The sequence below is a fragment of the Anaerolineae bacterium genome, assembly GCA_013178015.1.
Lineage (GTDB): Bacteria > Chloroflexota > Anaerolineae > DRVO01 > DRVO01 > Ch71.
Genome location: JABLXR010000002.1, coordinates 57,672 through 115,342, shown reverse-complemented (window position 1 = coordinate 115,342; position 57,671 = coordinate 57,672). Strand labels below are relative to the sequence as shown.

Here is a 57,671-nt window from a genome sequence, read left to right as displayed (position 1 = left end):
CGCCGGGGACTTCTACAGGCGGGCCGGCTGCGTCTGTGCAACTCAGCCGGCCCTGGGGGGTTACATGAAGTGAAAGACGGCGGAACCACGACCGCTGTTCCTCTTCTCATCCCTCCTGGACGCGAGGGGATGGACGATCGGGGCCATCCCCTCGTCGTCTCCTATCCTCAAGCGCCGGTGCGCCAGCGGTGACGGTCTCGGTCTGGGCGCCAGTGAGCCAGGGGTCGAGGCACTTAGGCGCGCCCGCGCGCGCCACGTCCTCCTCAAGAGGACCCTGGGGAGGGACAGACAAGACACGGACGGGTCGGCAAAAACGAGCCTCGCCTGTCCCCCAGTCGCATCCCCCGAGGAGTGCGCGCGCCCACGCGCGCCAGGCCCCAGGTGCACACCGCGCCGGCGACGCTGAACCTGCAACGCCAGACGGGACCAGACCACAAAGCAAAGCCCCGACCGTACCCCAGCTACACCCCCGAGGAGTGCGCGCGCCCACGCGCGCCAGGCCCCAGGTGCACACCGCGCCAGCGACGCTGAACATCGAGAGGGTGACGGCCAGGGGGCCCGCTTCGCGGGCTCTGGCTCCGATGTTCAGCCCGGAGCGACAGGAGGCCCTATGGTCTCCCCCCTGATCGCGAGCCCTTGCCGCGCAGCTTGCTAACCCTCCTGCACTGAGGTAGATTAGCCTGGTGTTTGGTCGCTAGTCGAGAGCAACGGCAGCGGCGGACGCATTGGGGCGGCGACGGGGCCGGCACGTTCCGCGGTCGGTCGGCGCCTCTTCACCTCTGCTAACACAGCAAGAGAGCAGCACTGCTGGGCGCTGTGCCTGCCTGCGTCTGGCGCGGCAAGTGGGCACCGGCGCCCGTCGGCCACGTGTCGCCTCCCCGGTGGCGCGCCGGTCACCCCCCGGAGAGCCACTCCCCATGCTGCTCGTTGCCGCCAACCCGAGGTTTCCGGTGATGACGCTGACTCAAGTGAAGCGTTTCCTTATAGGCAGACCCTTCCCCCTGTCCGCCGAGCGGCACGAGCGACTGGACAAGATCCGGGCACTGGCCATCTTCGCCTCCGACCCCATCAGCAGCAATGCCTACGCCACCGAGGCGATCATGGGCATCCTGATCGTGCTGGGCAGCAACGCGCTGGCCCTGGCCTGGCCGATCGCCCTCGCCATCGCTGCCCTAGTGACCATAGTCATCTTCAGCTACGTGCAGACTATCCTGCACTACCGCCGCGGCGGCGGGGCCTACTTCGTCAGCAAGGACAACCTAGGGGTCATGCCCTCGCTGGTGGCGGCCGGCGCCCTACTGATGGACTACATACTGACCGTCTCGGTGTCCATCTCCGCCGGCGTGCGCGCCGTCACCTCGGCTTTCCCTCAGCTCTACGAGTACCGGGTGCTCATGGCCCTGGCGGTGATTGTGCTCATCACCTGGGTGAACCTGCGCGGGCTTAGGGAGAGCGGCACCATCTTCGCCCTGCCCACCTACGCCTTCGTCATAGGCGTCCTGGCGGTGATCGCTCAGGGGCTGGCTCGCTACTTCGGCTGGTTCGGCCTGCCACCGCTCGAAGTTCACCCCGACGTGGTCCAGCCCCTCGGTACCTTCAGCCAGGCGGCCTACCTGTGGCTCATACTACGAGCCTTCGCCGCCGGCTGTACCGCGCTCACCGGCATCGAAGCTATTAGCGACGGAGTGCAGGCCTTCAGACCCCCCGAGCACAGAAACGCGGCCCAGACGATGGTGGCCATGGGGATCATGGCCATGTCCCTCTTCTTGGGCATCTCCTATCTGGCCACTCACCTGCGCATAGTGCCCACCGAGGAGAACAGCGTCCTCTCCCAGATGACTCAGCTCATCGCCGGCAGTGGATTCCTGTACTACTGGGTGCAGCTGTTCACCATGCTCATCCTCTTCCTGGCCGCCAACACCGGCTACCAGGACTTCCCTCGCCTGAGCGCCTTCCTGGCCCGGGACGGCTTCATGCCCCGCTGGCTGCAGAACCGCGGCGACCGGCTGGTGTTCAGCTCCGGCATCATCACTCTCTCGGTCCTGGCTGGCACTCTCATCATCGTCTTCCAGGCCAACGAGATCGAGATGCTGCCGCTCTATGCCCTGGGCGTTATGACCAGCTTCACTCTCTCCCAGGCGGGCATGGTGCGGCTAATGGAGAAGGTGGGGCGGATTCCGCCAGGCGAAGAGGTGGACACCGGGGTAACTACTATACGATTCGAGGCGGGCTGGAAGTGGAAGCGCGCAGTCAGCGCCGTGGGCAGCGCAGTCACCTTCATCGTGCTCATCGTGCTGGTGACCACCAAGTTCCTCGACGGGGCCTGGATTGTGGTGCTCGCGGTACCCTTGCTGGTCCTCCTCTTCCGCGGTATCAACCATCACTATCAGGACGTGGCCGCCAAGCTGAGCACCAGCACGCTGGCGCCCCACGACGTGGCCGACGTGGCTGATGTGGTCATCGTGCCCATCGCCGACATCCACCGCGGCACCTTGCGCGCCCTCAAGTACGCCCGCCGCCTGAGCAACGACATCCGGGTGGTCAACATCAGTCAGAGCGAGGCAGCTAAGCAGCGCATTCGGGAACGATGGAAGCGCTTCCCCGAGCTGACCGACGGGGCCAAGCTCATTATCATTGACTACCAGTACCGGGACATCCTGGAGCCCCTCATTCGCTACATCCAGCACGTGAATCGGGTGGAGTTCCCGGACAAGCTCACTACGGTGGTGGTGCCCGAGTTCATCCCCCGGTCGTTCGCCGACCAGCTCCTACACAACCAGACGGCCAACCTTCTGCGCCACCGTCTCCGGGCCTATCCCGACGTCGTCATCATCCAGGTGCCCCACCACCTGTAGGGCATGGAACGCAGATGATGCTGATCGAGCGCTGATCCTCCTACACCGCCTTCTTCTCATCAGCGTTGACCTACGTAGCATCAGCGCCATCTGCGCTCTATCCCCCCACCCAGATGGGGCTGGACCAGGCCATGTGCCCGTTGCGCTGCTGCACTCGCACGTAGTAGTAGTCGCGCTCCCGTTCGGCCTCTCGGTCGCACAGGTGCCACGTCCGCTCCAGGTCGGTCACTGGCAGGGCCCGGTGCACCAGCAACGTTTCGGCCGAGAACGACGAGCCCATGCGCTCCACGTGGTTGGCCGCGAAGGCCTCCGCCACCGTCGTCCGCACCCGCCGCGCCGAGGGCTTCTCCGTCTCCAGCAGCAGTTCCGCCTGCGCGCGGGCTCGGATGGTGAAGAGCAGCGAGTTGGTGGCCACACCCCGGAACGCCTGCCGCCGGGAGGTGTAGGACTGCCAGGCGCAGAAGGTGGGAGTCCGCTCCAGGACTCGATTGCGCCGGACCTCGTCGTAGGGGCCGGACTGAAAGTGCGGAGTGACCGCCACTATCTCCCCCTGCGTCACCGTCAGCCGCATGAGCCAGTCCACCACCGCCTCGCTTCCCATGCCACCCCAGCCCCACTCGACTCGGAGCACGAACTCCACCCATTCTGCGTCGGCGGCCGGGCCACGGATGGGGCTCTCGCACAGCAGCCGGCGCCACACCCGCCCATTCTTGACCATCTCCACGGCGACGGGCTCGTCCTCGAGGCGCACCGTCACCCGCAGGAGGCGGTCATTGCGGGCCGGAAGCAGACTGCCCATAGGGGCCTCGTCCAGCTGGAAATCCAGGCCGATTCGATCGCCGGTGACCGCGTAGGTGTGTCGGCTCCGGAGGGCCTCGAATACCGACTCGCGGGTGAGCTCCTCCGCCAGCACGCCGGTCATGCCTTCCCCGTAGGCTCCCGGGTAGCCGAGGTGATCGTCGGTGGAGGCGGTGAACCCGAACACCAACCCCTGCTCGAGGGCGTGGGCGATGGTCTGAGTGGTGGAAGCCGGCCCCATGGAGTGGCCCATCATGGGCCAGGGGCCCCATTCCGTCTCGGACGACCCGTGCTCGGAGAAGATCTCCACCACCGGTGAGACCGCCGGATCGAAATACTCCCAGGCGATGCCCCGCGATCCTCGGGCGTAGGCCACGTGATGGGGCACCATGATAGCCCCCTGCTGATGCACGTACTGCTGCAGAAGGCGAATGTCATCGAAGTAGCTGATCCTGTGATCTGGGCCGGGGTAGACGACGTGGTAGTCGCCCAAGTTGGAGGAATGCCACTCGTGCCCGAGGAAGGTGACGAACGACCCCGGCACATAGGCGGCCTCAAGCTGAGCCCGCACCTGGTCCCAGGACTGCCTGACCCGCTCGAAGCCCTCCTGATGCTTGCGGTGTACCTCCGGAGGCGTGTTGGCCTCGTCGAACCACTGCCCGTGCGGGGTGAAGCAGAACACGTCCAGTTGCTCCCGAGCCACCTCGATGGCCCGGGCCAGGGAGCCGCGGCCGTAGCCGATCTCGTTGTGATTGTGCAGGTCGGCCCAGAACACACGGCGGTCGCTGAGCACCGCATCCTCCTTGCTGTGGCTATAGATCTCGGCGACCGCAGGCTCTTCGGCCCAAGCCAACCCGTCGCCATCGGCGCCCTGGCGCTTCGCCCGGTCAACGTGCCCCTGCCGCGCCAGCAAGGGTTTCCGGTGTAGCAGCTCAGTATCGGGGGGGCACATGCCGACAAGCGCCGCCACTCAGGGCCTTCGCCGCGCTCCGACTAGGCGAGCCAGCCCCGGCCGCACCGCGCGTACACCTTCCTTCGAGGACGCCCGCCCCCCAAGTGCCTGCCGCGCCTGGGGCACCTTCTTTCGAGGAGTGCGCGCGCCCACGCGCGCCGCTCCCCCAAGTGCCTACCGTGCCTAGGGCACCTTCTTTCGAGGAGTGCGCGCGCCCACGCGCGCCGCTCCCCCAAGTGCCTACCGTGCCTAGGGCACCTTCTTTCGAGGAGTGCGCGCGCCCACGCGCGCCGCTCCCCCAAGTGCCTACCGCGCCTAGGAGCGCGCATTCCTCAGGAGGAGGCTGGAACCCACCAGGAAGCTGGCGCCCTGCCCTCCTGGCCGGCCGAAGAGCCTGCCGCCAAGGCCCGTTAGGGAACCACCTGCGCGCGACCGCCGGCTGAACACACCCGTCGCCCCCGAGCCTGAGCTCTTGCTCTGGCGTGCGCTTCAGGTCACCACCCACTTTACGATATCTCCTGGGCGAATCGCTGGGTGTCGTACTCCCACTCCCGCGTCTCCAACACCACTTCCGAGCCCCGCCCGAATGCCCCCGCCTGCGCCGTGACGGTGACGTAGCCTCCGCCTCCGGAGAAGACCAGGCAGTCGGGGGATTGCTGGCGGGCCGCCAAACCCAGGCCCTGGGCGAAGTACCCGGTCGCCCGGACGAGAACCTGTTGCGGGTCCAGTCTGGTCTTTACCGACAACCGTAGCATGGCGCTCTCCTAGCCCTAGAGGCATCCCCGCCTTCGGCGCGGGCATGTACGGTGCTGTATAGGCAGTCGGAGCACATTTGGTCAAGGCCAGCGGTAGTAGTCAGTTCCACACTTAACCCCCGGGCTCCCTTCAGGCATAATGAGCCGCACACGCCCAGCCGCCGCGCCAAGGCGCGGCCGAAGGAGTAATTGATGCTAATCACGACCACGCACGCCCTGGAAGGTAAGGCCATTGTCCAGTACTTCGGTCTGGTGAGCGGCGAAGCCATCCTGGGAGCCAACATCTTCCGCGACCTTTTCGCCAGCGTGCGCGACATCGTGGGCGGGCGCTCGGCCGCCTACGAACAGGAGTTGCGCCGGGCCAAGGACATCGCCGTCGAGGAGATGAGCCAGCAGGCCCTCGCCCTGGGTGCAAACGCCGTCATCGGGGTTGACCTCGACTACGAGACCATCAACCCGGGCGGGAGCGGCGGCATGCTCATGGTGAGCGCCAGCGGCACCGCCGTCCGCTACGAAGAGCCCGTCTAGCCCATCAGCTTGGCGCCCCCTCTTGCGGCAGGGCAGCGCCACCGGTGACTCCGCCGATCTCGTCGGAGGGGAGCGCGCTCGCCCGGCGGCGGACCAGCCTCCGGGCCAGGATCATCGCCTGGTCTTTCGTGCCCACCGTCATCATCCTGGTGGCGGTAGCGGCCACCAACCTCTACTCGTACCAGCGGGTCACCGAGGACCTGGTCATCGAGCGAGACGAGAAGCTGGCCCAGCTGGCCGCGGGCCAGCTCTTCGGCGACCTCACCGCCTACACCGAGCTCCTCGCCTCCCGGGCCCGCTCGGCCCAGGTGTCGGAGAGCGCCCCGGAGATGCTGCAGCAGGCACTGCGCGAGGCCTCCCGCTGGCTGGGGACGTTCGACGCCGGTGTAGTCGCCCTGGACACCGCCGGCAGAGTGGTCGCCGCTCTGCCGGAGCGACCCGATCGGACCGGGCAGGATTGGTCCGATCGCTCCTACTTCCGGCGGATGCTGGGCACCCCCGGCCCCCTCTTCTCCAACGTAGTGGCCGACGGGCCCTCCGGCGAAGAGGTGGTAGTGGTGGGCGTGCCCATCGTGGGCTTCCACGGGCAGTTCGTGGGCATGCTGGCCGGGATGTTCCGGGTCGGCCCCGACGCCACCAGCGACCTCTACCGTACCTTCCACCAGGTGAGCCTGAGTGGGCGGGGCCAGGTGTACGTGGTGGACGGCGCCGGCCGGGTCGTGTATCACTCCCAGAGAGATAGGGTCGGTCAGGCCGCCGATGCCGACCCGGATGTCCTCAGTCTGGCTCTCTCCGGCGTGAGCGGCCATCTGCTGACCGACGCCGACAACGGCCGGGTGATCGTCAGCTATGCTCCGGTCCCGGGTACGCCCTGGGCCCTGTTCATGGAGGAGAGCTGGGACGAGCTGATGAGCTCCAGCAGCTCCTACCGCGCCTTCCTCCTCCTGCTGCTGGCCCTGGGGGTGGCGGTGCCCACCCTCATCGTCAGTCTCTCGGTCCGCCGCATCACCGACCCCATCGCCCGCCTGGCCCAGGGGGCCCGGCGGGTGGCCGACGGGCATTTTGGCCGGGTGGAAGTGGACACCGGAGACGAGCTGGAGGTGCTGGCGGAGCAGTTCAACCGCATGTCCTCCCAACTGGCCCAGTCGTACGCCGACCTGGAGCGCCGGGTGGCCGATCGCACGCGCGACCTGGCAGCCCTCAACACCATCGCCGCCGTGGCCAGCCGCTCTCTCAGGCTGGAGGAGGTGCTATCTGGGGCTCTGGAGCAGACCATGGCTTACGTGGGGATGGACGCGGGGGCAGCCTACCGGGTGGATGAGTCCACGAGCGGATTGCACCTGACCCACGCCCAAGGGCTCTCGCCCTCCTTCATCGCCCAGGTGGCGCGGCTCACTTCGGGCGAGGGAGCGGCGGGGGCTGCCGAGGCCACCGGGGAAGTGGTAGTGCGCCGGCCTCAGGACTACCCCGAGGGCCCCCTCAAGGAGGCGGTGCTGGCCGAGGGCCTGGAACTGGTGGTGAGCGTGCCCCTGCTGGCCCGGGGGCGGATGCTGGGAACGCTCAACCTGGCCGGGCGCACTTTCCGCGAACTCACTGCCGATGACATCTCCCTCCTGGCCGGGATAGGCAACCAGGTGGCCATAGCCGCCGACAACGCCCGGCTCTATGAGAACGCCGAGGTATCGGCCGCCGCCGCCGAACGCTCCCGGCTGGCCAGGGACCTGCACGACTCGGTCACCCAGACCCTCTTCTCCGCCAGCCTGATCGCCGAAGTGCTACCCCGCATATGGAAACGGGATGCGGCAGCGGGCGAGCGCCGGCTGGCCCAACTGCGCCAGCTCACCCGCGGCGCTCTGGCGGAGATGCGCACCCTGCTGCTGGAGTTGCGCCCGGCGGCGCTGGAGGAGGCACCGCTCGAGGATCTCCTGCGTCAGTTGGGCGAGGCAGTGGCCGGTCGGGCCCAGGTGCCAGTGTCGGTCTCGGTCGAGGGCTCCGGCGAGCTACCCGCCCAAGTCAGGGTGGCGCTGTACCGCATCGCCCAAGAGGCGCTCAACAACGTGGCCCGGCACTCGCGGGCGGGGGCTGCTCAGGTGCGCCTCACCTTCCGCGATGAGATAGTGGACCTTGCCATCGCCGATGATGGGGTCGGATTCGACCCCCGGGCGCCGGGAGGTGACCACCTGGGCCTGCGCATCATGCGCGAGCGGGCCGATGGTATCGGTGCCCACCTGGACGTGACCAGCTCGCCGGGACGGGGCACAGAAGTGCTGGTTCGGTGGCCGAGAGAGCCGGAGGTGGATGGTGGCTGAGCGCGATCCCATTCGGGTGCTGGTGGTGGACGACCATGCGGTGGTGAGATCGGGTCTGACCGCCTTCCTGTCGGTGTACGACGACCTGGAGCTGGTGGGAGAGGCGGATAGCGGCGCCGAAGCCCTGCGCTTCTGCGACGACCCGGCCGCTCCGCCGGTGGACGTGGTGCTGATGGACCTGATCATGCCAGGGCTGGACGGGGCCGAGACCACCCGTATCCTGCGCCAGCGCCACCCGGAGACTCAGGTGGTGGCCCTCACCAGCTTCAGGGAGGACGACCTGGTACAGCGCGCCCTGAAGGCGGGGGCTATCGGGTACCTGCTCAAGAACGTGGGTGCCGAGGAGCTGGCCCACGCCATCCGCCAGGCTCACGCCGGCAAGCCCACGCTGGCCCCCGAAGCCACCCAGGCGCTCATCAACGCCACCCGTCAGCCTCAGCTTCTGGTGGAGGAGCTGACCTCCAGGGAGAAGGAAGTCCTGGCCCTGATGGTGCAGGGCCTCAGTAACCCGGAGATCGCCGAGCGTCTGGTGGTCAGCCCTTCGACGGTGAAGTTCCACGTCAGCAACGTGATCTCCAAACTGGGGGCGTCGCGCCGCACGGAGGCGGTGGCCATCGCCCTGCAGCACAAGCTGGTGTAGGTAGGGGCAGACCACCGCGACTCCCAGGGCAGGCACGGTGACCTGCCCCTACGCCCGCATCTCGCCGAGAAGCGGTCGGTGTGGCTCATGACCTGAGCGGGCTGCGCTGTCCGGCGCCGGTCCTGGTTGGGTCCCGTCTCCCGGCGACCGGTGGTGATCCGCGGGGTATCGGCGTCAGGCGTTCCATAGTACTTTCGGGCCATGCTCGCGCCTGGGTCCATTACCGAAGCACTCGCAGGTGGGCAGGAGATGGCCCGGGACGACGCTCCCTCTTCGATGCATACACTGGCGCACCGTCACGGCAATCATCCGCCTCGACATCGCGCCGGGCCCTCCTCCCACCTACCGCCGCCCAGCCGAGCCTCAGTACCCTCGCTTCATCCCGCCGGTCTGCCTCCCGCGCTTGTGGGCTTGGGCCGGAGCACCATCCTCGCCCGCCCCCGAACCGCTCCAGCCGGTCCAGGGCCGCGTTGATGGGCCCCGCCTCCAGAGGCACAGCCTGGGTGACCACGACGGAAAGCTCCAGGCGACCGCGCCGGGCATGCTCGAGCAGCAGGTGCCACCCGCCGCGCCAGTGGTCGGTCATGCCGACGATCGGGGCCACCTTGTCCCTCAGCTCGGCGTATGTGTCCACCCCCAGCGGTTCGGTGTGAATGCCCAGGACCGCCACCCGGCCGACGCTCGGACTTCGCCCCCACCAAGCTCCGAGGAGTGCGCGTGCCCATGTCTGCCTCATGCGACTGCCGGCTGAACACACTCCTCCCCGCGATCCTGGAGCTCTTAGCACCGCTTGATCTCATGCCCCTTATACAGCATACTGTAAGCTCCACGGAGGAGCTTCATGCCCACTACTGGCCGCGCCCTCGACCTGCCTACCCTGGAGACCTGGCTGTGGGACGCAGCCTGCGCCATCCGGGGGCCGGTCGACGCCCCCAAGTTCAAGGACTACATCCTGCCCCTCATCTTCCTTAAGCGCCTCTCCGATGTGTTCGACGACGAGGTGGAGCGCCTGACGCGCGAGCTTGAGGGTAGAGCGGCCAGGCAGGCAAGGAGTGACCCCAGCCTCTTCCGCTTCTACATTCCCGAGGAGGCGCGCTGGCCCGCCATCGCGCGGCAGACCACTGGGCTGGGACAGTACCTCACCACCGCCGTGCGGGCGGTGGCGCGGGCGAACCCCCGCCTTCAGGGCGTCATTGACGTGGTTGACTTCAACGCCACCACCGCCGGCCAGCGCATCGTGGACGAGCCCTACCTGTTGGCCCTGGTCCAGGTCCTCAACCGACACCGGCTCGGGCTCCGGGACGTGGAGCCCGACATCTTTGGCCGGGCCTATGAGTACCTGCTGCGCAAGTTCGCCGAGGGCCAGGGGCAGAGCGCCGGCGAGTTCTACACTCCTCAAGGCGTGGGCGTCCTCATGGCTCGCCTGCTGCGGCCGGAGCCGGGGATGGAGGGCTACGACCCCACGGCCGGGTCGGGCGGGCTGCTCATCAAGCTGCAACTGCGGCTTCTGGAGACGCATGGCGTGGCCAAGAACGGGGGCCGAGAGCTTCCTCCCACACTCGCCGCTCTGAAGCTCTTCGGGCAGGAGATCAACAACTCCACCTTCGCCATGGCCCGGATGAATGCCTTCATCCATGACATGGAGGCTCAGATCGCCCTGGGCGACACCATGCGCCGGCCCGCCTTCACCGAGGACGACGGGAGCCTGCGCCGGTTCGACTTGGTGACCGCCAACCCGATGTGGAACCAGAGCTTCCCCGTCAGCCTCTACGAGAACGACCCCTGGGGCCGCTTTATCTACGGCGCCCCTCCCGCCTCCAGTGCCGATTGGGGGTGGGTGCAGCACATGCTGGCCTCGCTCAAGCCGCGGGGACGGATGGCGGTGGTCCTGGATACGGGAGCCGTCTCCCGGGGCAGCGGCAACCAGGGCTCCAACCGGGAGCGGGACGTGCGCAGGGCGGTGGTGGAGGCCGACCTGGTGGAGGCGGTGATCCTCCTTCCGGAGAACCTCTTCTACAACACCTCTGCCCCCGCCATCATCATGGTGCTGGACAAGGCCAAGCGGCACCCCGGCCAGATGCTGCTCATCAACGCCTCCCAGCAGTTCGAGAAGGGCCGGCCCAAGAACTTCCTCACCGAGGAGAACATCCAGACCATCGCCGCGCTGCACGAGGAGTGGCGGGAGGAGGAGGGGCTCTCCGCCATCGTCACCCTGGAGCAGGCCCGCAGCAACGACTACAACCTGAGCCCCGCGAGGTACGTGTCGGTCAACGGAGCGGAGGAGGTGCTGCCCCTAGAGGAGGCGGTGCTGCTGCTCCGGCAGGCGGAAGAGGAGAGAGCTGAGGCGGATAGGCGATTGGGCGAGGTGCTCAGAGAGCTGGGACTGGAGGTCTAGAGGAATGAGTGAACCTGACCCGGCAGTGGCCCACAAGCCCGGCCTCGGTGAGCTTGTCGGCCGGTTGCGGGAACAGATGCCAACGGTGAGGGAGCGTTACCGGGTGAGCCACCTGGGTGTATTCGGCTCGTATGTCCGGGGCGAAGAGAAGGCCACCAGCGACCTTGATCTATTGGTGGAATTCGACGAGCCGCCGAGCCTGCTCAAGTACATCGAGCTGGAGAACTACCTGAGCGACGTTCTGGGTGTTAGGGTTGACCTGGTGATGAAGAGCAGCCTCAAGCCACGCATCGGCCGGCACATCTTGCGGGAGGTGGTGGCGGTATGAGCAAGAAGCGGGAATACCTGGACTACCTGCAAGACATGCTCGAAGCCGCTCGGAAAGCGCAGCAGTTTGTCGCCGGCATGGACTACGAGAGTTTCAGGGCCGACGACAAGACGGTGTTCGCCGTCATCAGGGCGCTGGAGATAATCGGCGAGGCAGCCAAGAAGGTGCCGCACTCCTTGTGCCTGCGCTACCCGGACGTGCCCTAGCGGGATGTAACCGGCATCCGGGACAAGCTCATCCACGAGTACTTCGGTATAGACCTGGATGTAATCTGGAAGACCTTGCACGAGGACCTGCCCCTTCTGGAAGAGCATGTCAGTTGTATGATCAAGGACGTGAAGGAGGAAGGGAAGTCGTGACCGACCTGCCGCCGGGCTACAAGATGACCGAGCTCGGCCCTCTGCCGCAGGAGTGGCAGGTGGCGGAACTCGGCCAAGTGGTAGAGTTCACTGGGCGTCGAGGCCTCTCGCCCTACAGGGCGACCGTGCCTTTCATACCCATGACACTAGTGCCCACTGGCCCATTGGCGGTAACTGAATGGGAGCTTCGCACGCCAGAAGAAGTGCGAAGCGGTGTGCCTGTTAGGGATGGTGACGTGCTGTTAGCTAAGATAACCCCCTGCCTGGAGAACGGTAAGCAAGGTATTGTTCGTGGCTTGCCAGGGGGATGGGGCTATGCGAGCACCGAAATCTATGCTATGCACCCCAATCCCTCTATGCTGGCTGAGTTTCTTGCCCTCTATCTGAAGCTTCCAGCAGTACGTGAGGACCTTGCTGGCAAGATGCAAGGAACGACAGGGCGCCAGAGGCTGCCCAAGGATGCTCTCATTGCCCTGCCGATTCCCCTCCCACCCCTCCCCGAACAGCGCGCCATCGCCCACGTGCTGCGCACCGTCCAGGACGCCATCGAGGCCACCGAGCGGGTCATCGCCGCCACGAAAGAGCTCAAGCGCAGCCTCATGCGCCACCTCTTCACCTACGGCCCGGTGCCGGTGCAGGAGGCGGATCGGGTGCCGCTGAAGGACACGGAGATCGGTCCGGTGCCGCAGCATTGGGCGGTCGTTCCCCTGGGAGACGTCGTTGTTGGCACTCAGTACGGTCTTTCCAGGCGAGGGCAGAGTGCCGGTGAGTACCCCATTCTCCGCATGAACAACCTGGAGGAAGGAAGCGTCAGAACGGACGACCTGCAGTACGTCGATCTGCCTGAAGATGAGTACCGGAAGTACTCCCTAACATCGGGAGACATCCTGTTCAACAGGACCAACAGCTACGAGCTGGTGGGGAAGACAGCCCTGTTTGAGTCAAGTGAGCCTTTTGTGTTCGCCTCATACCTTGTCAGAGTAGTGCCGGACCACAGCAAGCTTCTGCCACGTTACCTCAACTTCTACCTGAACAGTGAGGCGGTGCAGAACCGGCTCAGGACGCTAGCTACCCGAGGCGCTAGTCAATCCAACATAAGCGCCACCAAGCTGCGGAGCCTCATCGTGGGACTGCCGCCGCTTCCGGAACAGCGGCAGAGCGTAGAGTGGTTAGCCGCAGTTGATGGCAAGGTCAGGTCTGAGCGAATGAGGCTGCAGGGCCTGCGCACGCTGTTCAGCTCCCTTCTCCAGAATCTGATGACCGGTAAGGTCCGTGTCTCCGAGTTCGCTCCTCCTGAACCACAGGAGGCGATGTGACCGCCGTGCGCGTGGTGCGTGGCGGCGGGCACGGCGAATTCGGTACCCGGAAGAGCGGGCACAACGCGAACTCACTGGCTAGAATATGCCTGATGTGAAGATCACGACCGATTGCCAGGGGCGGGCTATTCGCCTCACAGAGGAGCGATGGCGGCATATCCTCGGCCATGCCGAGATGCTGGGGCAGCAAGAGCGCATCGAGCAGACTCTTGCCTGCCCCGACATTGTGATAGCCACTATCAAGGACGAGTCTGTCCATGCTTACCATCGCCTGTACGAGAATACCCCCGTCACCCGCAAGTACCTGGTAGTGGTGGCCAAGATGCTGGAAGGCGATGCCTTTGTCTTGACCGCCTTTTTCAGCGGCAGGATGAAGAAAGGACGAACTGTATGGCAGCCGTGAGGGTCTGGTACGACCAAGAAGGGGACTACCTGGAAGTCACATTCGAGGATGTGCCGGCAGTGCTGGAGGAGATAGCCGACGACATATTCGAGCGACGCACAGTCGACGGCCGGGTGGTTGGCTTTGCCGTTTTCAACGTGAGCAAGCACGACCGGGATGGATTGATGCTGCCCATCTCGGTCACGGCCGTGCCCGCTGCCTGAACAAGCCACCGCCATCGGTCGAGCAGGGGCAAGGTGTGCTTTGTCCCTGCGCTGCAAGACCGGGGCGGGCGGTCATGGAGGAGACAGATGCCCCTGGGAGGAGAGGCCGTCGCCGTCCAGAGCCCCATCCTGACCTACGCTCAGGAGGCCGGCTGGGCCTACCTTCGCCCCGATGAGGCCCAAGGCCTGCGCCGAGGCGAGGGCAGCGGCCTCCTCCACGGTGTCCTCCTCGATCAGCTTCAGCGGCTCAACCCCGGAGTGGTGGACCACGCCCGGGCCGAAGAGCTGATCCGGCGGCTGGAGATCGTGGCCCCCAACATCGAGGGCAACCTGCAGGCCTGGGAGTACCTCAAGGGCCTCCGCACCGTCTTCGTGCCCGAGCACCGGCGAGAGCGCAACGTCGCCTTCCTGGACCCCATCAACGTGGAGGCCAACGCCTTCCACGTCACCGACGAGTTCACCTTCGACAACGGCACCCACCGCATTCGGGCCGACGTGGTCTTTCTGGTCAACGGCGTGCCCGTGATCGTCGTGGAGACCAAGGCCGCCACCCACATCGAGGGCATCGCCGAGGCCTTCGACCAGATTCGCCGCTACCACCGGGAAGGGCCGGAGCTCATGGCCCTGATGCAGCTCTACGCCCTCACTCACCTGGTCCAGTTCTACTACGGCGCCACCTGGAGCCTGTCCCGCAAGTCCCTGTTCAACTGGCGAGACGAGCAGGCGGGAGACTTCGAGACCCTGGTCAAGACCTTCGTCACGCCCCGGCGGGTCCTGCGCATCCTCACCGAGTTCATCCTCTTCACCCGCAAGGACGGAGAGCTGTCCAAGGTGGTGCTGCGGCCGCACCAGATGCGGGCCACGGAACGAGTGGTGCGGCGAGCCAAGGACCGGCACAAGCAGCGGGGCCTGGTCTGGCACACCCAGGGCTCGGGCAAGACCTACACCATGATCACGGTGGCCCAGCGGCTGATGGAAGACCCCAGCTTGAACAACCCCACCGTGCTCATGCTGGTGGACCGCAACGAGCTGGAGGCGCAACTTTTCGGCAACCTGGAGTCGGTGGGCCTGAGCCAGGCGGTGGTGGCCCAGAGCAAGCGCCACCTGCAAGAGCTCCTGCGCCACGACCAGCGGGGCCTCATTGTCTCCATGATCCACAAGTTCGACGACATCCCCGCCGATATCAATACGCGGCACAACATATTCGTCCTGGTGGACGAGGCCCACCGCACCACGGGCGGCGACCTGGGCAACTACCTCATGGGCGCCCTGCCCAACGCCACTTACATCGGCTTCACCGGCACGCCCATCGACCGCACCGCCCACGGCCAGGGCACCTTCAAAACCTTCGGCAGTGACGACCCCAAGGGTTACCTGGACAAGTACTCCATCCGGGAGTCCATCGAGGACGGCACCACCGTCCCCCTCAACTACGCCTTGGCCCCTAACGACCTGCAGGTGGACCGGGAGGTGCTGAACCGCGAGTTCCTGGACTTGGCCGAACTGGAGGGGGTCAGCGAGATCGAGGAACTGAACCGGGTGCTGGACCGGGCCGTCACCCTGCGCAACCTGCTCAAGAACCACGAGCGGGTGGAGCGGGTGGCCCGGCACGTGGCTCAGCACTTCCGCACCAACGTCGAGCCCATGGGCTACAAGGCCTTCCTGGTGGGCGTAGACCGGGAGGCCTGTGCCCTGCTCAAGGAAGCCCTGGACCGCCACCTGCCGTCGGAATACTCCAAGGTGGTGATCAGCGCCGGGCACAACGACGAGCCGCTCCTGGTGCGGCATCACCTTTCCGACCATGAGGAGCGAGAGGTGCGCCAGGCCTTCCGGGACCCGCAGCGGCTGCCCAAGATCCTCATCGTCACCGAGAAGCTCCTCACCGGCTACGATGCCCCCATCCTCTATTGCATGTACCTGGATAAGCCCATGCGGGACCACGTGCTCCTGCAGGCCATCGCTCGGGTGAACCGGCCCTATGAGGATGACCAGGGCCATCGCAAGCCGGCCGGGTTCGTCCTTGACTACGTGGGCGTCTTCGACCATTTGGAGAAGGCCCTGGCCTTTGACTCCGAGGACGTGGAGGGGGTGGTCCAGGGGTTGGAGGTGCTTAAGGCCCAGTTCCAGACCATGATGGAACTGGGCAAGAGGGAGTACCTGGACCTGGGTCGGGGCCTGAGGGCGGATAAAGAGGCCGAGGCATATCTAGAGCACTTCCGGGACAAGGAGGAGCGCGACGAGTTCTATCGCTACTTCCGGGAGCTCCAGGAGCTCTATGAGATCATCTCCCCCGACGCCTTCCTTCGCCCCTTCGTGGAAGACTACGACCACCTGGGCCGAGTCTACCGGCTGGTGCGGAGCGCCTTCGAGCCTCACGTGCCGGTAGACCGCGGCTTCATGCGCAAGACGGCGGCGTTGGTGCAGCAGCACACCCAGACCTCGGTCATCATGGAGCCCAGAGAGGTCTACCGCATCGGGCCCGAGGTACTGGACCAGTTGGCCGAGTCGGAGCAGTCCGACACGGTGAGGGTCTTCAACCTGATCAAGGCCCTGCACCTGCTGGTCGAAGAGCAGGAGAAAGAGGCCCCGCATCTCATACCCATTGGGGAGCGGGCAGCGGCCATCGCCCAGGCCTTCGAGCAGCGCCAGCTGACGGCCAAGGAGGCGCTCGAGCGGCTGGAGGACCTGATCGAGGAGTACAAGGAGGCCCAGCGGACCAGGGAGAGCAGCGACCTATCCCGAGAGGGCTTCGGCGTCTACTGGCTCCTGCATGAGGAGGGCCTGGAGGGGGCAGAGGAGGTGGCCAAGCAGGTAGAGCCGTGCTTCAGCCAGTACCCCCACTGGCAGCGAAGCCAAGCCCAGGAGAGGGAGGTGCGCCTGTCGCTGTACAAGGCACTGGCCAAGACCCCACTGAGCGGGAAGCTGACCGAGGTGGTGGACCGGCTGTTGACCGTGCTCAAGAGAGCGGCGCCGTGAGGAAGAAAGACACGCCGGGCTGGACCCCCCTCGAGGACTTGGTGCCGGCGGAGCTGTTCCGGGCCGAGGTGCGGGCCTGGGCCAAGAGGTTGGATGTGCAGCCCAATGAGGTGCGCCTCCGGCCCATGAAGCGCAAGTGGGCCAGCTGCTCCTCCAGGGGCAACCTCACGTTTGACACGGACCTTCTCCGCCAGCCGGCCGACTTCCGGGCGCAGGTGATAGTTCACGAGCTGCTCCACCTCAAGGTGCCGAACCACAGCCGGCTCTTCAGGGCCCTGATGCGGAGCTACCTGGACCAGCGCGACCCGAAGTAGCCCCTCGCGCCCGACGCCCCCGACCCCAGGCCCCTTCGACAGGCTCAAGGTATGCTGCAGCCACCCGCGCCGCCGCCCAGAACGCATTTCGCCTGCGCTTGACACATCCGGCTCCCAACGCTATAATGTTGCTTGCCGACCTGGGGAAGTGTCGGAATTGGCAGACGAGCGTGATTTAGGATCACGTGGAGACGCTCCGTGAGAGTTCGAGTCTCTCCTTCCCCACCTGGCGGTAGAGATGCGGAAGTGGCTCAGTGGTAGAGCATCTCCTTGCCAAGGAGAAAGTCGCGGGTTCGAATCCCGTCTTCCGCTCCTGAATCGGCCGGCGCTGAAACGCCGGCCGATTCCATTCCGCCACCTCCAGGCACCCCCGATGGCACGCAAGATGCAGTATCAGGAGTCGGCCGGTCGGCGTCCAGTCTCAGCGCGCCGCTCCTTATCTTCACCGCCGGACTCGCCCCGGTCAGCTGTCGCCGCCGGATGCCGATGGCAGAGAACCCTTCAGCCGGCAACTTGGGACTCAAGTACCCTTGTAGTCCTAGCCCCATACTGTTACCATCTTGGTGGGAGACATGGGCGAAATCAGTGCTTTCGACATCATCGTCTGTCTCATGCTGCTGGGGGGCATGGCAGCCGGATTCGCCCGCGGTTTTGTCCGCCAGACGGCCGACCTGGCCGCTCTGTACGTGGGCCTGGCGGTGGCAGCCCAGTATACTCCCATGGTCACGCCCGCCCTCGACCGTCGGCTTCTCGCCCTGCCCACCTACGCCGTCACCGCCCTCACCTTCTTCCTCCTCGTGGGGATAGTGACCGCCATCCTCAGCCTGGTGGCGCAGAGTCTCCTCCATAGCAGCCAGAAACAGGAGCTCAACGAGATCAGCCACATCGCCGGCTTCGCCGTCGGCGCCCTGGCTACCTATGCCTTCATCAGCGTGTCCGTTCCCGTCATACGCTACGGAGTGGCCGCCTCCTGGGGAGCCTGGGAGGGAGTGCGTCAGGTCATCATAGCCTCACTCAACCACTCCTACCTACGCCCCCTGTTCGAAAGCTTCACCCCCACCATGCTCTCCCTCCTCCAGCCTCTCCTTCCCTCAGGCCTGCCCGACGTCCTACGTGGTCGGCTTTCCACTGCCTCGCCCGACCTCGACCTGCTCCTGCACTTGTAGACCGCCGCGCCCCGCGGCCACACTGCGCCACAGCTCAGGGCCAAGAGGATGCATTCCCGCCAGCGCCGTCGCCCGGGCCCTCCGCTGCTATCACCCTGGCAGAGCAGACCGAGAAGGCATCCCAGGTGCAACTGCCGTCGAGCAAGCGGTGCGCGCGCACGCGGGCCAAGTCCCCATGTGCCCGCCGCGCCCGGGCGCTCACTTTTGCGGAGGGACTGGACCACTGCCCCGTGCCTCGCAGCTGGAAGCGGAGCTGCCCCCGCACAACTGCCCGCTGCACGCACTCGCCCCCTCGAGCCTGACCTCCTATCACGCCCTTGCCGCTCTGCTCTACAGGTGCTAGACTCTCCCTTGCCCTTCTGGCGAGCGTGAAGACGGGGGTTTGGTGCGGATCCTCTTCGTCCTGGACCAGGTTGACTACGAGCCGCAGGGCATCATGCAGCTCTCCAGCGTGCTCAAGGCAGAGGGGCACCAGGTGGAGCTTGCCGTTGCCTCGCTGGAGGATCCAGTCCGGGTAGCCCGCCAGTTCCAGACCCAGATCCTCGCCTACAGCGTCATCACCGGCTCCCAGCGCTACTACCTCGACCTCAACCGACGGCTCCGAGCCCAAGTTAGGGCACTCAGTGTCTTCGGTGGGCCCCACCCCACCTTCTTTCCTGAGATGATCCAAGAAGAAGGAGTGGACGCGGTGTGCATCGGCGAAGGGGAACGCCCCCTGCTCGAGCTCGCCCGCGCGCTCCAGCCGGATGGCACTCTCTCCGACACCCGCCTGCCCAACTGGCACCTCAAGCTCGACGGTGAGATCATCCGCAACCAAGTCGGGCCTTACGCCGACCTGGAGTCCCTGCCCCCGCCCGACTATGGCCTCGTCTATGACAAGGACCCGGTCACGCGCCGAAGCAAGATCAAGCACTTCATCGCCGGGCGTGGCTGCCCCTACGGTTGCACCTACTGCTTCAACCACGCCCTGATGGCCATCTACCGGGGCAGAGGCAAGCATGTCCGGCTCCGCCGGCCCGCCGACGTAGTGGACGATGTGGCGCAGGTGCGGGAGCATTACCCCCTGGAACACGTCGTCTTCGTGGACGACACCTTCATCCTGGACGTGGACTGGCTCGAGGAGTTCGCCGGCCACTATCGGGAACGCGTAGGTCTGCCCTTCTTCTGCAATGTGCGCGCCAATCTGGTCACTCGAGAGCTGGTGCAGCTGCTACGCTGGGCGGGCTGTCACTCCGTGAGCATGGGCATCGAAACGGGCGACGACGAAGTGCGCAACCAGCTCCTCAACCGCAACATGAGCCGCGAGCAGATCCTTGGGGCCGCTCGGCTCATCCGAGAGGGCGGGCTCCGGTTCAGCACCACCAACATGATCGGCCTCCCCGGCACTACCATCGAGCACGATCTGAAGACGCTCGACCTCAACGCCGAGGCTCGGCCCGACTACGCCCATGCCTTCATCTTCCAGCCTTACCCCCGCACCCGGCTGGGCCAGTACGCCCTCGAACAAGGCATGCTAGAGGGCACCTTCGACGACATCGGCGTGCGCGCCTGGGACCGCACCATCCTGCGGTTTTCGCCCGAGCACAAGGGAGCCCTCACCAATCTCCAGCGCCTTTTCGCCTTGGGAGTGGAATGGCCCTTACTGCGACCGCTCCTGGTGCGGCTGCTCCGCCTACCGGGGAACCCGCTCTACTGGCTGGCCAACAAGCTCTGGAAGGGTTACGCCATTAAACAGCGCATCCACCCGGTGTCCATGTCCCCCCGGGACCTGCTGAGCACCGCCTGGCGGTTCATGAGGATCAAGTCCTAGCATGCACCTCCTCTTCATCGTGCGGGAGATTGATAACGAGCCTCACGGCATCCTGCTCATTGCCGCCCTGCTGAAGCAGCACGGCCACCGGGTCTCCCTGGTGGTCGCCACCGAAGAGGATCCCATCGAGGCGGCGGTGCGCCTGAGGCCCGATGTGGTCGGCTACACCGTCTACACCGGCACCCAGCGCTACTACCTGGACCTCAACCGGCAGATCAAGTCCCGCATTCCGGTCTTCTCCATCTTCGGTGGCCCCCACCCCACCTTCTTCCCCGAGATGATCGAGGAGGAAGGAGTGGATGGCCTCTGCGTGGGTGAGGGCGAGTACGCCACTCTCGAGTTGATGGACGCCCTCGAGGCTTCTGCACCTTTCCACGGCCTGCGCAACTGGCTGTTCAAGACCGATAGCGGCGTGATCCGTAACCCCCTCCGCCCCCTGCTTACCTCAGAAGAGCTGGACCAGCTTCCCTTTGCCGACCGGGAGCTCCTCTACGCCGCCCACCCTCCGAGCCGCGAGAACCGCATCCGCCCCTTCATTACCGGGCGCGGCTGCCCTTACAACTGCTCCTTCTGTTTCAACCGAGCCTACTCCGAGCTCTACGAGGGACAAGGGCACAGCGCCCCTCTGAGACGTCGCAGCGTGAACAGTGTGGTGCGAGAGGTCAAGCAGGTGGCCTCCAGGCACGAGCTGGCCTTCATCACCTTCATGGACGATACCTTCATCGTGCAGCGGCGCTGGCTGGAGGAGTTCTCCCGGGTCTACCCGGCCCAGGTGGGGCTACCCTTCTGGTGCCAGGTGCGGGCCAACTTGGTGGACGAAAGCGTCACCGCTGCCCTCAAGCGCGCCGGATGCGTCAGCGTCAGCTTCGGCATCGAGGCCGGCAACGACCGCCTCCGCAACCAGATCCTGAATCGGAACATGTCCCGGGAGCAGATCATTCGCGCGGCCGAGACTCTCCGTGCCCATGGAATAGCTTTCTCCACCAACAACATGCTCGGGCTGCCCACCGGGGGGCTGGCCGAAGACCTGGAGACTCTGGCCCTGAACGTCCAGTGCCGCCCCGCTTACGCCAATGTCTTCCTCTACCAGCCCTACCCGAAGACCGAACTGGGGGAGATGGCCCTGCAAGAGGGCTACATGCACGGGACCTTCGATGACCTCAGCGGCTCCGTCACCCTGAGCACCCCCATCCGCTTCCAGGATGAGAATGAAGGGCACCAGGTCGAGAACCTCCAGAAGCTGTTCGCCCTGACCGTCGAGTTCCCCGCTCTGCTGCCCCTGGTGCGAAGGCTGATCCGCCTGCCTCCCAACCCTCTGTTCTGGCTCGTCTACAAGGCCTGGAAGGGCTATGCCATGAAGCGACGCATGTTCCCCTACCATCTCTCTCCGGGCGAGTACCTTGCCACCGCCCTTCAGTACATGCGCATACGCTCCCAGTAGATGATAGGTCGCAGGGAGTAAGGGATGGGGTAGACCGGATTTGGCGGGCCGGCGGCATGGCCGTGCCCCATCCCCTACTCCTTGTGACCTCACTCTCCCCAAGAGCTCAGGATCGGGGACGAGTCCATTCACGCCGCAATCGCACGGGGTAGACTGGCTTAAGTGGCTGCAACACAGGCTTTCGCGGCCCGCTCTTCCGCCGGCGACGAGGGCAAGGCGATGTGGTTCGACTCCTTCTGGAGGCGTGAGCGCCCCCAGGCGGGCTGGCCGTGTGGAGGCATGGTGCGCGTGGACCTGCACACTCCCTCAAGAAAGGTATAGCGGCAACGCAGCCGGGGCCTGCTCTCGCAGTCTGAGTGTATCGAAGGACCTGAGCGCCGATGCTCGTCTCAGGACCCATCCCCTCGATCCTGATCTCTCATGTTCTCCGTGCGCAGCAGGTCATTTGAGGGTATAATGGTGGTTTGAACACAAGCGATTCCCGGAAAGAGAGTTGGCGCCAGCACCGGAAAGACCCGACCTATACCGCATTCTTCAGGTTGACCCGGCGGCCGAGCCCGAGGTGATCGAGGCAGCCTACCGGCGCCTGGCCCTCAAGTATCACCCGGACGTCAACCGAGCGCCTAACGCTGCCGACCGCATGCGAGACCTGAACATGGCCTACGAGGTGCTGGGCGACTCCGAGCGGCGGGCGCAGTATGACCAGGAACTGGCCCTGCGGCGCCCCGGGCAGCGTTCCGCCGGCCTTCGCCGCGCCTCTCGTACTGCCCCGCCCCGGCTGCGGGTGGACCCGCAGTCGCTCCAGTTCGGGCCCATGCCCAAGGGAAGCATCCAGACAGCCGTCCTTCAGGTGACCATGGATGGGGTGGGCTCCCTTCGCGGCAGCGTCCGACCCAACCAACCCTGGGTCCGCACCAGCGTCTCCCGCGCCGACGGAGGCACTTGCACCGTCGAGGTCACCGTGGACACGGCCAACCTGCGCGACGGCTGGCGTCACTCTGGCTCCGTCACCATCGGCACCGTGCTGGGCGGCAGCAAGGTCGTGCCCGTCACCGTGGAGGTGGAGCCGGAGCCCAAACCCGCCGTCCGAGTTGAGCCCGAGGTGCTCGACTTCGGAGAGGTCTACGCCCAAGCGGGGCCGGTGGCCCACCAGCTGCGCGTCACGAACGGCGGGACCGGCGTCCTCTCCGGCCACGTCAACATAAGCCATGCGTGGGTGAGCGTCTCTCCGGAAAGGTTCTCCGGCAACGAGCAAACCTTCAGCGTCACCATTGACCCCTCTCGGCTGAAGATCGGCCGGCGCTACACTAGCCGGCTCTTCTTGGAGACCAACGGCGGCATCGCCTTGGTGCCGGTTCGAGTTCAGGTGTCCGAGATAGCGCGGCCTCTTCCTCCTCCGGAGAGCCCCGACTACTGGTATGAGCTCATCAGCCGTCTCCTCCCTCAAGAGAAATGGGAGAGGGACCTGACGGCAGACCTGCTGCTGCGCGCTCAGCAGCGGGGCTGGCGCCCCACCGAACAGCAGCGAGCTCTCATCGCCCGGATCAAGTCGCGCGGGCTCGAAGACTAACGCTAGCATCACCGCCACCCGAGGTTCGCAGATGCAAATAGGCAATGTGCGTCCCATAGACATAGACGACGAAATGCGCGTGTCCTACCTCGACTATGCGATGAGCGTCATCGTCGCTCGCGCCCTCCCGGACGTGCGGGACGGGTTCAAACCGGTGCAGCGCCGCATCCTCTACGCCATGCACGATCTTGGGCTGGCGCCGGATCGGCCCTACCGCAAGAGCGCCCGCATCGTGGGCGAGGTGCTGGGCAAGTACCATCCCCACGGCGAGTCGGCCGTCTACGAGGCCATGGTGCGCATGGCCCAGGACTTCTCCATGCGCTATCCCCTGGTGGATGGGCAGGGCAACTTCGGCTCCGTGGACGGGGACAGCCCCGCCGCCCAGCGCTACACCGAGGCCAGGCTAACCACTATAGCCCGGGAGATGCTGGCGGATATCGACAAGGACACAGTAGACTTCGTAGACAACTTCGACGCTTCTCTGAAGGAGCCCAGCGTTCTGCCGGCGGTGCTGCCCAACCTACTGGTCAACGGAGCCACAGGCATCGCCGTGGGCATGGCCACGAACATTCCCCCTCACAACCTCTCCGAAGTGTGCGATGCCCTGGTCTACCTCATAGACAACTACGACCGCATGGACGAGGTTTCCGTCGCGGACCTTATGCGGTTCATCCGCGGGCCGGACTTTCCCACTGGGGCCCTCATCATGGGCCAGGACGGGATCGCTGCCGCCTACGGCACTGGCAAGGGCCGGATCATCGTGCGCGCGGTGACCGACATTCAGGAGATCCGCGGCGGACGTTACGCCATCGTCATCACCGAGATCCCCTATCAGCTCAACAAGGCCGCCCTGCTGGAGAAGATTGCCGACCTGCACCGAAACAACCGCATTGACGCCATCTCCGACCTGCGCGACGAGTCCGACCGCGAGGGCCTCAGGGTCGTCATCGAGCTGAAGCGGGGCGCCCAGCCGACCAAGGTGCTCAACCAGTTGTTCAAGTGGACCCCTCTCCAGACTTCCTTCAGCATCAATATGTTGGCACTGGTGGAGGGGCAGCCTCGGGTGCTTCCTCTGAAGCGCGCTCTCCAGCTCTACTTGCGCCATCGCCAGGAGATCACCCAGCGACGGTCGCGCTTCGAGCTGGATCGCGCCTTGCGTCGGGCACACATTCTCGAGGGCTTGCTCAAGGCCCTGGATGCCATAGACGCCATCATCGAGACCATCCGCTCTTCGCCCGACGCCGACGCGGCTCTGGAACGGCTCATGGAGCGCTTTGGACTGACCGAGGAGCAGAGCCGGGCCATTCTGGACATGCAGCTCCGGCGGCTCGCTTCCCTGGAGAGGCAGCGCCTGGAGGAAGAGCACAATCAGCTGCGCGCCACCATCGAGGAGCTTCGGGAACTTCTGGCAGATCCGCGCAAGCTGCTGGCCCACATCCGGCAGGAAGTGCTGCGGCTCAAGCAGCAGTACGGAGACGAACGTCGCACCCGCATCCTGAATGAGTCGGCCGAGCCGCTGGCGGCGGAGGACCTGATCGCCGATGAGCCCGTACTGGTTACCATCACCCGAAGGGGATACATTAAGCGCCTGCCCACCCGTACCTACCGCGTTCAGGGCCGAGGAGGCAAGGGCATTACCGGGGCCCAGACGAGCGAGGAAGATGACGTGGAGCACTTCTTCACCAGCTCCATGCTGAGCTCGGTCTACTTCTTCACCAACCGGGGCCAGGTCTTCGCGCGCATGGCCTACGCCATTCCCGATGCGTCCCGCACCTCTCGTGGCGCCGCTCTCGTCAACCTGCTGCCCCTGGAAGAAGGCGAGAGGGTAACCGCGGCGCTCAGCGTGCCGCGTCAGCACGAGAACGGATTCCTCTGCATGGTCACCCGTCAGGGACGGCTGAAGAGAGTAGTGCTCGACGAGTTTCGCTCCATCCGGCCTAGCGGCATCCGGGCCTTGAGCCTCGAGCCCAACGACGAGTTGGTCTCGGTCGGGCTCACCGACGGTTCCGATGAGTTGCTAGTGGTCACCGCTCTGGGCCGTGCCCTGCGCTTCCGCGAGGACGAGGTCCGGCCTCAGAGCCGGGTGGCTAGAGGGGTGTTGACGGCGAACCTCGACCACGAAGATCACATCGCCGGCATGGAGGTGGTGGAGCCAGGAGCCAAGGCCCTCATCTTGACCGAGAACGGTTTTGGCAAGCGGGTACCAGTGGAAGACTTCCCTCTGCGGTCGCGCCGAGGCAAGGGCGTGCTGGCCACCAATCAGCGGGCTTTCAACCGCACCGGACCCGTGATGGGCGTGCGGATGGTAGCCGACGACGACGAGATCAGCATCATGACCACCGAAGGCATGGCCATGCGGGTGCGGGCCGCTGACATCCCCATTGTGAGCCGCTACGCGGCTGGGAACATCGTCATGCGACTCAACGATGGGGACACACTCGCCTCAGCCGCCCGCATCCAGCCACCCCCGGAGCAAGGGTGAGAGCCACTGCAGCGATCGCGGGCCTGACGGTGTGCCTGTTCCTCCTGGCCGCCGGATGCACTGCGCCCCTGCCCCCCACACCGGGCCTGGTTCGGGTCTTGCCGCCCACAGCTACCCCTCTGCCGCCGCCGCTCGGTGCCGCCGATGAGGCCTGGGCGGTGGTGGCCGCCGAGGCTGAAGCCGTGCGCCAGCAGGACATTGATGCCCTGGCCCAGCTCTGGCTCCCGGATGGGCAGGTGGTGGACGTTGCTCACACCCCCGACACTGACACCGACGACCGACGCTGGCAGGGATGGCCCGCTATCCGCGAGCGCTACACCCACGAGGTGTTCTCCTATCCGGCCGAGGCCGATCTGGGCCCAAGGCCGCGCTCGCCGCGGCCCACTATCACCGTTCAGGACGGCCGGGCGGAGGTGATGGTGCCTGGGCCAGACGGGCGCACACCTCGGGATCGCTGGCAACTCCAACTGGTGGACAGTTCCTGGCGCATCGCCCGGCTGGAGTACAACCTGGATCCTCAGAGCTCCTTCATCTCTCCGGAGTGAGCTGTGCGGCAGGATCATTGCCGGATCGTGGCGCACGGCTCGGTGGACTCCGGCCACTACCTGCTGGAGGTGGACTGCGACCCGCTGGGGCAGCCCGCCCGCGCGGGCCAGTTCCTCATGCTGCGCCTCCGCCCTGGCTGGTCCGATCCGCTCCGCCATCCGGCCTTCTTCTCCCGCGGCGGTCGCATCGGCCAACTTCTCCTCTCCCAGGCCGAGCCCTGGGCGCACGACCTGGGCTCGCTCCTCCCGGAAGAGACGGTGGATGCGCTCGGTCCCCTGGGACAGCCGTTCGTCCTCAGGCCTGGAGCTGGCCGGCTGCTAGTCGTGGCCCTAACCGAGCCGGTGGCGCCCGCCCTCGCCGTGGCCCACTGGGCCCTGCGGCAAGACTGCGCCGTCAGCCTCATCCTGGGGGATCCCGCCTGGCGCCCCCTCACCGACTTGGTCCCCGACACAGTGGAGTGCACCGTGGGACCGCCCGAGGCGTCACCTACCCTGGCAGACGACCTTCGCTGGGCCGACCAACTCTTCCTAGTGGCCGATAGCACCCGTGTCGAGTGGGCGGCCAGAGCCATCGAGAGAGCTCGTCTCCGCCTGGTGGAGGGCTTCGCTGGGGTCCTGGTGCCTTCCGACTTCGCCTGCGGGGTGGGAGCCTGTGGAGGCTGCGTTCAGCGCCATGGGCGAGGCCAATACACCCTCTGCAGCGACGGTCCCATACTGGACCTCAAGGAGCTGTTGTGACTGGCCTGGCCGGGTCGGTCAGCATCGGGGGCCGCGGGCGTAGGGAGTTCCTGCTCCGCCGGCCCGTCATGCCGGCCGCAGGATTCCTCGGCTATGGCCGAGCCTATGCCGGCATGGTGGACCCTCGCTCCTTCGGCGCTCTAGTGACGAGAACTACCACTTTGCTGCCGTTCACCGGGCCTTCGCCGGGATTCGCGCGCACTCGGGGCGGATTCATCCTCGCCCTGCCCCCGTCCAACCCGGGCCTGTCCAGCGTACTGCGTCAGTTTGCCCCCAGTTGGGCGCGGTGGGAAGCCCCAGTGATTCTCTCCCTCTGGGTGAACACCGCGGAGGAGGCAGCGGCACTCGGCCGCCGCCTGGAGCCGGAGCCGACCGTGGCCGGGGTGGAGCTGGCTCTGCCCCCCGAAGCCCAGGAGAAGTGGCTGGAAGATGTGATGGCCGCCGTGCAGTCCGAGTGCGACCTCCCGGTGCTGGTGAAGCTTCCTCTGGGCTTGCAGGTAGACCTGGTCTCAGTGGCGGTGGAGGTGGGTGCGTCGGCCCTGGTGCTGGCTACCCCCCATCTCGGGATGTCTCCCGGTGGCCTGACAGGACCGCTCTACGGCCCCGCCATGCTGCCCCACACGCTCCGAGCGCTGGCCGAGGTTGCCCCCCGGGTGGACATTCCTCTGATCGCCGGCGGCGGCATCTACGACCTCGCCGACGTCAACTCCTGCGCCATCCTCGGGGCGGCCGCGGTTCAGCTGGATGGGCTGTTGCTGCTCGATCCGGCCGGGGCCGCCCGCTTGGCGGCCGCCGTGGGAGGAGAGAGCGGGCAGGCTACCGCCAGCGGGTGAGGATGGTCTCGCGCTCGAATAGCCGCACCGCCGCCCGCAGCATGAGAGCGTCCGCGGCAGCCAACGCCACCGCACCCAGAGCCAGGGTGAGGTAGTTCAGGGTGAGCACGCCCGTCATCTGGGCGATGAAGAGGCCGATGACCGGGATCACCAGAACGCCGATGCCCTGCTCCACCGCCCGCGGGTCGTTAAGCCGCGAGGAGGCGATGATGCTAAGCAATACCCCCAGAGCGGCCACCAACGGCGCGATGAGCATCACCATGAGCACCCACACCGGGCTGACCATGCGGGAGAAGGCCTGATCGCTCACCGCCAGGAGCCTGGCCCCAGCTACGAAGACGGCGAAGGCAGTCCAAGTGACGGCCAGAGCCGGGGTCACGGCTGCCAGGCACTTGGCCAGGAGCAGCTCACCCGTCTCCACCGGAGTAGCCAGTAGCGGCTCCAGGCTGCGCTGGAGCTTCTCCCCCACGATGCTGTAGGCGGCGATGCTCACCGGGATGATGAGAGGCATGAGGAGGAACAGGGTGAGGAAGTACTGCGCCATCACCACCTGCGCCGCCTCCATTTCCGTGAGCCCAGCGAAGTCTGGCCGCTGCAAGAAGGGCCGCATGTCCTCCAGGTCGGCCGTGGGGAACCGCACCGTGGCATACATCACGCCGATGCTCAGCACCACCATCAGCGTCGGCGGGAGGGCTACCAATAGGACGACGATGCGATTGCGGAACACATCCGCCCACTCTTTGAGCACGATCGCCCGAACCCGCGGGATCACTGCTGCCCCTCCGCCACCAGCGCCAGATAGGCGTCTTCGAGGGAGTGCTCCACCGGCCGTACGTACCTTATCTGCGCCCCCGCCTCCACCATCCGGCTCACCATGACCGGGTTGTTGCGATCGGGGTCCTGCAGCTCGACCACCATGGTCCCGTGGTCGGACTGCACCGACGTCACGAAGGGCAACGACTTGACCACCTTCTCGATCCCAGGGGCTGGCTCGGACAGCTCGACCTCCACCTTCTGCCCGTAGAGGGAGGCTCTCAGCCCAGCAGGCGTATCCACCCGCAATAGGCGCTGCTTGATGATGCCGATGCGGCTGCAGAGGAGATCGGCCTCAAAGAGATTGTGGGTGCACAGGATGATGGTGCGCCCGCCCTTCCCCAGCTCGGCCATGAACTCTCGCACCACCCGCGCCGCCTCTGGGTCCAGCCCCGAAGTGGGCTCATCCAGAAAGAGCACCTCAGGCTCGTGGAGCATGGCCCGGGCCAGAGCCAGCTTCTGCTTCATCCCCTTGGACAGAGTAGCCGCCGGGTCCTTGCGTTTCCCTTGCAGCCCCAGAAGCGACAGGTACTTGTCCACCTGCCTGTCTTCCTGTTCCCGGTCTAGCAGGTGCATCCGGGCGAAGAAACGCAGGTTGGCCTCCACCGAGATGCGATCGTACAGCCCGGGCGACTCGGTCAGGATCCCGATGCGCTTCCTGATCTCCTGGTCTTGCTCTCCCACCTTGAAGCCGGCGACCCACGCCTCACCCTCAGAGATGCCGATCAGGGCCGCCAGCATGCGGATGGTGGTGGTCTTCCCGGCGCCGTTGGGGCCCAGGAAGCCGAAGACCTCCCCTCTCTTCACCGACAGGTCCACGTGGTCCACGGCGGTGAACCCATCGAAGCGGCGCGTCAGTCCGCTGGTCTCAATCATTGCCCCGTTATTCTCACCCTTGGTCCAGCAAGTAGTGCCCCAGCCAGGGGCCGATGAGCAGGTAGCGGAAAGGCCGGCCCCGAAAGGCCTGCACCGCGCCCCAGAGGCCGTAGAGCCACAGCAGCCCCATGAAGGCCAACGGAAGCACCATGGAGGCCATGCCGGCCCAGAAGAACCAAGGCGGCTCTGGATAGGCCGATGGATCCGCCATCAAGGGAACGAGGGACCCCAGGTACCCGACAGTCCAGCACACCCAGCAGCCTACCGTGAGCAGGAAGCCTGCCAACTGGTAGACGGCCGCCTGGGCTGCCTGGAAAGCCACATACCGGCTGCGCTCCCGGTTCAGGGCGAAGATGACGGCTGCGCCGACGGCACCCACGAAGTTGATCAGGATCAGGGCATGAGCCAGCGCTGCCAATAGCCTCTCGTCTCGGTTATCCGTCGTCGGTACAGCCACACCGGTCACTTCCATCCTCCTTGCAGGCTGCGTGCCCAGGGCACCACTGCGCTAGCGACATCACTCTCATCCACCAGGGAATCGCCGGTCCATCACCTCTCGCCAGGCTTGCTCTAGTTCCGGCCGGGTGAACCCCAGTTCCGCCGCTTCCACTAGAGCATCCTCCAGAATGGCATCGAGGGCAGCCCGCCGGGACCGGGCCGCGCCATCAGGAGGACCCAACACGTACGTGCCTCGTCCCTGCTGAGCAGAGATGAGCCCTGCGTCGTGCAGGATGCGGTAGGCTCGCGCCACCGTGTTGAAGTTGATCTCCAGTTCCGCCGCCAGCTCCCTGATGGTAGGCAGCCGCTCCCCCGGGGAGAGCCTGCCCTGCTCCACTAGGCGACGGATCTGCTCCACAATCTGGCGGTAGATGGGCTCTCGCCCTCTGTGGTCGAGGCTTACATGCATGCCCGTCGCGTGCAATGCCATAATTGTATCATTGTGGTGATTGTATGCGGGCCGCCGACTGGGCGCAAGCACAGGAGCCGCCCAGGGGCCTACGCAGATCGGTGGTGATCCCCACCACCATGCCACGGGGCTACCCAGCCTGCCAGTGCATGGCGGGCCACACTGGAGTGTGGGCCCGGTCGCCACGCTGTGGCAGGCGCCTGAAGCCTTCAGGTAGAGGATGCCGGGTTGGGCTGGCGCCAAGGAGCCTCACCGCCGACGGCGAACGGGCGGCGTCCCGCCCGGGCCGCTGGCCTCGCGGCCATCCCGCAAGGAACCGTCAGGTAGAGGCAGATCAGCGGGCGAAGTAGGCAAGGGCTTGTCGTAGCCTAGCCTCGAAGTCGTCGCGATTGTCGGTGGGCAGAGACTGCACCGCCGCCTGGGCCTCGACCACCGAGTATCCCAGCGCCGTAAGCGCCTCCACCAGATCGAGGTCGTCCCGGGAGGCTAAGGAGAGAGCTGCCCCTACTCCGCTCACCTTGTCCCTCAGGTCAAACACGATCCTTCGGGCCGTCTTGGCGCCGATCCCGGGGACGCTGGTGAGCACCTCGGGCTGCTCATTGTAGATGGCGGAGCGGATGGTATCGAGGGAGAGGGAGTCCACCAGAGCGAGGGCCGCCTTGGGCCCTACGCCCGACACCCGGAGGAGAAGCCGGAACATCTCCAGCTCGTCCTGCCGCTGGAACCCGACGAGGGAGAGCTCGCCACTCTGGGCCACAGTGAAGTGGGTGAAGCATCGAGTCTGCTGCCCCACCCTGAGCTCTCGCACCATCCGGCGCGGCAGCATCACCCGGAAGCCGATCCCGGCGGCCTCGATCACAGCTGATTCCTCGTCCAGGGAGAGGACAGTCCCGGCCAGACTGGCGATCACGTCTCTACCGTCCCTCCTCTCTGCTCCACTGCTTGACCGAAGCGCTCGTGCTGCAGATGGCATAGGGCGATGGCAGCAGCATCGGCCGCATCGTCCGGACGCAGCACCTCCGGCAGCTGCAATAGGAGCCGGACCATCTCCTGCACTTGGTGCTTGTCGGCCCCGCCGTACCCAGTCACTGTCTGCTTGACCACCGAAGGCTTGTACTCGTACACCCTGACGCCGGCGTCCGCCAGGCCCAGCAGCACCACCCCTCGAGCATGGCCCACCGCCAGGGCCGTGCGCACGTTCCTTCGGAAGAACACCTCTTCCACCGCCGCCGCGTCGGGCCGGTGCTCTCGGGCCAGCCCCACGATGCCCCGGTACACTTGCTGCAGCCGCTGCGGCAGTGGTTCGGAGGCGTCGGTTCGGATCACGCCGCTGGCCACCAGTTCCGGCTCCGAGTCCGCCTGGCGCACCACCGCGTAACCCGTGAGGGCAGTGCCCGGGTCAATGCCCAGTGCCAGCATCAGGCTGCTTCGCTCTCGTACTGCTCCAGCACCGAGTCGGGGATGTTCAGGTTGGAGTACACGTTAGTGACTTCTTCGATCTCCTCCAGCGCGTCCACCACCCGCATGGCTTGCATAGTCTCGGCAGGCGACAGGTCGATCATGGTCTTGGGGATCATGGCCAAGTCGGCGTTGCTGATCTGGTAGCCGGCAGCAGTGAGGGCCTCCTGAACCGCCTTGAAGTCCTCCAAGAGAGTGTAGACCTCCACGATCTCTCCGCCTATGACCACGTCGTCCGCCCCGGCATCAATGGCCACCAGGGCTACCTCGTCCGGATCAACGTTCATCGCGTCCACAGCGATGTAGCCCTTCTGATCGAAGAGCCAGGACACGCTGCCGCTCTCGCCCAGGCTCCCCCCCATGCGGTTGAACACGCGCCGCACGTCCGCCACGGTGCGATTGCGGTTATCGGTCAACGCCTCGATGATGAGAGCCACCCCGTGGGGTGCGTAGGCCTCGTACACCACTTCCTCTAGCGCCTCGGCCTTCTCCTCTCCCGTGCCCCGGCGGATGGCCCGCTCCACATTCTCCTTGGGCATATTGGCGGCTCGTGCCTTCTCCAGGATCAGGCGCAGCTTGAAGTTCGTCTCCGGATCACCCCCCTCGCGGGCGGCGATCTCGATCTCTCGCGCCAGCTTGGTGAAGACCTGGCCCCGCTTCGCGTCGGCCGCGCCCTTCTTCCGTTTGATGGTGGACCACTTGCTATGTCCTGACATCAGTCACCTCCGGTATCGCTTACCTCGCCTTCGCCCCCGGTCAGCTGGGCGCTACCCCAGCTGCAGCAAGAGACGCAGTTGTCTGGCCGTGTCCACAGCCTGGCCCTGCCAGTGGTTGTTGGCGTACACGTACGTGTGCGCCGACTGACCGTCCAGGTCCTGGATCTTGGGCACCCACTCCGCCAGCTCCTCTTGGGAGTAGCGGTAATCGTAGCGCTCCCATGCCTCCTCGTGTTGCCACCACTTGGCGGCGTTGCGCCCGTGGAACCGCACGTAGCTTACATCCGCGGTGGCCACTGCCACGGGCGGCATCAGACCCTTCAGGGGTGGCTCGTCTACACAACAGAAGCCCACTTGGAGCCGGCGGAGGAAGTCGAAAGCCTCCTGGCGCACCCAGGCCCGGTGGCGGAACTCGGCCACCAGAGGCAGGTCGGGCAGCCCCTCGCGACACTGCTCCAGCAGCTGCACCGTGTCCGGCGTGGGCCGGAACGTATGGGGAAACTGCAGCAGCAGTGCCCCCAGTTTCCCCTCTGCCACCAGCGGCTCCACCGCTTCGCGCGTGCGCTCCAGGCTCTCGGCCACGTTTTCCTGCTCGTGAGTGATGCCCTTGTAAGCCTTGAGCGAGAACACGAACCCGTCCGGCACCCTTTCGGCCATCCGCGCCATCTGCCCAGCGTCGGGAAGGCGGTAGTACGTGTAGTTCAACTCGCAGGTGTCGAACTCCTGGGAGTAGAACTCCAGCCACCTCGACTGAGGGTAGCCCTCCGGGTAGAAGGGGCCCACCCAGTCCTGATAGTGGAAACCCGCCGTACCCACGTGAATCACTGCTCAGGCCTCCCGCACCCGCACCGCGGCAGCCGCCTGCCTTTGTCGCACCTGGCGCACGCCCAGGCTCACGAAGTAGAGCCCGAAGCCAACCAGGAGCACCCCACAGATGCTGATTAGCCATAGGTACGGCTTCCCCTGCAGCATCTGCCGGCCGCTAGTGACCAGGCCCGCCACCGCCCCGTACCACACCCAGTCGGACAGTGTGTGGCCCACGTAGAAGGACAGCAGGCCACCTCTGCCCTGACCCAGAGCCAGGGCTACGTAGCCCACGCCCACGGCCCCCCACCACATCACCCAGGCGGGGTTGGAACCGCTCACCAGCACCCCCGTGACCACTGGAGAGGCGGGCAACGAGACCAGGGAAGCGTTGGCCACCATCGCGCCCGGATCTCGCAGCACGGTGTGCACCACGCTCGCCCCCATGTAGGCCAGCAGTGCACCTCCGACTATGCCCACAACGGCCCCCACCGCCGGCTTCTTGAGCACCCCGCCCGCCCCTTGGGCCAGGGCCACCAGCAGGGCCGCCTCGAGCAGCACGTGCCCCAGTACCACGCCCAGGCTGCCCCAGAGCCGCCCGTTCAAGCTCTCCGACAGTACCACGGCCAGCATGGGCCCGGGGATCATCGCTCCCGAGAAACCCACTGCCAGCGCGCTCCAGAATATGCCCGCCCGACCTCTCATAAGCCTGCTACACTTTCCGCAATATGCGGCCACGACCCGGGTCGAAAGGGGCAAGCTCCACTTCTACCCGCTCTCCCGGCAGTAGGCGGACGCTGTGCAGGCGCATCTCGCCACCCAAGTGCGCCCTCACCTCCCCTCCCTCGTCAAGGGCCAGCAGGTAGAGGCCGTTCGGGAGCACCTTCGCCACTCCGGCAGTCCTCACTCGCGAGTGGGCGCTGTCGTCTGGGCCGATGTCCTCCCCGGAGCTGAGCGCCATCACTCCGCCTCTTCTTCCTCGACCAGGTCCTCGAGCTCTTCCCCCTCGATCGAGCCATCTTGTTCCTTGAGCACTGGTCTGGCCTTTCCCCCTCCCGCAGCCTCACCCACGATCCCGGCTTCCTCCAGCAGATCCAGCAGACGCGCGGCCCGGGGGTAGCCGATACGCAGGCGCCGCTGCAGGTACGATGCGCTCACGGCGCTGACTTCGCGGGCCACGGCCACAGCCTGATCGAAGAGCTCATCGTGGTCTTCCTCTTCCTCCAGCATCCCAGACCAGGGCGCGACCGGCAGCCGTCGCCCATCGTCCGCCTGCTGGCGCCAGAAGTCCACCAGTCTGCGGGTCTCCTCCTCGGAGACGAAAGTGCCCTGCAGCCGGTGCAGCTTGCTGGAGTCCGGCGGCAGGTAGAGCATGTCCCCGTGTCCGATGAGGGACTCAGCCCCCGGAGTGTCCAGAATCACCCTAGAATCCGTCTGCGAAGTGACGGCGAACGAGATACGGGCGGGGAAATTGGCCTTGATCAGCCCGGTCACCACGTCCACCGAGGGCCTTTGAGTGGCCACCACCAGGTGAATGCCCGTCGCTCTCGCCATCTGTGCTAGCCGGCAGATGACCTTCTCCACTTCGTCCGGGGAGGTGAGCATCAGGTCAGCCAGCTCGTCAATGATGATCACGATGCGCGGCAGCGGCTCCACCGACGGCAGCGCGTTGTACCCGCTCAGGTCGCGCACACCCTCGCGGGCGAACGTCGCGTACCGCTCGTCCATCTGCTTGCAGGCCCAACGCAGAGCGGCGATGGCTCCCTCGACCTCCACCTCCACCTTGCCCAGCAGGTGGGGCACGCCGTTGTAGCGCACCAGTTCCACTCGTTTGGGGTCCATGAGGAGCAACCGGAGCTCGGAGGGCGCGCACGAGAAGAGCAGGCTGGCGACGATGGCGGATATGCACACCGACTTCCCCGACCCGGTGGCGCCGGCGATGAGCAGGTGAGGCATGCGGGACAGGGGCACCACGAAAGGCCGGCCCGAGATGTCCTTTCCCAGGGCCACCGGAAGAGGAGCGCCCGCCCCCTCATACTCGGGCGACTCCAGTATCTCGCGGATGCCCACCAGGGACACGGCCGTGTTGGGCACCTCGATGCCCACCAGCGGACGGCCCGGTATGGGCGCCTCCACCCGGATGGGCGCCGCTGCCAGCGCCAGAGCCAGGTCATCGGCGAGAGCCTTTATCTTGTTCACCCGGATCCGACGCCGGACCGGCACTCCGCCTGTCGTGCGCTGCACGTACCCCGGCTTGAGCCCGAACCGGGTCACTGCCGGCCCCCGGTGTACTTCCACGACTTTGGCCGGAATTCCGAACCCAGCCAGTGTCTCCTCGATGATGGTGGCCCGCACGGCGTCCTCAGCTCCACTCCCGTCCGCCCGCACGGGCGGGTCGAACAGGTCCAGGGGAGGCATCGGACGGGCCTCCTCCACCCGCTCCTCTATCACCGTGTCCGCTGCCTCGGCCGAGGCCGGCTCACCCTGGTGCTCCTCGGCCAAGGAGTCGGGAACAGCGACAGGCGCTACCGGCGGAGTCTCAGGGGCCGCACTTACCTGCAGCCTCCGGAGGCCGCAGATCGAGGCTGAGACCAACCGCCGGACCCCGGCCACGGCCCGACGAGCCCCGGCTTGCAGGAAGCGCCCCAGGGCAGCGAAGGCGCGGCGCCACGAGAACCCGACCGTCAGCTGCACACCCTCTGCCGCCAGGGCTGCCGTGGCGAGCCAGCCGATGGCCGGACCCGCCAGCCCTCGCAGAGATCCGGCGGCCAGCCACCCCAGGCCACCGCCGTAGCTGGACGTCCATCGCTCCGCCGGGGCGGCCAGCTCTGCCGCCATCAGACTAGCGGCCCAGAGGATCGCCAGCCCCAGCGCTCTTCGCCCCAGCCCTCTAGCGAGATGCATCGGTCGCCCCAACAGGACTGCGCCCACCAGGACCTGGACCAGCGCCAACGCCGGGGCCCCTATGCCGAAAGCCCGGAAGAGCCCTTCGTTGAACCCCGTGACTAGCACCCCGCCCGTGAGGCCCAGCATCGCCGCCAAGCTTATCAGGCCCCAGCAAGCGACAAGCAAGCCGACGATCTCAAGTTGGTAGTCCTGGAGACCGTCGGCCAGCCTGCTCAGTCTAGAATGGAAGGTCGCTTTGCCGCCCCCAGCCATCGACTCGACTCAGCCCTGACGAAGCGCAGGGCCACCTTGCGTCACCCGTGAACACTTCCGCACTATGGGCAGGCGGCAGAAGGGGCAATGAACCATCGTACCCAATCCTAGACCCCCCGCAGGCTCAAGCCCAGCCGGCGGGTATCCCTGTCTATATGCAGGATCCGGACCTTGACCGCCTCGCCTTCCTGTATCAGGTCTCTGGGATCCTCTCCCGGCTCGATATCCATCTCGGAGATGTGCACCAGCCCTTCGATCCCATCGCCGATGCTGGCGAACACGCCGAAGTCCACCACGTTCGTAACTCGGCCCTCGACCACCTGGCCTACTTCGTAGCGCTCCTCGATCCCCTGCCAAGGGTCGGGCTGAAGCCGCTTCAGGCTAAGCGCCACTCGACGCTTGTCTTTGTCCACCGAAAGCACATACGCCTGCACCGGGTCCCCTAGCCGAACCACCTCGCGGGGGTCCTCGATGCGCCGCCAGGATAGCTCACTTATGTGAACCAGTCCCTCGAGCCCGCCCAGGTCCACGAAGGCTCCGAAGTCACAGATGTTGCTGATGCGACCGTGGGCCAGGCTCCCTTCCTGCAAGACGTCCAGCAGTTGCTCCGCCTGCAGCCCATCGGGCGTGGCTGCCCTCTCCGACAGGATGATGCGGTTGCGCTCTTGATCCAACTCAATGACGCGGCAGTGCAGCTCTCGGCCCACGTAGGTGGCCATCTGCACTGCTCGCTGCTCCTCGCTAAGCTGGCGAGGCAGGTCCTTTATCTGTGAGGAGGGGACGAAGCCCTGCAGGTTGTCCACCCTCACCAGAAGGCCACCCCGGTTGTAGCCGGTGGCCTTGACGGTGAGGACCTTGGTCGAGTGCAGGCATTCCTCCAGCAACGCCCAGGCCTCTTGCTCGCTGGGGTCAAGCGCGCGCCGCCCCCCACTCCGAGCCGAGACCTGTCGGTACCCCTCGTAGGCCAGACAGGCCCCCTTAGAGCCATAGAATACCAGTACCGAATTAGATTCCTGCTTTTCCTGTTGCAGCAGCATAGACCAGTAGGCTTCGTCCCTGCCGGTCACACTCTGCCGCCGCTCTTCCTCCCGATTCCACATCCGCCCAAGTCCCCTCTAACTGGTTCTTCTCCCACCGTGCTTATCATTATAGGGTTGGGCGCACAAACTGGTCAAGGTCAGCGCAGAACTCGCCCGTCACCAAATGCGCCGACGACCCTGGCCCATGTAGCAGCTCAGGATCGGGGGGGCACACGCCGACAAGCGCCGCCACTCAGGGCCTTCGCCGCGCTCGCACTAGGCGAGCCCGCCCCGGCTGCACCGCACGTACACCTTCCTTCGAGGACTGCCCGCTCCCACGCGCGCCGCCCCCCAAGTGCCTACCGTGCCTGGGGCACCTCCCTTCGAGGAGTGCGCGCGCCCACGCGCGCCGCCCCTCGAGTGCCTACCGTGCCTAGGAGCGCGCATTCCTCAGGAGGAGGCCGGAACCTCCCGGAACCCCAGCGCCCTGCCCTCCTAGCCGGCCGAAGAGCCTGCCGCGAGAGCCGGTGAGGAGACCACCTGCGTGCGACTGCCGGCGCAACACGCTCGTCCCCCCGATCCTCAGCTCTTACTGGCCCAGTGCCCCTTCGCGCGCTATAATCGGTTCACTTTGCCCAGCGCTGGAGGCTCTACTTGGTGGGAGCGCAGGCCGGCCTATCCGGCACCTACGAAAGCATGTACCAGCGGGCCCAGTTTCTGATACGTACGGGAGACGCAGGTGGCGCGATAGACATCCTGCAACGCATATCGAAGCGGCTGGCCATGCTATCGGAGGAGACGCTCAGGCGCCACGAGGACATCGCCAGTTTCGGCTACCTGGCCGGCGTGGAGCTGTCCGGTCTCCTTGCCGATCAGGGCCGCTACGACGAGGCGGTGGCGGTTCTGCGCTCGCTCGTTCGGTTCAGGCCCGAGGATGACGACGAGATTGAGCAGCACGCGGCCAGGCTCCTGATAGCGAAGGGTGATCTGGACGAGGCCCTGGCCAGCCTATCCTCTCTCACCGAACGCTTTCCGTACGATCCCGCCCACTGGCTCGCAATGGCCGATGCCCGTCTGGCCCGAGCAGAGTACGCCGAAGCCGAGGTGGCAGTCAGGAAGGCCCTAGAGCTGGCCCCAGACCCAAGGCACCAGGCCCTCATCCAGCAACGGCTCTTCGTCCTTCATCGCCAGCAAGGGCATCTGCAGCAGGCTCTGGAGGCCTGGGACCGCATGGCAGAGCTTGCACCAGACATGGCCCAGCATCTGGCGCCCGAGCTCTACACTTACCTGCTGGATCTGGGGGAGTTGGATCTCCTCCGCCGGTACCTCCGCCGGGATCCTTCCGAGCTCCGGGCCGAGTACTACCGAGGCGTCATAGACAACCGTGAAGGCGCGTTCGCCTCGGGGTCCGCTCGTTGGCGCAGACTCCTGGAGAAGGACCCGCTGGAGGCAGCTCAGGGGCGGGTAGAGTGGGCAGAGGCGGCTCTGCGCACCGGGAGAACCGAGGATGCGCTGGCGGTCCTGTCTACCAGCCTGCAGGAATCCTACAGCTCCCGCGTCTGGCTGCTGCTTGCCATCGGTCTGGTTCGGATGGGAGAAATCGAGAGCGCCCGCAGAACCCTGAACCTGGGCATCAGCCAGCTGCGCTCCTCCGTGCCTCCGCGCCGCCGTTACGACCGCTCCGCCTGGGAGCTCCTCACCTCTCTCACCGAAAGCCGAGAGGCCGTGGCTACCCTGAAGGAGCTCTTCGACACCGGCGAGGAAGAGCCACAGTGAGGGCACTGATCCAACGCGTGGCCCGCAGCTCGGTGCGAGTGGAGGACCGTGAGGTAGCGCGCATAGGCAGAGGTCTGGTGATCCTCCTGGGAGTGGCCCGTGGAGACACGCCCGACCAGGCCACCTGGCTGGCGGAGAAGACGGCCAACCTGCGCATCTTCGAGGATGCCGAAGGTAAGATGAACCTCTCCCTTCTGGATGTGGGGGGCCAGGCCATTGTCGTCTCTCAATTCACCCTCTACGCCGACGCCAGTCGGGGGCGGAGGCCCGGGTTCAGCGATGCCGCCCTCCCCGAGGAGGCGGAACCTCTGGTGTCTCACTTCGCCGAAGCTCTGGCGGAGGTAGGCGTACCGACCCAGACGGGCATCTTTCAGGCACACATGCTGGTGGAGATACTCAACGACGGGCCGGTGACCATCATGTTGGAGCGCTGAAACCAGGGCCGGACCATTCGTGGCCCAGGAGGTTACCGGAGCCCAATGCCTGTAGCCAGAAGCCGCGGTCGTCAGGTCGGCAGCTTCGTCGTGGGCATCGCCCTGTTCTGGGCCGCCCTCTACTTCTACGTGCCCACGTTGGCCGTCCACGCCCGCTCGCTGGGTGCCAGCGACACTGTGGTAGGGTTGATCGTGGGCTCCTACGGCTTCACCCAGCTCATCGTGCGCGTCCCGCTGGGTATCGCCTCCGACCGATTGGGCCGGCGCAAAGTCTTCGTGCTATTGGGCCTCCTCACCATTGCGGTGAGCTCGATCGGACTGGCGCTGGCGCCCAGCCCGGCACACATGCTCCTGGCACGAGGGCTGGCAGGGGTGGCAGCCTCAACCTGGGTGGCCTCCACCGTCTTGTTCTCGGCCTTCTACCCCCCGAGCGAAGCCGTGCGCTCCACCAGCCTGATGTCGCTGTCGAGCTCCCTGGGCCAGATGCTGGCCACCTTCGCCGGGGGCTACGTGGCCGCACGCCACGGGACCGGCTCGCCCTTCTGGGTGGCCGCCTTCGTCGCCTTCGTTGGCTTTCTGGTGCTGCTGCCAGTGGCTGAGCCGGCCGCCGCCCAGCGCCGAACGCCACCCCTGGGCGAGATCGCGGGCGTGCTCACACTTCCTTCCCTGCTCCTAATCTCTCTGGCAGCGGCCGCGGCTCAGTATGCTGCCTTCGCCACCTCCTACGCCTTCGTGCCCATCTTCGCCGACGAAGTGCTGCACCTGGACTCGGCGCAGATCGGCACCCTCACCTCTATGGTGCTACTGCCCTACGCCCTCATGACCACAATGGTGGCTGGGCTGTCCACCCGGGTGAGTGAGCGCCGGCTGGTCACCGTGGGGCTCTGTCTCCTGGCCGTGGCGACCACTGTCGTCCCCTTCACTGTTGGGTTCTGGAGTCTGTTGGTGAGCCGCATCCTCTTCGGGTTAGGCATGGGCCTGACCTACCCCGTCCTTATGGGACTGAGCATCAAGTCGGTGCCTCAGGAACAGCGTGCCTCGGCAATGGGTGCCTTCCAGGCCATCTACGCCTTGGGGATGACTGCCGGTCCCGCCATAAGCGGCCTCATTGCCGATCAGTTCAGCCTCACCTCTGTCTTTTGGGTGACAGCCGCTGCCTGCCTTCTTGGCCTGCCTCTAGTTCACCTGAGCGAGCGCCCTCGCCTCTCCCAGGCAGCGAAAAGCCCGGCTCGGTAACCGGGCCGGGCCCATTCAGGGCGCCCGCAGGCGTCCACCCCCTCTCAGCTCAGGCGGCTTACCCGCGTAGCCTGTGGCCCCTTGGGGCTGTCCTCCACCTCGAACCGGACCCGATCACCCTCCTCCAAATTGCGGAAGCCCTGCCCGACGATGGCGGAGTAGTGAACGAAGACATCCTTCCCACTACCTCCGTCCGGGGTGATGAATCCGTAGCCCTTGGTACGGCTGAACCACTTGACCGTCCCCTGCATCTCTTCTGCCATGTGCGGCCGACCCCCTGTCGAACTACCTCGCCCCTGCGCTCCGCCGCTTTGAGGGCATCACCAGCCCGCCGCCGACGGTGACCAGTGGCTCAGTGCGCTCCCTCCCCCCAAGCTGGAGATGGTGCCAGACTCTAGCACAGGCCCACCGATAGGGTCAAGGCAAAGGCCGGAGAGTGGCGCATCTTACCTTGGAGGTGAATTGGGGACATCCATGGCCCGCAGGCGCCGCGCGTAGGGGCGAACCTCGTGTTCGCATTCTCTCTCGTGTTCGCCCTCGGCCCGGCGACGACACGGCCCCCTAGTTGGGGTGGCTCCGCGTCTGGGCACGCCCAGCCCTCACTCGAGGGGTGAGCGCGACGGCGTCGCCCCGCGTGCCGGCCTGTACTTCGACGCGAGATTGGCGTGCCCTCCCGCGGAGACAGGTGCCAGACCGAGGTGACTGGGTGTGCCGGCCGCCGTACGGCCACCCCGGGCTGCGGAGGCACGCAGTTGGCAGTGTGTATCACCGAGAAGCTGGCTGACCAACCTCTGCCTCATGCGTCCCACCCCTCACCGCCGTCTGGGAGTGCGCCACCACATCAGGTACCGTGCCAGGTTGGCAGGCGTGAGGGTCCCCAGAGTGCTCTGACTGCGCATGAACAGGTTGCCGATCATGGAGGCGAAGTTGCGATCCCGCTGGGCCCTGCCCAAGATCCGCTCCAGCACCCTCTCGCTGCGCAGGAGTTCCCGCAGGAACCGCGCCGCTCTGTACTCGACCCCAAAACTGCGCTGGAGCGCCTTGGCGTAGGCGGATAGGTCCGCGCCGCTGAACCGACCCTTCTCCAAGGCATACAGCCCGTGTTGCGCTGCCACCCGACCGCTCTCCATGGCCGCCCCGATGCCTTCCAGGGTCAACGGGTGCACTACGCCCGCCGCATCTCCCGCTAGCAGCACCCTCTCGCCATATGGCACCACCGAGTTCAGGCCGCTGCGTAGGAACCGCACCCGCGGCGACCGCAGCGGGCGGCGCCCCGCCAGGGCACCATCGAAGGCGCGCCTGTCGCTCAGCTGCCGCAGGCCAGCCAGTAGCTCGTAGCCCTTGGCGCCGCGAGAGAGTGCCGACACGCTGAGGTCCATCAGTCCCGGCCCCGCAGGAAGCGCCCAGGCCACGCTGGGCAGCAGGTCCGGCAGGTAGTGTATTTCCGCCACCCCATTCGAGTCGTACTCGAACAGGGTATGCATGCTCACGAAGTCAGGGTCGCGACGTACCAGACCCAGAGAGGCAGCCAGGTCCGGCCGCGAGCCTTCGGCCAGAATGACCAAGCAAGCCGCGGGCAGCGACGGCCCCGAACTCCGGGCCACCACCGAGTCGCTGCCCACCTCGATCCCCCTCACGCGAGTGTCAGGGTACAGCCGCACCCCGGCGGAGGAGCATGCCCGCAGCAGGACGGACTCCAACTCGGCGCGCGGGATGATGAGGCTGGCCCGGCTTCCCGGCTGCCACGAAGCCACCGTCCCCCGGGGTCCCACGAACCGCATCTCGCGGCAGCGCTGATGGCCCGCCGCCCACTCGCCCAGGCGCATGCCGTCAAGGCAGTCTTGGGCCAGCGCCGAGCAGAAACCGCCCGCGGGGCGCTCGCCGCCCAGCTCGCCAGAGTCAACAAGAGCCACCTTGGCGCCACCACGGGCCAGGTGATAGGCAGCACTGGCGCCACCGGGGCCAGCGCCCACCACCAACGCATCTAAGACTACCATGCTGGTCCCCGGCTCTCTTGACCCCGGTCCTACCGGGTCACGGACTGGTCTCGCCCGGGGCCAACAGTTATCACCCCCACCGGCAGCCCAACCTGTTCCTCGATAAAGCGGACGTAGGCCCGGGCAGCAGGGGGAAGATCCTCGAAGCGCCTAACCTGTCCCAAGGGCTCCACCCAGCCCGCTAGGCGCTCGTATATGGGCTCCACCCGAATCAGGTCCTGTACGTGCGGCACCGCGCGGTGAATGACCTGCCCATCCAGTCGGTAGCCCACACAGACCTGCAGTTCCCCCAGCCCAGACAGTACATCCAGCTTGGTCACCGCCAGTTCAGTAATGCCGCTCACCCGGGCCGAATGCCGCACCGTCACCAGATCCAGCCAGCCGCATCGCCGCGGCCTGCCAGTAGTGGTGCCAAATTCGTCCCAGTAGTTGCGGCCAGTGCCTCGCAGGCGAGAGCCGATCTCTCCCCCCTGCTCGGTGGGGAACGGCCCCTCCCCCACTCGTGTCTGGTATGCCTTCACCGCACCCACCACCCGAGTGACCTCGCGCGGAGCCACGCCGAGCGCAGCCAACGCCCCACCCAGTACAGTGGAGGAACTGGTCACGTATGGATAGGTGCCGTGATCCAGGTCGAGCAGGATGCCCTGGGCTCCTTCGAAGAGGACCTGCTGCCCCTCCTCAAGGGCCCGAGCGAGAGCAAGGGAATCGTCACCGATGTACTCCCGCAGCCTCTGAGCATAGCCGACCAGGTCCCTGGCTACGGCGTCTGGGTCCAATGGCTGCTGTTCGTACACCCGCTCCAGGAGGAGGTTCTTCTCCACCACGGCGCTTCGTACCTTGTCTGCCAACTGCGGATCGGGCAGCAACAGGTCATACATGCGCAGCCCCGTGCGGGCTGCCTTGTCCTGGTAGGCGGGACCGATGCCCCTCTGAGTGGTGCCGAGGGCGCCGGCTCCGCGGCGCTTCTCGCTGGCCCCGTCCAGGGCGATGTGGTAAGGCATGATGAGGTGGGCCCGGCCGCTTATGAGCATCCGAGCTCGAAAGGCGTCGCGCTCCCGCAGCTCGTCCATCTCCTGGAGCAGCGTCCTGGGATTGATCACCATACCCCCGCCTAGAACGCACAGGGTCCCCTGGTGGAGAATCCCGGACGGGATTTGGTGCAGGCGGAGCAACCAGTCGCCATGGACCACCGTGTGTCCGGCGTTGTCGCCCCCTTGATAACGCGCCACCACATCCGCCTGATCGGCGAGAGCGTCCGTGATCTTGCCCTTTCCTTCGTCGCCCCACTGCGTGCCGATTATGGCCGTTACTGGCATGGGAGCCTCCGTCTGAGCCGGCCGGGACACCACCGCCGTCCAATTTGGCGGTGGAAGTGTGGCCCGCGCGCCGTCTCCTGGGTCGCGAGTGGCCGACCGCGCAGCACGACCTCAGGCGTGCCGAGGCGGTCGCCCGAGGGCCAGCGCTGTGTTGGCGTGGCCTGTGAAGCGAGGACATTCTAAAGGGGCAGTATGCGCCGCGCCAATCGCAGCGCTTTCATGGCCGCATTTCTCTTGAGGGGAGACGAAGAACACGGGGCGGCGTAGAGAAGAGGCACGGACCCGTAGGGGCGCAGCTGTGCTGTGTGCGCTCGGTGCCTGCCCCGAGTTCCGCACCATCCCTACGCGCAGCCCCATGGGCCCCGGAGTCCGGCAGCGTTTCCGGGTCGGAAGGCGCTCCCTCGCTGCCGCTCGTTCAGTAGGCGCCGCGCCCGAAGACAATGTGGGGGATAGTGCGCAGAATCACCTTGAGGTCCAGGCCCACCGACCAGTTCTCGATGTAGTAGATGTCGAGCAGCACCATCTCGTCGAAGGGCACCTCGCTCCGCCCGCCTACCTGCCAGAGGCCCGTGACGCCCGGTTTCACCTCCAGCCGGCGGCGGTGCCAGGGCTTGTATGCCTCCACTTCCGAGGGTCGGTTGGGCCTAGGCCCCACCAAGCTCATCTCGCCGCGGAGTACGTTGATGAACTGCGGCCATTCGTCCAAGCTCAGTCGGCGCAGGATCCGGCCCACCCGGGTACAGCGAGGGTCGAATCTCATCTTGAACAGAGGACCATCGGCCTCATTGCGGCCCCGGAGGCCATCCAACTGCTCGTCGGCATCCGCTTGCATAGAGCGGAACTTGTAGATGCGGAAGCGCCGGCCACCGCGCCCCACCCTTTCCTGGGCGTAGAGCACCGGCCCGGGCGAATCCAGCTTGATGGCTGCCGCCACCGGCAGGAAGATCAACCCCAGCACCAGCACCCCTATCAGCCCGCCGATCAGGTCCACTATCCTCTTGACGGCCCGGTCGAAGTCGCTTATGTGAGTGTCCCGCACGCCTAGCAGCGGAATGCCATCCAGGTCGTGGAAATCCACCCGCGACAGGCTCATCTGGAACAGGTCAGGCACCACCCGAGCCCGCACATCGCGTTCCTGACACTGGTTGACCACAGTCAGTATCTTGCGGTGATGCATCCAGGGAAGGGTGATGATGACCTCATCCACCTCCAGTTCCTGTATGACGCGGGGCAGGTTGGCGGTAGGACCTAGCCCGACGAAGCGGCCCAGATTGGTGGCGCCTGCCTCGGGGTCATCGTCCACGAAGCCGACGATCTGGTAGCCCAGCTCCGGATGCGCTACTATGCTGCGCATCACGGCCCGGCCGACCTCACCAGCGCCGACGATGAGCACTCGGGCTACGCCGATGCCGCGCCGCCGAAGGTAGTCCAGGGCCAGGTACTTGGCCCAGCGATTCAACGCCAACACCACCACGATGAGCACAGCGGCATAGAAGAACACCAGGCGGGAATAGACATTCGGGCGGTAGAAGAAGTAGAACACCACCAAGCCCACGATGCCAGTGGCGGTGCCGCTCACCACGCGCTGGAACTCATCGAGCCAGGTGTCACCCACCTTGTTGGCATAGAGCCCCTGAGCGTGGAACAGCAGCAACAACACCGCGGACAGCACCAGCCCCACGGGGAAGTAGTAGCGATAGGGAAAGGAGTAGACGTCTTCCACCGGGGTGGGCCACTCGGCCACATAGCGCAAGAAGTACGCCAGGTAGAAGGCCAGGTTGATGGCCAGCACATCGGCGACAATCATGGCCGGTGTCAGCCAGCGAACCACCCAGCCGCGGCCGTTAGGCTTCACCCGAGGCAACGGATGTACAAGCTCGAGGTGGCCCTCGCCGTCTTCGCCCAGGTGAACTTCCTGGCGCGTTCCAGACCTTTCCCGATGAGCTCCGTTCGGAGGTTGGTGTCGCTCAGCAGCCGTAGTATGGCCTCCATCAGCGCCCGGACGTCGCCCGGGCTGACCATCAGCCCCGCCTCGCCCACTACCTCGGGGAGAGACGAGGTGTCGGCCGTGATCACCGGGGTCCCACAAGCCATGGCCTCCAAAGGAGATAGCCCAAAGCCTTCGTAGGCAGAGGGATAGACGAACAGGTCGGCCCCCCCGTACCAGCGGGGACTCTGCTCCGGCGGTACATAGCCCAGAAAGATCACGTCCTCGGTTAGCCCATAACGCTCGACCGCCTGGTAGATGCTCCTGTATCCCCAGCCGGGCGCGCCCCCCAGAACCAGTCTGTGATCCTCCCAGCCCGACTGGCGCAACAGACGAAACGCTTCCACCAGGGTGAGAAGGTTCTTGCGGGGTTCCAGCGTGCCCTGGTAGTAGATGTACCGCCCGAGGCCCACCTCATCTAGAAACCCCGCTCGCTCTCCCGGACTCGGCGGCCTGAAGTGATCCGCCACCCCCAGGTAAGTCACCTGGACCTTGTCTGCCGGCACCGCCAGTAACCGACAGACGTCGCGCTTGGTGCTCTCCGAAATCGCTATCACTCCCCGCGCCCTGGTCACTGCCAGGCGGGTGATCAAGTTGAGATACACCCGGCGGCCCCGAGCGTGATAGCGAGGGAAAAGCCGGAAGCTCATGTCCGGCACGGTGACCACAGCCGGAATGGATGAGGCTAGGGGTAGAGAGAACGCCAGACCATGCAGGAGGTCCACCCCTAGCTTCCTGGCCTCTGCCACCAGTGCGGTCTGCTCCCATAGCAGCCGCGCCACTACTTTGCTGCCCGCCAGGCGCACCTCCTGCTGCCGCACGCCCTCCCAACCGTCCCGCCGATGAGGCAGCCAGGCGGTGAACCGCATGTCAGGCGCTGCCCCGGGAAGGTGGCTCAGCAGGCCGGCGATGTACCCACTGATCCCGGCGCTCCGATACGTGCCGGGAGGAGCCAGCAACTGGGCGTTGAGGCCGATGTGCGCCTGCATCTCGGCCACGTTCGCATCACGAGCCTGAGGCACGGGCGCGATTATAGCAGCCGGCCCGACCGGTCACAAGCACCTCGATACCGGAGACATGCAAGTACCGGGCCGGCTGGGCATGCCAGCCCAGCCCCCGTGCCCACCGATGCACGTGTCCCCACGATCCCCATCTCCGGCCGAGCTTGCGTCTGCCTCTGCGCGTTATGCCGAGGGAAGGGCCGGAGGAGAGCGGGCACCCTGGTCTCCGAATCCGGAGGCCCTTCACTTCGTTCAGGGTAACGCGAGGGTCTTCAGAGCGACGCCGGTGGTTCAGGATGACACAGGAGGGTTCAGAGTGACGCGAGGGGGCTCCGGGCGATACGGGAGGGGGAGACGCGAAGGGCATGAGGGAGACACCGAGGAGCTCTGGCTGATGGAGGAAGAGAGTCAGGTGACACGGTGACGTTCCGAGGCCACGCGAGGATGGCTCGCCATGGCCGCGCGAGCGTTCAGGTAGGCGATGTCAGAAGTAGGTGGAGATCAGCCGGTAGAGCTCTTCTATCGAGGTCAGGTCTCCTCGACGCACTTGGCCGCCGCTCGTCTCCGCGATGGCGGCCAGCGTGTCGAGATCGGCATCGCTGCCGTAGGCGATGCAGAACACCACCACCGGCACCCCGCGGGCGTTCCCATCCCGAATGCGCATCTGCAGCTCCCGCAGCCGCGTCCGGGAGGCATTCTCGCGCCCGTCCGTCATCACCACGATGGCGTTGATCCGCTCGGCATCGCCCAGGCTCTGCAGCCGGCCGTACGCCGCCCCAATTGCGTCCAGAAGTGCCGTATTGCCCCCGGCCGAGAGGTCGGCGATGGCTTGTTCCAGTGCCCTCCGGTTGCGCCCCAACTCGTCCAGGGGAATGGTCCGCCCCACCTCGCTGGCGAACTCGATCATGCCCACCCGTTCCTGGTCGCCGCGGATGCCTTCTACGAATGCCTGCAGCCCGAGGCGGGCGTTCTCCAGCTTGTCCCCCTGCATGCTACCGGAGGTATCCACCACCAGGAACACGTTGGTGTGCCTCTTAGTGTACCACCACACGTCCCTTACCACGTCCACCACGGCCGCGCTCGGCATCTGCAACACCGTCTTGGGCTGGGTCGGGTCTACGCCGTTGGCGGCAGTCAGCGGGGAGCCCTCGCCGGTCAGGGGGATCGAGAGGTCCGCGGGGCGGTAACCGTGCTGCAGCACTACCTGCTGAGACTGCGGGCTAAGCAGGTGACGCTTGAGCGCCTGGAACGTCTCCCTGGCGTCGTTATCCAGGTCCGCGTGCTCCAGCAGGGCCAGGGGGTGATCCTCCCAGAGAGTGCCCTCGGCCGGATAGACGGCCACCAGTCGGTCGCTCCCGCGACCATTGTAGTACACTACCAGTTGCTCCTGGACCACGAAGGCGTCCAGTCGCAGCTCGCCCTCCTCCAGGGCCCTCTCCACAGTGGCCAGCTCTCCCTCGCCGTAGTGCCTGACCGTGGCCTCCACTGCCGCCACGTAGTCGAGGGTACTCTGGGCCGTGGCATCTTCGATGGTGAGTCCGCGCGTCTTCCCTGCCCCGGCGTAGAACTGGGCCAGTGTAGCCAGCAGGCCGCTGGCCGTGCTGGTGGAAGCATGGCTCCAGCTGAATGTCTCCTCCGTCTGGGCCCGCTCCAGGATGTCCATCCAGCCGATGGGGCGATCGGGGTAGCCCATAGAGCGAGCCACGTCTTCCCGCATGGCTATCACCACGGGGCTGATGGCGAAGCGCACCGCCTCACCCACCAGCACTCCGTCTCGCAGAAAGGTCTCCCGCCAGCGCTGGTCCGTCTCCGTGAGCCACAGCGAGGAATCAGGACAGACAGCGTCCACCTGGCCTTCGACCGCAAGCCTGACCATGCGCTCCGGCAGCATCTCCACCGCTGCCACCCGCATGGGTGCTCCCGAGGTGGTGCGCAGGCCCTGTCGCTCGAACTCGGCCAGCAACTGCCCCAACAGCTCTCTCTTCTCCGGCGAGTAGGCCAGCCGGAGGGTGGGCTCCGGCGGGGTGACGGCGGCTCGCAAGCGGCTGACGCCCCACCAGCAAGCGAACGGGAGCGCCGTCACCAGCAAGAAGAGCGCTATCAGGATCGCCAAGAGGCGATTGGTGCGGGACCTCTGCGCCTGCATGCGCGTTTCCTTAGCGCTGGGTCACGTTGAGCTCGAACCAGCGCACCAGAGTGTCCAGGGTGTCGCGGTCGGGGGAACGCATGGCGGAGGCGCGCGGCACCACGGTCACGATTCCCTGGTCGCGCCAACGGGCAAAGGGGCTGCCCTCAATGTCCAGGGAGACGCTCGTGTTCACGGGCCGCAGCCCGTGCAGCACTGCCTGAGCCTGCACCTCTTCAGAGAGGAGGTAGCGCTCGAACTCCAGCGCCGCATTCTTCTCCGCCGCCGTCGTCTCCTGACCCATCCAGACGGTGAAGGGGAAATCGAACCAGGTGATGTACTCAGGGTAGATGATGACTAGTGGCTCCTGCCAGCGGGCCTGTATCCCTTCCATGTGCGAGAGCAGGTCGCTCTCCAGAAGCTGGCCTCCGTCGCCCATGGAGTAGCCGAATAGGGCCAAGTCCTCAGCTGAGTAGGCGCTCAGACTGCTGAAATCCGTCACCGCCCCCATCAGCTCTCCCAGCCATTGCTGGAACTCGGGGTTGGTCACATCCGCTACCCCGATGCGAGTGCTCTGGTAGTACTCCCCCGCTGCCGCCACCATGGCCGCCAGCCCGCCTACGTTCCGCTGCGGGTTCGGCACCACCAGCTTGAAGTACCCCCAAGAGGGATCACCTCCCAACTCGGCCCAGCCACCTCGGGCCACCGCGGCATCGTGAATGCTGCCCCAGTCCACTTTCCCGTAGCGCTCCCGCAACACCTCGGCCCGGCTGGCGTAGATGCCCCAGGCAAATAGGGAGATGGCTATGGGTCGGGCCCGGTACTCCCCATCGGTGAGGAAGACATCCCGACCCAGCTTCTGCTTCTGAGTCAGGTTGACCAGCTCCACCAGGTACCGGCTGTCCGGTATCCACGCCGTAGGCACAGGGTCAAACTCGCCCCGGTCGAACCGGCTCTTAGCCGTCAGCCCGTCCACTGCCGTCACCTGGACCGTTATGGGAACCCCGTCGAGGCGATGTCCCTCGGCATTGAAGGCTTCGGCAGCCTCCCGCACCCAGGCCTCCACCGGCAGGGCACAGGCCACTCGGACCTCGAGCAGCTCCTGCCGCTCGGGCTCAAGGGACCCGCCGTCGCTCCGCATCAGGTAGGATAGCCCTACGATGGCCAGAGCGACGACCAGCACCAGCACAAAGACCAGCCTAGTCCTGTTCATCTGTCACCTTGAGCCCGGCTTACCGCGCCACCTCGCTCCGGCTTACTGGCCCAGACCGAGCCGGCGCCGCCTCTCGGCCAGCTGCAAGTCAATGTCCCGCCTCTCCAGCAACTCGTCCATCTGGGCATCCAGCCGGCTAGCGCTCATCTCGCTGCGCGCCTGCGCCTTGTCCAGCCGCGCCCGTATGGCATCAGCCACCCGGGCCACATCGCTATCGCCCACCCCGACCAGGGAATCGAGCGAGGCCATCGTCTGCTGGGCGATCTCCTTGGACCGTGCCAGCTCCAGCAGAGCCCGCAGTTCCTCCCGCTCCTGCTTGACAGTAGCTAGCCTTGCCTCCAGTTTGAGCCGGGCATCCTGCAGTTGCCGGAACTCACCCCGCTGCCGTTCCACCTGCTCGCCATAGCTATCTGCCAGCCGCCGGGTGGAGTTCAGCTTGCTCTGGGCGGCCACGGCCAGGTCCTCGCGTCCTTCTACCAGGAGCACGTCTATGTTGCGGTCTAGTTCGTCCGCCTTGCCTCGGTACTCCTCGTACTTGCGTTCCAGCGTCTTCAGCTGGCCCCCTACGGTGGCTACTGCGTCCTCCAGGTCGCTGAGGCTGTTCTCTATCTGGCGGATATACTCGTCTATGACCGCCAGCGAGTTGGACCGGAGAGCTCTGTCCACGAGTGCATGCAAGTTGGCGCTGATCAGAGTCTGCACCTTATCGAACAACGAAGCCATCTCTTACCTCCACGCTCACACAGCATGATTCCGGCCCTCTCGCTTCAGAAAGCGCCGGAGCTTAGCGGAAGACCAACTCGCAGTTCGCCACCAGAGCGGTCACTCTCTTGCCGCCCAATTGTACGATCGCCTCGCCACTCCCTGCCAGTATCTCCACTACGCGACCGATGGACCCGGCCTGAGGTCCAGCAACCAGACGGACTTCAGCCTCCGCCTCGAGCCGCCTCACCGCCACAGGGTCGAAGCGCCCCTCTGGCTCGACGTCTTGAGGCGACAGGAGCCAACACCGACTCCCTCGCCGCAGAACATACACGACACTACCCGCTATCTCATTCATGAGGTCGAAGGCCAACCGGTTCATGGGCACCCGGCCGAAACCCTCCACCACCGCGACAGGCAGCGGCAGCCGGGTTTCAGCCCATGCCCCCGGCACCCCACCCAAGACCACTCCCTGGGCCCCGAACTCGGCCGCCCGGGTCAGCGCCGCTGGGTCCTCCCCTATCCCGCCCACTAGCACGGCGCCGTGGGCGGTGGCATCTACGTGCTCGGGGCGCAACACTCTCTCCGGCACCGGACCAACCATCTTCAGCGGGCCAGAGAACTCGCTCCCCAGGAGGGCGGCAGCGACGATCACGGCTCCCCTCCCCTCCACCTCCATTCCCGACCCAGGGTAGGTCTCGCCCACCCGGCCAGGAAGGCAGCCACGCACCGGAACCTCGGTGGGAAATCCTTCCAGAAGGGCCATGCCGCCCCCCAGAGCCATGGCGCGAGCGTTCTCCGGTGCCCTCACTTCCCGCGGCCGGGGCCAAGCCTCCCGCCGGGCCAGCAGCTCGCCCGCCCGCACCGACTGGCCTTCCTTGATGACCAGACACTGCGACACCCGCCGCGGAGCGACGCCTAGCTCGGAGGCTAGATCGACCACCCTGACCGGACCCCGCTCCACGATGTAGCCCACCACGTCTGCAGGCGTCACCAGGTCGCCGGTGCTGACCACTATTCGCCCCGGTCCGGGCAGGCGGAAACGCTCCCCGTACACGCATCGCCTGCAGACCACCGTCTCACCCACAACCGGCACGACTATGCCTCCAGCGCCTGCAGCCAGCGCCGCAGCAATCGCCGACGGTCGGCCGGGTTCTCGTTCTCCGGTAGGGGACGGCCCCGGGCGTCGATCACTAACCCTAGCGGTCCTCCCTCGACCTCCACCTCCAGCCCCTGCCCTCGACCGGCCCCTACGTCATAGCCGCGAGCGGGGCGGATGGTGGCTCGGGCGCGCGCTCCCGGGGCCAGCGGCAAGCGGATTAGGTCCCCGGCCGACACCTTGAGCTCCGCCGTCTGGCTGCCCGGCCCCGTGACCGTAAGCCGAACAACCTCCCGGCCAAAGCGGGACCGGCCCACCGGAGCTACCAGGGTTCCCAGCAGCAACACCCCGTCGCGCTCCAGGACGGACAGAACGGCAGCCGGGTTGAGCTCGGCCAGCGCCCCCAGGCCGGTGGCCAGGTTGCCCCAGTCCAGGGCCAGACGGCACACGCCCACAGGCTGCAGGCCGTCAATTAGAACGGCAGCAGCTCGTCCCAAGGAGTGGTAGCGACCGAGTACGGCCCCGCCACCCACTACCATGTCCACCCTCGGCGGCAGAGAGTCGGGGTAGTCCCAGCCCTCGGGCCACGCAGCGGCAGCTCCTTGGCGCGCCGCTGCCAGAGCCTCGCGGGCACAGGCCAGTTCGATCTCTGTTTCCCCCGGGGTGGCCGCACGCAGCCAGGGGCGCAGTTGACGGTTGAGGGACCAATCGGTGACCTCTGCCTCGCCCACGCCCTCGGAGGCCACCCAGCGCAGCAATCGCTCGGCACCGATGCGCCGGAGCAACGGCTGCGCCCCCTGACCCACGCCGCAGCCCCGCTCCACCAGGACCTGCCCGTGCCCGGTCCGCACCAGCACGGTACTCAGGGAGCCCACGTCCGCAGCCAGGACGTCAACTTCGTGCTGGCTGTAAGCCCGCAGCATGGCCTGCCCCACTGAGGTCACTCGACCACCACACCAGCGCCAGACGGCCTCTAGGCCCTTGCCGTCGCTACCCAGCAGGGACAAGTGAAGCAGATCCAGCTCCCGCCGCAGAGGCCCCAGGTCCGCGGACCTCCCATCGGGCGCCGGGCATTGAACCATGCGCACGGGCATGCTCTCGGCCGCGGCCGAGGTGATGGCCTGGCGGAGCGCCTGGGGCCCGGCATACAGGAGGGTGGGCCTCTGGTCCGGCCGCAAGAGAGACACGGCCACCGCCAGAGCCTCGGCCATAGCGACGACCGCCCGGTCCGGCTTTCGCTCATCCCCCCCTACCAGCAGCAATACGTGAGGGGGACGGTTCCGGATGGTCTGGGCGAAGCTCTCAAAAGCCCCCCGGCGCGCTGCTATCTCCTGACCGGTGATCCGCGCCACCACCGCACTGGCTACCGAATGGAGTGCTCCCTCGGCGTACTGCAGGTTCGCGTCCGTCTTGAGGGAGCATACGGCCACCTCCAGAGGGCCGAGCACGCTCACCACCCCACCTACCGCGTCCACTCCCACGCCGAGCTGCTCGGGCACGATGGGCCGCCCTTCCCGATCGGCCAGCCTTCGCCCTGACACGTCTTCGAGGTCGCCAACGCAGGCCAACAGCGGCGCCCGCAGCGCTCCGACCGACGCTACGCTAGCGATCTGCGGGGCCACTCCCCGCGCCACGAAGCGGTGGGCGTCTCCCACGCGATCCACCAAGGTGGCTTTGACGTAGGCGTTGCCCACATCGAGGGCAAGCATGGATTCAGGTTCCCGAGTCACTCCACCTCCGCCGAAAGGGCTAGCCGGTCTCCCGTGAGGGCGGGCGGCCCACCATACTACGCCCCGCAGGCTCGCAACGTCAACGAGACGCCTCGGGCTGGGCTCCACCTCGAGCCACGGTAACCGGAACTGGGTCGGATGTCCACACCTTTCCCTGTTCTGTCTCTACCTCAGCTGCGAAGACGTGCTCGCCTGGCTCCAAGAGCCACAGGACCCGATACGGAGGGCGATCTAGCTGCGCCAACACCTGCCCATCCACCATGAGCCGCACAGTGCGCACCGGGACGCCGGCGGGCACGCTAGCCTCTACCGCCACCCGCTGGCTGCTGAGGGGCAGGTCGGCGGCCAGCTCGTACACGCGGTGAGGGTCTGGCTGCACCAGCCGTACCGCCGGCGGCACCTCGGTAGCGACCTCAAGCGCCGGAGCCCGGGGGAACCCACGCGCGTCGGCCCACGCCTGGGCCTCCTCAGGCAGGACGGCGGCCACGTGCCCCTCGGCCCCACCGGCGCTGCCGTCCTGGCCCTCGTCATCCGGGATCAGCCGGTGCAGGTCACACTGCCTCTCGGGCTCAGTGCCGGCAATGAATAGCTCGAGCCGGCGATGGGGGCAGTCCGGGCCGGGCAACAACCCGCTGAGGGCGCACACCTCTGCCCGCACCAGGCCGGGAGGCTCAACGAAGTCCTGCTCAGGCATTCCTCGATGGAGCGCCTCCATCACTCCGCGCCAGATGGGGGCCGCTCCCTCCACGCCCGAGACCGGCCCCATACCGGAGCCATCGCTGTTGCCCGCCCATACCCCCACCACCATCTGGGGCGTGTAGCCGACGGTCCAGTTGTCTCGGCTATCGGTGGTGGTACCCGTCTTCACCGCCGCCGGACGCGACAGCGCCAGCACGCTCCCCTCGCCGAAGGTGGGGATGCGAGCCTTATCGTCCTTAAGGATATCGGTAATGAGGTAGGCAACTTGAGGGCTGATGACCGGCTGGGGGTCGTGCCTCGCCGCTTCCCACAGCAATTGCCCCCGGTCGTCCGTCACCCGAAGAATGGCATAGGGCTCGACCGGCCGGCCGCCTCGGCCAAACGCCGCGTAAGCCCGGGTGAGCTCCAACAGGCTCACCTCTGTCCCCCCCAGCGTGGCCGCCAGCCCCAGTCGATCGGCGGTGCCCAAGGAGACTACCCCCAACCGCCGGGCCATGTCCTGCAGGGCCGGCAGCCCCACTGCATCCAGTAGCCTAACCGCGACCACGTTATAGGAGGACCCCAGTGCCTCCCGCAGCAGGACCGGCCCCCGGTAGGTGAAGTCGAAGTTGACAGGCACGTACGGTTCCCCTTCCGCCGTGATGAAGGTGGAAGGCACGTCCAGCATCATGCTGGCGGGGGTGTAGCCAGCTTCGAAGGCGGCGGCGTAGGTCAGAGGCTTGATGGCGGAGCCGGGCTGTCGCGGCGCCAGTGTCGCGTTCACCGCCCCGGCAATGCTGTCGTCAAAGTAATCGGCGCTCCCTATCATCACTCGGATGGCGCCATCCGAAAGATCCAGCGCCAGTACGGCAGCGTTGCTTACATGCACTCTGGGGTCCCGGTTCACCGACTCCAGGCAGCGCTCGACCACCAGTCGCGCCTGTTCCTGGGAGGCTAGGTCGAGGGTGGTGTACACGCGCAGGCCACCGGCGGCCACGAAGCGCAGGGGCTCTCGCGCCGCCATGGCGGCCTCCTCAGCAGTGATGAAGCCCTGCCGGACCATCAGGTCCAGCACCACCCGCTGCCGGCCCCGCCAGGCGTCGCCAGCCTCGGGGGCGTAGAGGCTGGGGGCCTGGGGCAGCCCGGCCAGGAAGGCGCACTCGGCCAGGTCCAGAGAGGCAAGGGGCTTGCCGAAGAACGCCAGGCTGGCGGCCTCGGCGCCGTAAGACAGCCGACCGTAGAAGGTGCTGTTGAGGTACAGCTCCAGGATCTCGTCCTTGCTACGCCCCGCCTCGATGATGAGGGCCAGTACCGCCTCCCGCAGCTTCCGGCGCAGGGTCCGCTCGTACCGGTCCTCGGGCAACAGCAAGTTGCGAGCTACCTGCTGGGTGATGGTGCTTCCGCCAGCCACCACCCGCCCGCTGCGCACGCTGTAGTAGAGGGCCCGGGCTACTCCTACCAGGTCCACCCCCGGATGCCGGTAGAAGCCGGCATCCTCGGTGGCCAGGGTGGCCTGGATGAGATAGGGAGGGGCGTCCGCTAGCGACAGGGGACGGCTCCGTCCGCCGTGAACGGGCAGCGCCTCGTACAGGACCACGCCGTTGCGGTCGTAGATGAGCACGCTGGCGGCCGGCGCCCGTTCGAGCAGGCGCCAAGGGTCGGGTAGGTCCCATAGAACGGCAGCGGCCGTCGCCACGAAGGCGATTCCGAGGGCTGCCGCCACGCCTAGGCTCAGCCGCCAGGTGCGGGGCACTTACCTTCTCTCGGGCGCCACCCGTGGCCCGGTCAGCAGCCCCATGCCGTCCAGCACCGAGCGGAGCTGACGGCGCTCGGCCTCGCCCAGCGGACCCACCGGCGGGCGCGCTGGCCCCGCCTCCAGCCCCAGCATGTCCAGTGCCTCCTTGATCACCACCGGGAAGGAACCGAGCGAGAAGGCCATCCGCAGGGGCGCCAGGTCGCGCTGCGCCCGGAGGGACCCCTGAGTGTCGCCGGCACGGAAGCGGTCATAGATGCTAGCCACTAGCGCCGGTGCCACGTTGGCTGTGGCCGCGATGGCCCCGGCGGCACCGTAGGCCAGGGCGCCGTAGATGAGGGTGTCCCGGCCGGCCAGCACCGCGAAGTCATCGGGAGTACAGCGGACGTACTCCGCCAGCAGGGTCATGTCCCCACTGGAGTCCTTGATGCCCGCTATGTTTTCCACCTCGGCCAGGCGCACTACGGTATCCAGGCTCAGGCGGTTGCCCGTCCGGTCAGGGTTGTTGTAGAGCAGCAGGGGGAGGGCAGTCACGCCGGCGATGCGTCGGTAATGCTCCTCTAGCTCACGCGCCGATAGGGTGACGAAGTAGGGCGTAAGCACCGAGATGGCGTCAATCCCTACCTTCTCCGCCAGGCGAGCTAGAGCCACTGCCTCACCGGTGGTGACGGCCCCAGTGCCGGCGTAGACCGGCACCCGGCCAGCCGCCTGGTCCAGTGTCACCTCCCATACCTGGCGGCGCTCGTCCGCCGTGAGGGCATAGAACTCCCCCTGGCTGCCAGTAGGAAACAGCCCGTGGACGCCGCCCTCGATAAGGTAGTCCACCAGCCGGCGCAGGGCGGGCTCGTTTATCCGGTCCTCCTTGAGAGGCGTGACCATCGCTGGAATGACGCCATGGATGCGAAGACGTCGCGTGCGTGCCAAGATAGCCTCCTTGACGAGTGAGACGTGATGCGTGACGAGTGACGAGTGATGAGTGATACGTGACACGTGACCAGTGATACGTGCCTGGGAAGAAGGCCAACGCATCCCGCGTCACGTGTCACGTATCACGCAACATGCACACCAGCCCAGCCAGGTCCCCGAACGCGTGGGGCTCGGCGCCACCGGGGGGCTCGCCCTGGCAGACCAGGTAGGTCCACATGCCCGCTTGCTG

49 protein-coding genes, 2 tRNA genes and 2 pseudogenes (1 of these 53 only partly in view) are annotated in these 57,671 nt (G+C 66.3%); 25 read left to right on the top strand and 28 right to left on the bottom strand.

Annotation, left to right across the window (positions count from 1 at the left end):
- Window positions 1–953 precede the first annotated feature (953 nt).
- Window positions 954–2,855: an APC family permease gene (locus tag HPY83_01265; GenBank protein ID NPV06573.1), complete on the top strand. Its 1,902-nt coding sequence runs from the start codon at window positions 954–956 to the stop codon at window positions 2,853–2,855.
- Window positions 2,856–2,952: 97 nt separating this feature from the next.
- On the opposite strand, the gene HPY83_01260 is transcribed toward HPY83_01265, so the two are convergent.
- The gene (locus HPY83_01260; protein ID NPV06572.1) at window positions 2,953–4,623 is read right to left on the bottom strand and encodes a DUF3604 domain-containing protein; all 1,671 of its coding nucleotides are present in this window, start codon (window positions 4,621–4,623) and stop codon (window positions 2,953–2,955) included.
- A gap of 488 nt (window positions 4,624–5,111) precedes the next feature.
- Entirely contained in the window at window positions 5,112–5,360 is a 249-nt protein-coding gene (locus tag HPY83_01255; protein NPV06571.1) for a hypothetical protein, read from the bottom strand.
- A gap of 192 nt (window positions 5,361–5,552) precedes the next feature.
- Here HPY83_01255 and HPY83_01250 point away from each other — a divergent pair, with 192 nt between their 5' ends.
- Genes HPY83_01250 through HPY83_01240 form a run of 3 tightly spaced genes read left to right on the top strand, consistent with a single transcriptional unit; the run spans window position 5,553 to window position 8,837 of the window.
- Window positions 5,553–5,888: a heavy metal-binding domain-containing protein gene (locus HPY83_01250; GenBank protein ID NPV06570.1), complete on the top strand. Its 336-nt coding sequence runs from the start codon at window positions 5,553–5,555 to the stop codon at window positions 5,886–5,888.
- A 44-nt stretch (window positions 5,889–5,932) separates the two neighbouring features.
- A complete protein-coding gene (locus HPY83_01245) occupies window positions 5,933–8,197 on the top strand; it encodes a GAF domain-containing protein (protein NPV06569.1) in 2,265 nt (754 codons plus the stop codon).
- Window positions 8,187–8,837, top strand: coding sequence for a response regulator transcription factor (locus HPY83_01240; protein ID NPV06568.1), 651 nt, complete (start codon window positions 8,187–8,189; stop codon window positions 8,835–8,837). Before HPY83_01245 ends, HPY83_01240 begins: the two co-directional genes overlap by 11 nt.
- Before the next feature lie 220 nt (window positions 8,838–9,057).
- On the opposite strand, the gene HPY83_01235 is transcribed toward HPY83_01240, so the two are convergent.
- On the bottom strand, window positions 9,058–9,507 hold the full coding sequence (locus tag HPY83_01235; GenBank protein ID NPV06567.1) for a hypothetical protein: 450 nt from the start codon (window positions 9,505–9,507) through the stop codon (window positions 9,058–9,060).
- 171 nt (window positions 9,508–9,678) lie between these two features.
- Between HPY83_01235 and HPY83_01230 the strand changes: the two genes are divergently transcribed.
- The 18 genes and pseudogenes from HPY83_01230 to HPY83_01145 all read left to right on the top strand — a co-directional run bounded on the left by HPY83_01230 (window position 9,679) and on the right by HPY83_01145 (window position 27,716).
- The gene (locus tag HPY83_01230; protein ID NPV06566.1) at window positions 9,679–11,232 is read left to right on the top strand and encodes an SAM-dependent DNA methyltransferase; all 1,554 of its coding nucleotides are present in this window, start codon (window positions 9,679–9,681) and stop codon (window positions 11,230–11,232) included.
- A 76-nt stretch (window positions 11,233–11,308) separates the two neighbouring features.
- Window positions 11,309–11,560 carry a nucleotidyltransferase family protein gene (locus HPY83_01225; protein ID NPV06565.1) on the top strand — a complete coding sequence of 84 codons (252 nt, stop codon included), beginning with the start codon at window positions 11,309–11,311 and terminating at the stop codon, window positions 11,558–11,560.
- Window positions 11,557–11,919, top strand: a pseudogene (locus HPY83_01220) (DUF86 domain-containing protein). Before HPY83_01225 ends, HPY83_01220 begins: the two are co-directional and overlap by 4 nt.
- On the top strand, window positions 11,916–13,235 hold the full coding sequence (locus HPY83_01215; GenBank protein ID NPV06564.1) for a hypothetical protein: 1,320 nt from the start codon (window positions 11,916–11,918) through the stop codon (window positions 13,233–13,235). Before HPY83_01220 ends, HPY83_01215 begins: the two are co-directional and overlap by 4 nt.
- Before the next feature lie 94 nt (window positions 13,236–13,329).
- Window positions 13,330–13,638, top strand: coding sequence for a hypothetical protein (locus HPY83_01210; protein NPV06563.1), 309 nt, complete (start codon window positions 13,330–13,332; stop codon window positions 13,636–13,638).
- Window positions 13,626–13,841 carry a DUF2283 domain-containing protein gene (locus HPY83_01205; GenBank protein NPV06562.1) on the top strand — a complete coding sequence of 72 codons (216 nt, stop codon included), beginning with the start codon at window positions 13,626–13,628 and terminating at the stop codon, window positions 13,839–13,841. The genes HPY83_01210 and HPY83_01205 overlap by 13 nt, the downstream gene beginning before the upstream one ends.
- An 87-nt stretch (window positions 13,842–13,928) precedes the next feature.
- Entirely contained in the window at window positions 13,929–16,817 is a 2,889-nt protein-coding gene (locus HPY83_01200; GenBank protein ID NPV06561.1) for an HsdR family type I site-specific deoxyribonuclease, read from the top strand.
- Window positions 16,814–17,131 (top strand): M48 family metallopeptidase, encoded by a 318-nt coding sequence (locus tag HPY83_01195; protein ID NPV06560.1) that lies wholly within the window; start codon window positions 16,814–16,816, stop codon window positions 17,129–17,131. Before HPY83_01200 ends, HPY83_01195 begins: the two co-directional genes overlap by 4 nt.
- A gap of 142 nt (window positions 17,132–17,273) precedes the next feature.
- Window positions 17,274–17,356, top strand: a tRNA-Leu gene (locus HPY83_01190).
- Window positions 17,357–17,371: 15 nt separating this feature from the next.
- A tRNA-Gly gene (locus HPY83_01185) sits at window positions 17,372–17,443 on the top strand.
- A gap of 260 nt (window positions 17,444–17,703) precedes the next feature.
- Window positions 17,704–18,297 (top strand): CvpA family protein, encoded by a 594-nt coding sequence (locus tag HPY83_01180; protein ID NPV06559.1) that lies wholly within the window; start codon window positions 17,704–17,706, stop codon window positions 18,295–18,297.
- 382 nt (window positions 18,298–18,679) lie between these two features.
- Window positions 18,680–20,107, top strand: a complete 1,428-nt coding sequence (locus HPY83_01175; GenBank protein ID NPV06558.1) for a B12-binding domain-containing radical SAM protein — start codon at window positions 18,680–18,682, stop codon at window positions 20,105–20,107.
- A gap of 1 nt (window position 20,108) precedes the next feature.
- Complete coding sequence (locus HPY83_01170; GenBank protein ID NPV06557.1) at window positions 20,109–21,548, top strand: B12-binding domain-containing radical SAM protein; 1,440 nt, start codon at window positions 20,109–20,111, stop codon at window positions 21,546–21,548.
- 529 nt (window positions 21,549–22,077) lie between these two features.
- Window positions 22,078–22,254, top strand: a pseudogene (locus HPY83_01165) (DnaJ domain-containing protein).
- A gap of 895 nt (window positions 22,255–23,149) precedes the next feature.
- Window positions 23,150–25,600, top strand: a complete 2,451-nt coding sequence (gene gyrA / locus HPY83_01160; GenBank protein ID NPV06556.1) for a DNA gyrase subunit A — start codon at window positions 23,150–23,152, stop codon at window positions 25,598–25,600.
- Window positions 25,597–26,145: a hypothetical protein gene (locus tag HPY83_01155; GenBank protein ID NPV06555.1), complete on the top strand. Its 549-nt coding sequence runs from the start codon at window positions 25,597–25,599 to the stop codon at window positions 26,143–26,145. Before gyrA ends, HPY83_01155 begins: the two co-directional genes overlap by 4 nt.
- 3 nt (window positions 26,146–26,148) lie before the next feature.
- The gene (locus HPY83_01150) at window positions 26,149–26,883 is read left to right on the top strand and encodes a hypothetical protein (GenBank protein NPV06554.1); all 735 of its coding nucleotides are present in this window, start codon (window positions 26,149–26,151) and stop codon (window positions 26,881–26,883) included.
- The gene (locus tag HPY83_01145) at window positions 26,880–27,716 is read left to right on the top strand and encodes a hypothetical protein (protein ID NPV06553.1); all 837 of its coding nucleotides are present in this window, start codon (window positions 26,880–26,882) and stop codon (window positions 27,714–27,716) included. Before HPY83_01150 ends, HPY83_01145 begins: the two co-directional genes overlap by 4 nt.
- Here HPY83_01145 and HPY83_01140 read toward each other — a convergent pair.
- The 12 genes from HPY83_01140 to HPY83_01085 form a co-directional block, all read right to left on the bottom strand.
- The gene (locus tag HPY83_01140) at window positions 27,700–28,488 is read right to left on the bottom strand and encodes an ABC transporter permease subunit (GenBank protein NPV06552.1); all 789 of its coding nucleotides are present in this window, start codon (window positions 28,486–28,488) and stop codon (window positions 27,700–27,702) included. The two genes, HPY83_01145 and HPY83_01140, sit on opposite strands and share 17 nt — an antisense overlap.
- Window positions 28,485–29,405 carry an ABC transporter ATP-binding protein gene (locus HPY83_01135; GenBank protein NPV06551.1) on the bottom strand — a complete coding sequence of 307 codons (921 nt, stop codon included), beginning with the start codon at window positions 29,403–29,405 and terminating at the stop codon, window positions 28,485–28,487. Before HPY83_01135 ends, HPY83_01140 begins: the two co-directional genes overlap by 4 nt.
- Window positions 29,406–29,418: 13 nt before the next feature.
- Window positions 29,419–29,871 carry a DUF4870 domain-containing protein gene (locus tag HPY83_01130; protein ID NPV06550.1) on the bottom strand — a complete coding sequence of 151 codons (453 nt, stop codon included), beginning with the start codon at window positions 29,869–29,871 and terminating at the stop codon, window positions 29,419–29,421.
- 57 nt (window positions 29,872–29,928) lie between these two features.
- Entirely contained in the window at window positions 29,929–30,333 is a 405-nt protein-coding gene (locus tag HPY83_01125; protein NPV06549.1) for a GntR family transcriptional regulator, read from the bottom strand.
- A gap of 313 nt (window positions 30,334–30,646) precedes the next feature.
- Window positions 30,647–31,222, bottom strand: coding sequence for a Holliday junction branch migration protein RuvA (ruvA, locus tag HPY83_01120; GenBank protein NPV06548.1), 576 nt, complete (start codon window positions 31,220–31,222; stop codon window positions 30,647–30,649).
- Complete coding sequence (gene ruvC, locus HPY83_01115; GenBank protein NPV06547.1) at window positions 31,219–31,731, bottom strand: crossover junction endodeoxyribonuclease RuvC; 513 nt, start codon at window positions 31,729–31,731, stop codon at window positions 31,219–31,221. Before ruvC ends, ruvA begins: the two co-directional genes overlap by 4 nt.
- On the bottom strand, window positions 31,731–32,486 hold the full coding sequence (locus tag HPY83_01110; GenBank protein ID NPV06546.1) for a YebC/PmpR family DNA-binding transcriptional regulator: 756 nt from the start codon (window positions 32,484–32,486) through the stop codon (window positions 31,731–31,733). The genes ruvC and HPY83_01110 overlap by 1 nt, the downstream gene beginning before the upstream one ends.
- A 51-nt stretch (window positions 32,487–32,537) precedes the next feature.
- Window positions 32,538–33,311 carry a DUF72 domain-containing protein gene (locus HPY83_01105; protein NPV06545.1) on the bottom strand — a complete coding sequence of 258 codons (774 nt, stop codon included), beginning with the start codon at window positions 33,309–33,311 and terminating at the stop codon, window positions 32,538–32,540.
- Between the two features lie 3 nt (window positions 33,312–33,314).
- Complete coding sequence (locus HPY83_01100) at window positions 33,315–33,995, bottom strand: LysE family transporter (protein ID NPV06544.1); 681 nt, start codon at window positions 33,993–33,995, stop codon at window positions 33,315–33,317.
- Between the two features lie 7 nt (window positions 33,996–34,002).
- Window positions 34,003–34,251 carry a translation initiation factor IF-1 gene (gene infA, locus HPY83_01095; GenBank protein NPV06543.1) on the bottom strand — a complete coding sequence of 83 codons (249 nt, stop codon included), beginning with the start codon at window positions 34,249–34,251 and terminating at the stop codon, window positions 34,003–34,005.
- Complete coding sequence (locus tag HPY83_01090; protein NPV06542.1) at window positions 34,251–36,449, bottom strand: DNA translocase FtsK; 2,199 nt, start codon at window positions 36,447–36,449, stop codon at window positions 34,251–34,253. The genes infA and HPY83_01090 overlap by 1 nt, the downstream gene beginning before the upstream one ends.
- A 107-nt stretch (window positions 36,450–36,556) precedes the next feature.
- Window positions 36,557–37,549 carry a S1 RNA-binding domain-containing protein gene (locus HPY83_01085; GenBank protein ID NPV06541.1) on the bottom strand — a complete coding sequence of 331 codons (993 nt, stop codon included), beginning with the start codon at window positions 37,547–37,549 and terminating at the stop codon, window positions 36,557–36,559.
- Window positions 37,550–38,122: 573 nt separating this feature from the next.
- Between HPY83_01085 and HPY83_01080 the strand changes: the two genes are divergently transcribed.
- The 3 genes from HPY83_01080 to HPY83_01070 are packed head-to-tail and all read left to right on the top strand — an operon-like array spanning window position 38,123 to window position 40,914.
- Window positions 38,123–39,244 (top strand): tetratricopeptide repeat protein, encoded by a 1,122-nt coding sequence (locus HPY83_01080; GenBank protein ID NPV06540.1) that lies wholly within the window; start codon window positions 38,123–38,125, stop codon window positions 39,242–39,244.
- Entirely contained in the window at window positions 39,241–39,678 is a 438-nt protein-coding gene (locus HPY83_01075) for a D-tyrosyl-tRNA(Tyr) deacylase (GenBank protein NPV06539.1), read from the top strand. Before HPY83_01080 ends, HPY83_01075 begins: the two co-directional genes overlap by 4 nt.
- A 45-nt stretch (window positions 39,679–39,723) precedes the next feature.
- A complete protein-coding gene (locus HPY83_01070; GenBank protein NPV06538.1) occupies window positions 39,724–40,914 on the top strand; it encodes an MFS transporter in 1,191 nt (396 codons plus the stop codon).
- Window positions 40,915–40,958: 44 nt separating this feature from the next.
- Here HPY83_01070 and HPY83_01065 read toward each other — a convergent pair whose 3' ends face one another.
- From HPY83_01065 to HPY83_01005, 13 genes are all read right to left on the bottom strand, one after another.
- The gene (locus tag HPY83_01065; GenBank protein ID NPV06537.1) at window positions 40,959–41,165 is read right to left on the bottom strand and encodes a cold-shock protein; all 207 of its coding nucleotides are present in this window, start codon (window positions 41,163–41,165) and stop codon (window positions 40,959–40,961) included.
- Between the two features lie 561 nt (window positions 41,166–41,726).
- Window positions 41,727–42,911, bottom strand: a complete 1,185-nt coding sequence (locus HPY83_01060; protein ID NPV06536.1) for an NAD(P)/FAD-dependent oxidoreductase — start codon at window positions 42,909–42,911, stop codon at window positions 41,727–41,729.
- 29 nt (window positions 42,912–42,940) lie between these two features.
- The gene (locus HPY83_01055) at window positions 42,941–44,227 is read right to left on the bottom strand and encodes an adenylosuccinate synthase (GenBank protein ID NPV06535.1); all 1,287 of its coding nucleotides are present in this window, start codon (window positions 44,225–44,227) and stop codon (window positions 42,941–42,943) included.
- Window positions 44,228–44,642: 415 nt separating this feature from the next.
- Window positions 44,643–46,091, bottom strand: coding sequence for a sugar transferase (locus tag HPY83_01050; protein NPV06534.1), 1,449 nt, complete (start codon window positions 46,089–46,091; stop codon window positions 44,643–44,645).
- Window positions 46,079–47,212: a glycosyltransferase family 4 protein gene (locus HPY83_01045; protein ID NPV06533.1), complete on the bottom strand. Its 1,134-nt coding sequence runs from the start codon at window positions 47,210–47,212 to the stop codon at window positions 46,079–46,081. Before HPY83_01045 ends, HPY83_01050 begins: the two co-directional genes overlap by 13 nt.
- Before the next feature lie 487 nt (window positions 47,213–47,699).
- Window positions 47,700–49,361, bottom strand: a complete 1,662-nt coding sequence (locus tag HPY83_01040) for a VWA domain-containing protein (protein NPV06532.1) — start codon at window positions 49,359–49,361, stop codon at window positions 47,700–47,702.
- Between the two features lie 10 nt (window positions 49,362–49,371).
- A complete protein-coding gene (locus HPY83_01035; GenBank protein NPV06531.1) occupies window positions 49,372–50,553 on the bottom strand; it encodes a solute-binding protein in 1,182 nt (393 codons plus the stop codon).
- A gap of 42 nt (window positions 50,554–50,595) precedes the next feature.
- Entirely contained in the window at window positions 50,596–51,276 is a 681-nt protein-coding gene (locus HPY83_01030; protein ID NPV06530.1) for a hypothetical protein, read from the bottom strand.
- 61 nt (window positions 51,277–51,337) lie between these two features.
- Window positions 51,338–52,351 (bottom strand): hypothetical protein, encoded by a 1,014-nt coding sequence (locus HPY83_01025; protein NPV06529.1) that lies wholly within the window; start codon window positions 52,349–52,351, stop codon window positions 51,338–51,340.
- A 2-nt stretch (window positions 52,352–52,353) separates the two neighbouring features.
- On the bottom strand, window positions 52,354–54,084 hold the full coding sequence (locus HPY83_01020) for a hypothetical protein (GenBank protein NPV06528.1): 1,731 nt from the start codon (window positions 54,082–54,084) through the stop codon (window positions 52,354–52,356).
- A gap of 79 nt (window positions 54,085–54,163) precedes the next feature.
- Entirely contained in the window at window positions 54,164–56,515 is a 2,352-nt protein-coding gene (locus HPY83_01015) for a penicillin-binding protein (GenBank protein ID NPV06527.1), read from the bottom strand.
- Window positions 56,516–57,544 carry a 4-hydroxy-tetrahydrodipicolinate synthase gene (gene dapA, locus HPY83_01010; protein ID NPV06526.1) on the bottom strand — a complete coding sequence of 343 codons (1,029 nt, stop codon included), beginning with the start codon at window positions 57,542–57,544 and terminating at the stop codon, window positions 56,516–56,518. It abuts the gene before it with no gap.
- Between the two features lie 13 nt (window positions 57,545–57,557).
- Window positions 57,558–57,671 carry the 3' portion of an HAD family hydrolase gene (locus HPY83_01005; GenBank protein NPV06525.1) on the bottom strand. 591 nt of this gene lie beyond the right edge of the window, so 114 of the gene's 705 nt are visible here — the last part of the coding sequence; its start codon lies off the right edge, out of view; the stop codon is at window positions 57,558–57,560.

Excerpts from the sequence above, each read along its gene's own strand:
- HPY83_01265 (NPV06573.1), top strand. The coding sequence starts at position 954 with ATGACGCTGACTCAAGTGAAGCGTTTCCTTATAGGCAGACCCTTCCCC.
- HPY83_01255 (NPV06571.1), bottom strand. The coding sequence starts at position 5,360 with ATGCTACGGTTGTCGGTAAAGACCAGACTGGACCCGCAACAGGTTCTC.
- HPY83_01250 (NPV06570.1), top strand. The coding sequence starts at position 5,553 with ATGCTAATCACGACCACGCACGCCCTGGAAGGTAAGGCCATTGTCCAG.
- HPY83_01240 (NPV06568.1), top strand. The coding sequence starts at position 8,187 with ATGGTGGCTGAGCGCGATCCCATTCGGGTGCTGGTGGTGGACGACCAT.
- HPY83_01230 (NPV06566.1), top strand. The coding sequence starts at position 9,679 with ATGCCCACTACTGGCCGCGCCCTCGACCTGCCTACCCTGGAGACCTGG.
- HPY83_01225 (NPV06565.1), top strand. The coding sequence starts at position 11,309 with ATGCCAACGGTGAGGGAGCGTTACCGGGTGAGCCACCTGGGTGTATTC.
- HPY83_01205 (NPV06562.1), top strand. The coding sequence starts at position 13,626 with ATGGCAGCCGTGAGGGTCTGGTACGACCAAGAAGGGGACTACCTGGAA.
- HPY83_01200 (NPV06561.1), top strand. The coding sequence starts at position 13,929 with ATGCCCCTGGGAGGAGAGGCCGTCGCCGTCCAGAGCCCCATCCTGACC.
- HPY83_01180 (NPV06559.1), top strand. The coding sequence starts at position 17,704 with ATGGGCGAAATCAGTGCTTTCGACATCATCGTCTGTCTCATGCTGCTG.
- HPY83_01170 (NPV06557.1), top strand. The coding sequence starts at position 20,109 with ATGCACCTCCTCTTCATCGTGCGGGAGATTGATAACGAGCCTCACGGC.
- gyrA (NPV06556.1), top strand. The coding sequence starts at position 23,150 with ATGCAAATAGGCAATGTGCGTCCCATAGACATAGACGACGAAATGCGC.
- HPY83_01135 (NPV06551.1), bottom strand. The coding sequence starts at position 29,405 with ATGATTGAGACCAGCGGACTGACGCGCCGCTTCGATGGGTTCACCGCC.
- HPY83_01125 (NPV06549.1), bottom strand. The coding sequence starts at position 30,333 with ATGGCATTGCACGCGACGGGCATGCATGTAAGCCTCGACCACAGAGGG.
- ruvC (NPV06547.1), bottom strand. The coding sequence starts at position 31,731 with ATGCTGGCACTGGGCATTGACCCGGGCACTGCCCTCACGGGTTACGCG.
- HPY83_01110 (NPV06546.1), bottom strand. The coding sequence starts at position 32,486 with ATGTCAGGACATAGCAAGTGGTCCACCATCAAACGGAAGAAGGGCGCG.
- HPY83_01100 (NPV06544.1), bottom strand. The coding sequence starts at position 33,995 with ATGAGAGGTCGGGCGGGCATATTCTGGAGCGCGCTGGCAGTGGGTTTC.
- infA (NPV06543.1), bottom strand. The coding sequence starts at position 34,251 with ATGGCGCTCAGCTCCGGGGAGGACATCGGCCCAGACGACAGCGCCCAC.
- HPY83_01090 (NPV06542.1), bottom strand. The coding sequence starts at position 36,449 with ATGGCTGGGGGCGGCAAAGCGACCTTCCATTCTAGACTGAGCAGGCTG.
- HPY83_01085 (NPV06541.1), bottom strand. The coding sequence starts at position 37,549 with ATGTGGAATCGGGAGGAAGAGCGGCGGCAGAGTGTGACCGGCAGGGAC.
- HPY83_01070 (NPV06538.1), top strand. The coding sequence starts at position 39,724 with ATGCCTGTAGCCAGAAGCCGCGGTCGTCAGGTCGGCAGCTTCGTCGTG.
- HPY83_01065 (NPV06537.1), bottom strand. The coding sequence starts at position 41,165 with ATGCAGGGGACGGTCAAGTGGTTCAGCCGTACCAAGGGCTACGGATTC.
- HPY83_01060 (NPV06536.1), bottom strand. The coding sequence starts at position 42,911 with ATGGTAGTCTTAGATGCGTTGGTGGTGGGCGCTGGCCCCGGTGGCGCC.
- HPY83_01055 (NPV06535.1), bottom strand. The coding sequence starts at position 44,227 with ATGCCAGTAACGGCCATAATCGGCACGCAGTGGGGCGACGAAGGAAAG.
- HPY83_01040 (NPV06532.1), bottom strand. The coding sequence starts at position 49,361 with ATGCAGGCGCAGAGGTCCCGCACCAATCGCCTCTTGGCGATCCTGATA.
- HPY83_01035 (NPV06531.1), bottom strand. The coding sequence starts at position 50,553 with ATGAACAGGACTAGGCTGGTCTTTGTGCTGGTGCTGGTCGTCGCTCTG.
- HPY83_01030 (NPV06530.1), bottom strand. The coding sequence starts at position 51,276 with ATGGCTTCGTTGTTCGATAAGGTGCAGACTCTGATCAGCGCCAACTTG.
- dapA (NPV06526.1), bottom strand. The coding sequence starts at position 57,544 with ATGCGTTGGCCTTCTTCCCAGGCACGTATCACTGGTCACGTGTCACGT.